The organism is Nocardia sp. CWNU-33 (assembly GCF_046764895.1).
Taxonomy (GTDB): Bacteria; Actinomycetota; Actinomycetes; order Mycobacteriales; family Mycobacteriaceae; genus Nocardia.
On record NZ_JBKOQN010000022.1, the window covers coordinates 1 to 56,926 of the forward strand.

At 62.4% G+C, this 56,926-nt stretch carries 50 protein-coding genes and 3 pseudogenes (1 of these 53 cut by a window edge); 16 read left to right on the forward strand and 37 right to left on the reverse strand.

All coding sequences use genetic code 11. The features are described 5' to 3' along the window. Positions 1-404, forward strand: a pseudogene (locus ACLMAL_RS26190) (DNA-directed RNA polymerase subunit beta); the annotation flags it as partial. Between the two features lie 122 nt (positions 405-526). Here ACLMAL_RS26190 and ACLMAL_RS26195 read toward each other — a convergent pair. Next, positions 527-712 (reverse strand): hypothetical protein, encoded by a 186-nt coding sequence (locus tag ACLMAL_RS26195; RefSeq protein ID WP_412001507.1) that lies wholly within the window; start codon positions 710-712, stop codon positions 527-529. 132 nt (positions 713-844) lie between these two features. Here ACLMAL_RS26195 and ACLMAL_RS26200 point away from each other — a divergent pair, with 132 nt between their 5' ends. Beyond that, entirely contained in the window at positions 845-2,125 is a 1,281-nt protein-coding gene (locus ACLMAL_RS26200) for an MFS transporter (protein WP_412001508.1), read from the forward strand. 348 nt (positions 2,126-2,473) lie between these two features. Here the strand turns inward: ACLMAL_RS26200 and ACLMAL_RS26205 are convergent, their stop codons facing one another. Beyond that, complete coding sequence (locus ACLMAL_RS26205; protein ID WP_412001509.1) at positions 2,474-3,283, reverse strand: alpha/beta fold hydrolase; 810 nt, start codon at positions 3,281-3,283, stop codon at positions 2,474-2,476. A 277-nt stretch (positions 3,284-3,560) separates the two neighbouring features. Here ACLMAL_RS26205 and ACLMAL_RS26210 point away from each other — a divergent pair, with 277 nt between their 5' ends. Next, a complete protein-coding gene (locus ACLMAL_RS26210) occupies positions 3,561-4,289 on the forward strand; it encodes a helix-turn-helix domain-containing protein (RefSeq protein WP_412001510.1) in 729 nt (242 codons plus the stop codon). A gap of 518 nt (positions 4,290-4,807) precedes the next feature. Here ACLMAL_RS26210 and ACLMAL_RS26215 read toward each other — a convergent pair. From ACLMAL_RS26215 to ACLMAL_RS26225, 3 genes are all read right to left on the reverse strand, one after another. Then, positions 4,808-5,101, reverse strand: coding sequence for a hypothetical protein (locus ACLMAL_RS26215; protein ID WP_412001511.1), 294 nt, complete (start codon positions 5,099-5,101; stop codon positions 4,808-4,810). A 595-nt stretch (positions 5,102-5,696) separates the two neighbouring features. Next, complete coding sequence (locus ACLMAL_RS26220) at positions 5,697-6,422, reverse strand: aspartate/glutamate racemase family protein (RefSeq protein ID WP_412001512.1); 726 nt, start codon at positions 6,420-6,422, stop codon at positions 5,697-5,699. A 746-nt stretch (positions 6,423-7,168) separates the two neighbouring features. Continuing rightward, entirely contained in the window at positions 7,169-8,494 is a 1,326-nt protein-coding gene (locus ACLMAL_RS26225) for an amidohydrolase family protein (protein WP_412001513.1), read from the reverse strand. A gap of 138 nt (positions 8,495-8,632) precedes the next feature. Here ACLMAL_RS26225 and ACLMAL_RS26230 point away from each other — a divergent pair, with 138 nt between their 5' ends. Then, positions 8,633-9,532 (forward strand): LysR family transcriptional regulator, encoded by a 900-nt coding sequence (locus tag ACLMAL_RS26230; protein ID WP_412001514.1) that lies wholly within the window; start codon positions 8,633-8,635, stop codon positions 9,530-9,532. A gap of 8 nt (positions 9,533-9,540) precedes the next feature. Here ACLMAL_RS26230 and ACLMAL_RS26235 read toward each other — a convergent pair whose 3' ends face one another. Beyond that, positions 9,541-9,675, reverse strand: a complete 135-nt coding sequence (locus ACLMAL_RS26235; protein ID WP_412001515.1) for a hypothetical protein — start codon at positions 9,673-9,675, stop codon at positions 9,541-9,543. Positions 9,676-10,037: 362 nt separating this feature from the next. Continuing rightward, positions 10,038-11,024 (reverse strand): hypothetical protein, encoded by a 987-nt coding sequence (locus tag ACLMAL_RS26240; RefSeq protein ID WP_412001516.1) that lies wholly within the window; start codon positions 11,022-11,024, stop codon positions 10,038-10,040. Positions 11,025-11,608: 584 nt separating this feature from the next. Here ACLMAL_RS26240 and ACLMAL_RS26245 point away from each other — a divergent pair. Next, positions 11,609-12,769: a hypothetical protein gene (locus ACLMAL_RS26245; protein ID WP_412001517.1), complete on the forward strand. Its 1,161-nt coding sequence runs from the start codon at positions 11,609-11,611 to the stop codon at positions 12,767-12,769. A gap of 40 nt (positions 12,770-12,809) precedes the next feature. Here the strand turns inward: ACLMAL_RS26245 and ACLMAL_RS26250 are convergent, their stop codons facing one another. Beyond that, entirely contained in the window at positions 12,810-13,145 is a 336-nt protein-coding gene (locus ACLMAL_RS26250) for a helix-turn-helix domain-containing protein (protein ID WP_412001518.1), read from the reverse strand. A 235-nt stretch (positions 13,146-13,380) separates the two neighbouring features. On the opposite strand from ACLMAL_RS26250, the gene ACLMAL_RS26255 reads away from it, so the two are divergent. Further along, the gene (locus ACLMAL_RS26255; protein ID WP_412001519.1) at positions 13,381-14,325 is read left to right on the forward strand and encodes a hypothetical protein; all 945 of its coding nucleotides are present in this window, start codon (positions 13,381-13,383) and stop codon (positions 14,323-14,325) included. Continuing rightward, complete coding sequence (locus ACLMAL_RS26260; protein ID WP_412001520.1) at positions 14,322-14,807, forward strand: hypothetical protein; 486 nt, start codon at positions 14,322-14,324, stop codon at positions 14,805-14,807. The genes ACLMAL_RS26255 and ACLMAL_RS26260 overlap by 4 nt, the downstream gene beginning before the upstream one ends. A gap of 142 nt (positions 14,808-14,949) precedes the next feature. Here the strand turns inward: ACLMAL_RS26260 and ACLMAL_RS26265 are convergent, their stop codons facing one another. The 9 genes and pseudogenes from ACLMAL_RS26265 to ACLMAL_RS26305 all read right to left on the reverse strand — a co-directional run bounded on the left by ACLMAL_RS26265 (position 14,950) and on the right by ACLMAL_RS26305 (position 23,869). Beyond that, positions 14,950-15,189: a DUF6508 domain-containing protein gene (locus ACLMAL_RS26265; RefSeq protein WP_412001521.1), complete on the reverse strand. Its 240-nt coding sequence runs from the start codon at positions 15,187-15,189 to the stop codon at positions 14,950-14,952. A gap of 190 nt (positions 15,190-15,379) precedes the next feature. Further along, positions 15,380-15,757 carry a hypothetical protein gene (locus ACLMAL_RS26270; RefSeq protein ID WP_412001614.1) on the reverse strand — a complete coding sequence of 126 codons (378 nt, stop codon included), beginning with the start codon at positions 15,755-15,757 and terminating at the stop codon, positions 15,380-15,382. A 23-nt stretch (positions 15,758-15,780) separates the two neighbouring features. Then, positions 15,781-15,969, reverse strand: a pseudogene (locus tag ACLMAL_RS26275) (class I SAM-dependent methyltransferase); the annotation flags it as partial. A 493-nt stretch (positions 15,970-16,462) separates the two neighbouring features. Further along, the gene (locus tag ACLMAL_RS26280; RefSeq protein ID WP_412001607.1) at positions 16,463-17,668 is read right to left on the reverse strand and encodes a helix-turn-helix domain-containing protein; all 1,206 of its coding nucleotides are present in this window, start codon (positions 17,666-17,668) and stop codon (positions 16,463-16,465) included. Between the two features lie 1,002 nt (positions 17,669-18,670). Next, a pseudogene (locus ACLMAL_RS26285) lies at positions 18,671-19,039 on the reverse strand (TniQ family protein); the annotation flags it as partial. After that, a complete protein-coding gene (locus tag ACLMAL_RS26290; protein WP_412001608.1) occupies positions 19,036-20,076 on the reverse strand; it encodes an ATP-binding protein in 1,041 nt (346 codons plus the stop codon). The gene ACLMAL_RS26290 and the pseudogene ACLMAL_RS26285, both read right to left, overlap by 4 nt. Positions 20,077-20,156: 80 nt before the next feature. Continuing rightward, positions 20,157-22,346: a Mu transposase C-terminal domain-containing protein gene (locus ACLMAL_RS26295; RefSeq protein ID WP_412001522.1), complete on the reverse strand. Its 2,190-nt coding sequence runs from the start codon at positions 22,344-22,346 to the stop codon at positions 20,157-20,159. Further along, on the reverse strand, positions 22,346-23,116 hold the full coding sequence (locus ACLMAL_RS26300) for a TnsA-like heteromeric transposase endonuclease subunit (protein WP_412001523.1): 771 nt from the start codon (positions 23,114-23,116) through the stop codon (positions 22,346-22,348). The genes ACLMAL_RS26295 and ACLMAL_RS26300 overlap by 1 nt, the downstream gene beginning before the upstream one ends. Positions 23,117-23,347: 231 nt before the next feature. Beyond that, positions 23,348-23,869, reverse strand: coding sequence for a hypothetical protein (locus ACLMAL_RS26305; RefSeq protein ID WP_412001524.1), 522 nt, complete (start codon positions 23,867-23,869; stop codon positions 23,348-23,350). A gap of 274 nt (positions 23,870-24,143) precedes the next feature. On the opposite strand from ACLMAL_RS26305, the gene ACLMAL_RS26310 reads away from it, so the two are divergent. Then, a complete protein-coding gene (locus tag ACLMAL_RS26310) occupies positions 24,144-27,398 on the forward strand; it encodes a type I restriction-modification system subunit M (RefSeq protein ID WP_412001525.1) in 3,255 nt (1,084 codons plus the stop codon). 259 nt (positions 27,399-27,657) lie between these two features. Here the strand turns inward: ACLMAL_RS26310 and ACLMAL_RS26315 are convergent, their stop codons facing one another. Further along, the gene (locus ACLMAL_RS26315) at positions 27,658-28,266 is read right to left on the reverse strand and encodes a hypothetical protein (RefSeq protein WP_412001526.1); all 609 of its coding nucleotides are present in this window, start codon (positions 28,264-28,266) and stop codon (positions 27,658-27,660) included. A 527-nt stretch (positions 28,267-28,793) separates the two neighbouring features. Between ACLMAL_RS26315 and ACLMAL_RS26320 the strand changes: the two genes are divergently transcribed. Continuing rightward, entirely contained in the window at positions 28,794-29,411 is a 618-nt protein-coding gene (locus ACLMAL_RS26320; protein ID WP_412001527.1) for a TIGR02391 family protein, read from the forward strand. Between the two features lie 138 nt (positions 29,412-29,549). Further along, positions 29,550-30,473: a hypothetical protein gene (locus tag ACLMAL_RS26325; protein WP_412001528.1), complete on the forward strand. Its 924-nt coding sequence runs from the start codon at positions 29,550-29,552 to the stop codon at positions 30,471-30,473. A 423-nt stretch (positions 30,474-30,896) separates the two neighbouring features. Here the strand turns inward: ACLMAL_RS26325 and ACLMAL_RS26330 are convergent, their stop codons facing one another. The 5 genes from ACLMAL_RS26330 to ACLMAL_RS26350 all read right to left on the reverse strand — a co-directional run bounded on the left by ACLMAL_RS26330 (position 30,897) and on the right by ACLMAL_RS26350 (position 33,390). After that, on the reverse strand, positions 30,897-31,076 hold the full coding sequence (locus tag ACLMAL_RS26330; RefSeq protein ID WP_412001529.1) for a hypothetical protein: 180 nt from the start codon (positions 31,074-31,076) through the stop codon (positions 30,897-30,899). A gap of 492 nt (positions 31,077-31,568) precedes the next feature. Then, positions 31,569-31,712: a hypothetical protein gene (locus tag ACLMAL_RS26335; protein WP_412001530.1), complete on the reverse strand. Its 144-nt coding sequence runs from the start codon at positions 31,710-31,712 to the stop codon at positions 31,569-31,571. Next, a complete protein-coding gene (locus tag ACLMAL_RS26340; RefSeq protein WP_412001531.1) occupies positions 31,697-32,707 on the reverse strand; it encodes a TniB family NTP-binding protein in 1,011 nt (336 codons plus the stop codon). The genes ACLMAL_RS26335 and ACLMAL_RS26340 overlap by 16 nt, the downstream gene beginning before the upstream one ends. Next, entirely contained in the window at positions 32,707-32,982 is a 276-nt protein-coding gene (locus tag ACLMAL_RS26345; protein WP_412001532.1) for a hypothetical protein, read from the reverse strand. The genes ACLMAL_RS26340 and ACLMAL_RS26345 overlap by 1 nt, the downstream gene beginning before the upstream one ends. Before the next feature lie 162 nt (positions 32,983-33,144). After that, positions 33,145-33,390 carry a helix-turn-helix domain-containing protein gene (locus tag ACLMAL_RS26350; protein ID WP_412001533.1) on the reverse strand — a complete coding sequence of 82 codons (246 nt, stop codon included), beginning with the start codon at positions 33,388-33,390 and terminating at the stop codon, positions 33,145-33,147. Between the two features lie 225 nt (positions 33,391-33,615). On the opposite strand from ACLMAL_RS26350, the gene ACLMAL_RS26355 reads away from it, so the two are divergent. The 5 genes from ACLMAL_RS26355 to ACLMAL_RS26375 all read left to right on the forward strand — a co-directional run bounded on the left by ACLMAL_RS26355 (position 33,616) and on the right by ACLMAL_RS26375 (position 37,349). Next, positions 33,616-34,107: a hypothetical protein gene (locus tag ACLMAL_RS26355; RefSeq protein WP_412001534.1), complete on the forward strand. Its 492-nt coding sequence runs from the start codon at positions 33,616-33,618 to the stop codon at positions 34,105-34,107. A 137-nt stretch (positions 34,108-34,244) separates the two neighbouring features. Next, positions 34,245-34,628: a hypothetical protein gene (locus tag ACLMAL_RS26360; protein WP_412001535.1), complete on the forward strand. Its 384-nt coding sequence runs from the start codon at positions 34,245-34,247 to the stop codon at positions 34,626-34,628. A gap of 74 nt (positions 34,629-34,702) precedes the next feature. Then, the gene (locus tag ACLMAL_RS26365) at positions 34,703-35,305 is read left to right on the forward strand and encodes a DUF3558 domain-containing protein (RefSeq protein WP_412001609.1); all 603 of its coding nucleotides are present in this window, start codon (positions 34,703-34,705) and stop codon (positions 35,303-35,305) included. 200 nt (positions 35,306-35,505) lie between these two features. Beyond that, complete coding sequence (locus ACLMAL_RS26370) at positions 35,506-36,633, forward strand: hypothetical protein (RefSeq protein ID WP_412001536.1); 1,128 nt, start codon at positions 35,506-35,508, stop codon at positions 36,631-36,633. Beyond that, on the forward strand, positions 36,633-37,349 hold the full coding sequence (locus tag ACLMAL_RS26375; RefSeq protein ID WP_412001537.1) for an ESX secretion-associated protein EspG: 717 nt from the start codon (positions 36,633-36,635) through the stop codon (positions 37,347-37,349). Before ACLMAL_RS26370 ends, ACLMAL_RS26375 begins: the two co-directional genes overlap by 1 nt. Before the next feature lie 556 nt (positions 37,350-37,905). Here ACLMAL_RS26375 and ACLMAL_RS26380 read toward each other — a convergent pair. The 10 genes from ACLMAL_RS26380 to ACLMAL_RS26425 form a co-directional block, all read right to left on the reverse strand. Beyond that, positions 37,906-38,850: a DUF6301 family protein gene (locus ACLMAL_RS26380; RefSeq protein ID WP_412001538.1), complete on the reverse strand. Its 945-nt coding sequence runs from the start codon at positions 38,848-38,850 to the stop codon at positions 37,906-37,908. A 148-nt stretch (positions 38,851-38,998) separates the two neighbouring features. Then, positions 38,999-39,259 carry a hypothetical protein gene (locus tag ACLMAL_RS26385; protein WP_412001539.1) on the reverse strand — a complete coding sequence of 87 codons (261 nt, stop codon included), beginning with the start codon at positions 39,257-39,259 and terminating at the stop codon, positions 38,999-39,001. A gap of 11 nt (positions 39,260-39,270) precedes the next feature. Then, positions 39,271-39,720 carry a TY-Chap domain-containing protein gene (locus ACLMAL_RS26390; RefSeq protein WP_412001540.1) on the reverse strand — a complete coding sequence of 150 codons (450 nt, stop codon included), beginning with the start codon at positions 39,718-39,720 and terminating at the stop codon, positions 39,271-39,273. Next, a complete protein-coding gene (locus ACLMAL_RS26395; RefSeq protein WP_412001541.1) occupies positions 39,717-40,208 on the reverse strand; it encodes a DUF6301 family protein in 492 nt (163 codons plus the stop codon). Before ACLMAL_RS26395 ends, ACLMAL_RS26390 begins: the two co-directional genes overlap by 4 nt. 89 nt (positions 40,209-40,297) lie before the next feature. Then, a complete protein-coding gene (locus tag ACLMAL_RS26400; RefSeq protein WP_412001542.1) occupies positions 40,298-47,095 on the reverse strand; it encodes a hypothetical protein in 6,798 nt (2,265 codons plus the stop codon). Positions 47,096-47,107: 12 nt separating this feature from the next. After that, positions 47,108-47,431, reverse strand: a complete 324-nt coding sequence (locus ACLMAL_RS26405) for a WXG100 family type VII secretion target (protein WP_412001543.1) — start codon at positions 47,429-47,431, stop codon at positions 47,108-47,110. An 81-nt stretch (positions 47,432-47,512) separates the two neighbouring features. Then, the gene (locus ACLMAL_RS26410; RefSeq protein ID WP_412001544.1) at positions 47,513-47,959 is read right to left on the reverse strand and encodes a YbaB/EbfC family nucleoid-associated protein; all 447 of its coding nucleotides are present in this window, start codon (positions 47,957-47,959) and stop codon (positions 47,513-47,515) included. 131 nt (positions 47,960-48,090) lie between these two features. Further along, positions 48,091-48,444 carry a hypothetical protein gene (locus ACLMAL_RS26415; RefSeq protein WP_412001545.1) on the reverse strand — a complete coding sequence of 118 codons (354 nt, stop codon included), beginning with the start codon at positions 48,442-48,444 and terminating at the stop codon, positions 48,091-48,093. Continuing rightward, positions 48,441-50,513: a hypothetical protein gene (locus ACLMAL_RS26420; RefSeq protein WP_412001546.1), complete on the reverse strand. Its 2,073-nt coding sequence runs from the start codon at positions 50,511-50,513 to the stop codon at positions 48,441-48,443. The genes ACLMAL_RS26415 and ACLMAL_RS26420 overlap by 4 nt, the downstream gene beginning before the upstream one ends. Continuing rightward, on the reverse strand, positions 50,510-50,791 hold the full coding sequence (locus ACLMAL_RS26425) for a hypothetical protein (protein WP_412001547.1): 282 nt from the start codon (positions 50,789-50,791) through the stop codon (positions 50,510-50,512). The genes ACLMAL_RS26420 and ACLMAL_RS26425 overlap by 4 nt, the downstream gene beginning before the upstream one ends. 1,502 nt (positions 50,792-52,293) lie before the next feature. Between ACLMAL_RS26425 and ACLMAL_RS26430 the strand changes: the two genes are divergently transcribed. Beyond that, positions 52,294-52,485 (forward strand): hypothetical protein, encoded by a 192-nt coding sequence (locus ACLMAL_RS26430; protein WP_412001548.1) that lies wholly within the window; start codon positions 52,294-52,296, stop codon positions 52,483-52,485. A gap of 871 nt (positions 52,486-53,356) precedes the next feature. On the opposite strand, the gene ACLMAL_RS26435 is transcribed toward ACLMAL_RS26430, so the two are convergent. The 4 genes from ACLMAL_RS26435 to ACLMAL_RS26450 all read right to left on the reverse strand — a co-directional run. Next, positions 53,357-54,283 (reverse strand): hypothetical protein, encoded by a 927-nt coding sequence (locus tag ACLMAL_RS26435; RefSeq protein WP_412001549.1) that lies wholly within the window; start codon positions 54,281-54,283, stop codon positions 53,357-53,359. Further along, positions 54,280-55,236 carry a DNA-processing protein DprA gene (locus tag ACLMAL_RS26440; RefSeq protein WP_412001550.1) on the reverse strand — a complete coding sequence of 319 codons (957 nt, stop codon included), beginning with the start codon at positions 55,234-55,236 and terminating at the stop codon, positions 54,280-54,282. The genes ACLMAL_RS26435 and ACLMAL_RS26440 overlap by 4 nt, the downstream gene beginning before the upstream one ends. Positions 55,237-55,572: 336 nt before the next feature. Then, positions 55,573-56,598 carry a S1 family peptidase gene (locus tag ACLMAL_RS26445; RefSeq protein ID WP_412001551.1) on the reverse strand — a complete coding sequence of 342 codons (1,026 nt, stop codon included), beginning with the start codon at positions 56,596-56,598 and terminating at the stop codon, positions 55,573-55,575. Between the two features lie 105 nt (positions 56,599-56,703). Next, positions 56,704-56,926: the 3' portion of a ComF family protein gene (locus ACLMAL_RS26450; RefSeq protein ID WP_412001552.1), read on the reverse strand. Its footprint extends 449 nt past the window's final position; the window shows 223 of its 672 coding nt (coding positions 450-672); its start codon lies off the right edge, out of view — the gene reads right to left on this strand; it ends in the stop codon at positions 56,704-56,706.

Here is a 56,926-nt window from a genome sequence, read left to right on the forward strand (position 1 = left end):
CGACCGGCCCGTACTCGATGATCACCCAGCAGCCGCTGGGTGGTAAGGCGCAGTTCGGTGGCCAGCGCTTCGGCGAAATGGAGTGCTGGGCCATGCAGGCCTATGGCGCGGCCTACACGCTGCAGGAACTGCTCACCATCAAATCCGACGACATCGTCGGGCGCGTGAAGGTCTACGAGGCGATCGTCAAGGGCGAGAACATCCCCGAGCCCGGCATCCCGGAATCGTTCAAGGTGCTGCTCAAGGAACTCCAGTCCCTGTGCCTCAACGTCGAGGTCCTCTCTGCCGGCTCCGCCATCGAATTGCACCATGGCGACGAGGACGAGCTCGATCGCACCGCCGCCAATCTCGGAATCACACTGTCCCGCAACGAATCCGCATCAGCCGACGACCTCCCGAGCTGATCAGCCTTGCTGAGTCGCGCACCGGATCCGCGGTGCGCGACTCTGCGAGACATGCACGGGTGTAGCTGTCACTATGAAGCGGTTCTCGCATCTGTCGCACGCAGTGTCATAGGCGTTCAGCCTCAAAGTTGGTGTCCTTCCCTGCGTTCGGCGAAGGGATTCCGGAGCCTCGCGGTGTGGCGGGTTGTCGATCGCTGCTCCCATTTCGTGGGGACCGCCTGCTGGGTGATCGACAGCGCTGCGGCAGATTCCTGGAACTGGCCGGCGTCCGCAGCGGCGACGAAGGTGCGCACGGCGTCGAGATCCACGCAGCAAAGCCTACTCGCACAACCTAAGGTTGTGGCTCGCCGTCGGCTCGGTTGTTTGATTACGCCCCTTCGGCCTTGCTTTGATCGCAGCGATCAACAGTGAGTTGTTCGAAGCGGGAGGTGCGGAGCTTGGTGGCCAGAGGATCCTTGGGTCGGCAGTTCGGATGGCTGTGGACGGCATACGCAGTCAGCGCCTATGGCTCGGGGGTGGGATTCGGTGCGTTCCCGCTGATCGCCGTGCTGGTGTTGCACGCCGGCCCCGTGCAGGTGTCCACGTTGTCAGCGGTGGGGCCGGCAGTGGGTGCGCTGATCGCGTTGCCGCTCGGGCCGTGGGTGGAGTTTCGCCGCAAGCGGCCGGTGATGATTGCGATGGACCTGGCGCGGTTCGCGGTCATGATGACGATCCCGGTCGCCTACGCCTTCGGTCGGCTCAGTTTCGTCCAGTTGCTGGTCGTCTCGGCCGTGGTCGCCGCGGCCAAGATCGCCTTCGGCGCGGCGAGCGGCGCCTACCTGAAGGCCCTGGTCCGGCCCGAGGACCTGCTCGCGGCCAACGCGCGGTTCGAGTCGACGATGTGGAGTTCCATCGCCGTCGGGCCGCCGCTGGGTGGGGCGGCGATCGGCCTGTTCGGGCCGGTCACCACTGTGGTGGCCGACGCGCTGAGTTACCTGCTCTCCGCGCTGGGGGTCACGGCGATTCGCGGCCGAGAAGAACACCCGCAGCGAACCGACAAGCGCCGGATCCGGGCCGGCGAGTTGCTCGACGGCTGGCGGCACCTGCTGGCCCATCCCGGCCTACGGGCGCTCTACCTCAACCACCTGCTCGTCAGCGGACTGATCATGGCCACCGAGCCGCTGTTGGCCGTGCTGCTGCTGCGCCAGCTCGGGTTCCCGCCCTGGCAGTACGGCCTCGCCTTCGCCGCCCCCTGCGTCGGCGGACTCATCGGCTCACGTCTTGCCAGCCGTGTCGTGGCGCGGTATGGCCAACACCGGATCCTCCGTGCAGTCGGCACGCTGCGCGCGGTCTGGCTGATCGGCCTGGCCTTCGTCCAGCCCGGTGTCGCAGGCCTCGCGACGGTGATCGCTGTCGAGCTCGCGATCATCATCAGTATGAGCCTGTACAACCCGGTACTGGCCACCTATCGACTCGAGCACACTCCCAACGACCGCATCGCTCGCACCCTGTCGGCCTGGTCGATCAGCAGCAGCGCCGCCATCGCCATCCTCAGCGCGCTCGGCGGACTGCTTGCCGCCGCCACCAGCCCGCGAACGGCTATCACGGTCGCAGGACTGCTGATCCTCGCCAGCCCGCTGCTGCTACCCCGCCGCCAGGATCCTGCACTCGGACCCGAGTTCGAGCTGGCAACAGCCCGTGTCCACCCACCGGCAGCAGACGTTTCGCAGGGCGTCGAGTAACGAGGCACCAACAGCTCGATCGTGGTTGCAGCTCAGTCGGGCACGACCTCCGTGGGATCCGGCATTGCCGATGAGATTCCGCCACGAAATTCGGAATCTACATGTTGGGCTCGACGCCCGGTGTCATCTGGGAGCTCGAGCACAGCGATCGCCGAATTCAGCAAGTTGTCTGGACGCGCGATAAGGCGCATGTCAGTGCAACCGAGCTCGAGGGGCGGGTTCGGATCCAAGCATCGTCGGCGCTGTGTCAGACCGACGTCACGTGGAAGACCCGCCACGCTGCCGGGTCACGGGGTCCGGAAAGGGGGGACCCCGTGACCCGCTGGGGCTGGGTGGGTCGAGATCGCATCAGGCGGCGTCGAGGGCTGTGGCGGTCTGGCGGACGGCGTCGGCGACGGCTCGGAAGTCCTTGCGCAGGATGTGGGAGTGGTTGCTCGCGACTTGCGTGCTGACCTGGATGTTCGGGTTGGCGGCGAGGACCGGATCGAGTGAGGCGCGCACGGCTTCCATTTCCTCTTGGCTGCCGCCGAGGTTGCCGCCGGTGGCCAGGACGTAGCGCATCGGGCAGCTCACGCGGTCGAGGACCGGTGCGAGGGCGGCGTGGAGTTCGTTGGCTTCGATGTTGATTTCGGCGTGTTGGTCGGCGGTCATTCGCGCGGCCAGGCCCAGTGGGCGTGCTACCGGCATCAGCCATCGCATTTTGTGGAACAGGTTCCGGATTCGTTCGCGGGCTTGTTCGCCGGTGATGCCGTAGGGCATGGCGCCGTCCACGGATACCACCGCGGTGATGCGGTCGGGGTTGCGGTCGGCCCAGTGTGCTGCGAGCAGTGCACCGTAGGACCAGCCCACGAGAATTGGTTGCTGTGCTCCGGTCGCTGCGAGGACGGCATCGATGTCTCGCAGGCACGCTTCGAAGGAGTAGTCGGTCGATTTCTTGGATTTGCCGCGGGCTCGCTCGTCGTAGGTGATGTGCCGGTATTCGGTGCCGAGTTCGGTGATGACGTGTCGCCAGTGTTTCTGGTCGGCGTAGGAGCCGTTGAGGTAGACGATCGGGCGGCCGGGGCCGCCGGTGTCGGTGACGGCCAGTGCGGTGTCGTCGACCGGCACCATGCCCGACCAGGTCGAGTGGGTGGAGTTGGACGTAGTCGGGTTTCGCATTGTCGATCTCCTTGTGTGTGGTGTTCGGTCTGCGAGATCCGGCAATGTTTGGGGATCTCTGAACGACTGCAAAGTTACATTGCGTTCAGAGTTTCGTCAACACATGAATTGGCTTGTTCCTCCAGCTCCACGCGACATACTGATTGTCTTTGCAATGGTCGTGGTGGTGAATGCAATGGTTGTGTTGGTTCTTTCTTTGCAATGGAGTTGGTGTGAATGCATACTGGCTGCGGGTGTGCGGGCGCCGCGCATGTCGATAGATGGGAGACCGGTACCGATGCCTGGAGGCAGACTCACCGATGAGGACCGTCGGTCTATCGCTGCGGGGTTGGCGGAGGGGCTCGGGTATGCGGAAATCGGTCGGCGTCTGGAGCGGCCTGCGTCGACGATCATGCGGGAGGTCACCCGCAACGGCGGACCCGACGATTACCGGGCGGACCAGGCGCACAAGGCCACACGTCAGCGTGCGCGCCGGCACAAGCAGGTTCAACTTCCGCCGCCGCCGATCCCCGATAGCGGCCATGGGCGCGACCCCCAAGCGGTCCAGGACTTCACAGAATCCTTCACCGCCCTCCTCGTGCAGCAGGGGCTGCCCCGGATGGAGGCCAGGGTGCTGACCTGCCTATACATCACCGACTCGGGCGCTCTCACCGCCGCTGAGCTGGTCGGGTGGCTTCGCGTCAGCCCTGCCTCTGTCTCGCACGCCGTCGCCTTCCTCGAACAGCAGGGAATGCTCAGGCGGGAACGAGTTCCCGGCGGGCGTCGCGAACGCTACGTCATCGACGATGAGATCTGGCTCCGGAGCCTCCTCGCAGCTCTGCAGATGAACAGCGCCCTGGCGGCCGCATCGCAGCGCGCAGCCGAGATTCTCGGGCCCACAACCCCGGCGGGCGCCCGCTTCGAATCCTCCGCCGAGCTCCTGCTCCTCGTGAGCGAGGCCTACCGACAGGCCATGGAGCAGTGGCGGCAGAGCCTGGCCGCCCGCAGCACCGAGCAACAGTCATGATCCTTCGCTGAGCGGCGGTCACGCATAGTGTGGCCACCGCAATCTGTCTCAATTCCCCGGCATTTCCGCGGCCGACATCACGATGCGGGCCGGGGGTTGCTCCCGTAAGACATCGCGAGAGGATCCGTCGAACAGGACTGTCGAAGCCATTCCAACAGGACGGACGGCGCTAGGGGCTTTGTCCGCGTGGCTCCGCCGCAACAGGGCGATCGGGAAGTAGCCCATGGACACGGCAACAATCGGCGCGGCGCGCACCGCACAGTAGAACGCCGTCGCCGCCGGCCAGAACAATCCGCATTTTCCTCAGTCCGGACAAGCTCTTGGCAGCGCGTCAGTCGTTAGTTGGCGGTCGGTCGCGTGATCGTCCCGCCTCCTCCGCCGAGACTCGTTTCCCGAGGATGCCGCAGGCAGCAGGCAGCTTCTGATCGCTGCGCTCGCACACCACCGGGATCGTCCACCCGGCCAGGGTGACGCGCCAGGCCAGCGGGGGTGTCCTGCTTACACGGGGTCGGGCAGGGTCATCTAAACCCCGGGGTGATACCGGGAACCGGGGAGCCATAGCCGGGGCTGACCTGCCCTGGGCCGCTGTTGATAGGCGGCGCGATCCGCTTCCAGGTGCCGTCGGATTGGCAGACCTGGTCGGAGCCGTCGGGATGGTGGACCTTGCCGCCGACGTCGTAGGTGGTTCCGCTCGACGTACAGAAGTAGGCGCCAGTCCCGCCCGGATTCGTCCTTTGGTCTGTGTGGGCAACTCCGGCCGAGGCGCCGATCAGGCCACCGGCGATGAGCAGGGAGGCGGTCAGGGCCTTCATTACGCGGCGTGTACTCAAACTCGTCCTTCGTTTGCAGTGTGTGTCCCCTCGAGTCTTGGCCAAATCGGTTGAGGTACCTAGGCACCCTCGGGTGTCGATCCGGCACCCCCGCGAGGACGCGCCCGCCGGTGAAGGGGTTACCTGCCCGCGGTCCGGTGTCGGCCGCCTGCGGTGTCCCCCGTACGAAGAGCTGTAGGTTCTTACCACCCTTGGCATCTCCCGAAGCTACGACGAGTGGCTGTCCGGGTTGTCGCAACGATGTGGCCTCGTCGTCTGTCGCAGCAGGCAATCGGAATGTGCATCTGTCACCGAATTCCGCAGCACCCGACGGACTTCCGGATCGAACAGCCAGTCGCGCCGATACCCCGCCAGGAACCGGACGTTGCCCAGCTCAACCGGATCAGGCTCACTCCAGACCTTGTCGCGCCGGCCGCGGGCCTTCACCAGTGCCTCCGTCCAAGGCCAATTGGCCAAGTCGCGGCGATGGCGCGCCGAGGGAAACCGATGAGCACCACCCGAATCGAGTGATGGCCGTGGCATGGAACGACCTGCCGCGGATGTCATGGCGTGTCGAAATCGTTGGCGGACAACGACCTCAGTCGATGGCGCCGCCATACCAAGTCGGAAGCGGGCGCGCCCCGATGGCGACCTGGTGGGCGGCCGTAGCGAGCAGGCGAGTGGAATCCAGTGTGGGCAAAGGCGATACGTCCGGCGTCACCAACAGCGGGATCTCGGTACAAACCAGGGCGACGGCGTCACAGCCCAGACCGTGCAGGCGGTTGATGATATCGAGGTAGCGCTGCCGGGATACGGCCGTGAACACTCCTTCGCACAGTTCGGTGAAGATGATGTCGTTGATCAGGCGGCGCTCGTCGGAGTCCGGAATCTCGGCGTCGATTCCCTTGGCCGCAAAGACACGCGGGTAGATCGGGCCGGTCATCGTGTACTTGGTACCCAGCACGCCGACCCGCCGATAACCCTCCGCGGCCGCCTTTTCCGCGACGATTTCGGCGATGTGCAGACCCGGCAGAGCCAGGTCTTCGCCATCGGACTCCAGCGCCATATGCGCGGTGTTGTCGGGGCAGACGAAGAATTCGGCTCCGGCGTTGGCGAGGCGATCGACGCTGGTGGCCAAGGTCTTTCGAATCGCGCTGTGATCACCGGCCTCCCACGCGGGCATGCTGCGGCCCATCGCGATGCAATCCAGGGTCACATCGGCGTGCTCGTGCGTTCCGAGATCGCGGGCACCCTCCTGCGACAGCGTCCGCAAGCAGAGCGCCGCGCCTTCGATACTGTGCGCCAAGATACCAACATGCCTCATCACGCTGCTCCTTGTTCGCGCCGATTCATGCCGTCCATCTTCGGCGGCGATCATCCATTCTGAGCCTGTTTCGACAAGACCGGTCGGTCGCCCGTCGCCACCGAACCAGCAGTGGTCTCGTGCTGGGTCACGGGGCGCCAGGCGCGGTAAGCACGCCGATGAGAGCGATAAGGGCCAGACCGATCTCGAGGTAGCGAGCTGAGTCGAGTATCGGCGGGTCGCCCAGGCGGCAGGAAGTTCTCGACGCCGACGCCGACGCCGACGCCGACGCCGACCGCGACCGCGATCATGGTCAGGTAGATCCAGCGCACCGGGGATCCCTTGACGAATGGTCAGCCGCAGCAGCACACTCACGACGGCCCGGCGCTCGTGCCTGCCGAAACGGAACGCGACCTGGACTGCATCGACAGTGGCCGACCGTCGAGACCTCGATGCCCTCGGCGCCGCCACGCTCACCACCGGATCCTCCTGCCCTGCACCGTAACTGGCGAGGACCATCCACCTACCGGTCAGTGGCGGGAGCGGAATCTCAAATCATGGCCGACTGGCCAAGTTGTGGCCAATCATTCTGCCGCGGTCGGGGACGACGATGCCAGTTGCGCGCGCCCATGCCCGTACTTCGGCGGTGGGCGGCGATCCGGTGGCGGGTGCGGCCGGAGTCTCGGGGACGGGTACGCCAAGGCGTTGCCTCCGACGGCGCTGCCGCCGGCCACATCTGGGCGGTCCATGAGCTACAGGATCCGCGTTCAGGGGGCCTTCCTCGGGTCGAAGTCGGACCAGCGTTCGCGCACGGCTGCCACGACCTTGGCGACCTGGGCGTCGAAAGCGTCGAGCTGCTCAGCTTCGGCAGTGCTCGCGACGAAGGCGCGTCGATCGCAGGCTGCGCCCGCGCGCCATATTCGCTCGATCGCTCGTGTTGCGGTGATGTCCGTCAACGGGTTACCGGACACGAGGACCAGGTCTGCGCGCTGCCCGGGCGCGACACGTCCTCGGTCGGCGAGGCCGAATACTCGTGCCGGTTCGGATGTGGCAGCGGCCAGGGCCTGCGCCGGGCTGATGCCGCACTGGACAAGGAGTTCCAGCTCCCGGTGCAGGCTTGCTCCGAACACGGTCCCTGGGTTCGGGGCGTCGGTGCCCGCCAGCAGAGTGACCCCCGCATCGGCCAGTCGCCGCACGTTGTCCTCGGCCCGCGAGTAGGGCGGCATTTCCCGGCCACGCCATCCCGAGGCACCCGAGGTCAACCGGCGTGCCCAGGCGTCCCCGAGCGCCGCAGCGAGCCGCGGGTCCCCTACCACTGCTGCACCACCCGGTTCACCGAGGGTGTTCTCGATGGTGGCCAGCGTCGGACCGACCACGATTCCGGCCTCGGCCATGCGTTCGACCAGGTCCTTGTCCAGCTCGGCGTCCGCAGGGACGTGGGCCACCACGTCGACACCGGCGGACACGACCTCCTCGAGACCGGCCGTCGAGCTCACGTGAGCGACGACGACCAATCCGCGGGCGTGCGCGGCAGTGACCAGTGCCTTGATGGTTTCGGAGTCCAGCGACGGCCATAGACCCCCGGTGCCGGAGATGATCTTCAGATAGTCCGAGCCCTCCGCGATTCGTTCCGCGACGAACTGCTCGGCCTGGTCAGCGGCGGTCAACGTGGGGAACGGGGCGTACATCATCGACGGGTGCCCGCCGGGCGCGGTGGCACCGACACCCGAGGAACGCACATCGGCCACGTCCGGACGGGAGCCGGCCTGCTCCTTGGCCCTGGCCACCAGGTCGAGTTTGCTGAACATGTCGAGAACGGTGGTAACGCCGAAGGTCAACGATTGCGCGAGGGCGCCGGGAACGAGGTGCACGTGCGCGTCGATCAGACCGGGGAGCACAGTCCCGCCACCCGCGTCGATCACTTCGTCGCCTTCTTGGGCGGCCGAGGGGGCCGAGCACTCGGTTATCAGGCCGTCAGCGAACCGGACCGAAGTCCAGTTCTGCGACTTTGTCCCGTCGAATACCTTCGCGTTCACAATCGTTGTTGCCGCGGCCCGCCAGCGCCCCTCTGACACATGCACCGGTTCCACCATGCTGACTCCTTCCACGCTGGTTGATGACGTCTGCTTGCACGCTCTATTCCAGCCGGTCTCACCAGGGCCGATCAACGACCAACCCAGCCATGAAACAATCACCAAGAGGAATTGATCGAGGCGAGGAGGGCAGTGGCGATGGAGGTCCGGCAGCTGCGCTATTTCGTCACCGTCGCCGAATGTGAACACTTCGGCCGGGCCGCGGAGGCCCTGCACATCGTTCAATCCGCGGTAAGCAAGCAGGTCGCGCGGCTGGAACGCGAACTCGGACTGACCTTGTTCGACCGGTCCCACCGTCGGGCCCGGCTCACGCCGGACGGCCAGGCATTCCTTGTCCACGCGCGCCGCGCGCTACGCGGCATCGACGGTGCCGCTGCTGCGGCCGTCGACATCGCCGCCGGTAACACCGGTTTACTGCGGATCGGCAGCAGCGTCGCATTCAGCCCTCGTATCGAAGCTACTCTTGCCGCTGTCCGTGACGCCCACCCCGGCATCACGCTCCAGGTGACAAGTTCCGCCTCAACGACCGGTCAGCTCGCCGCCCTCGCCGCTAACGACCTCGATGCCGCATTCGTGGCAGCGCCACCGGACACCCCGGGCGTGCGGGTTCATCACCTCTGGGACGAGCCGCTACTGCTGGCCGTCCCCGCCGCATACGCCCGCACCGCCAGCAACCTCGCCACGCTCGCTGAGCTCCCCCTGGCCCGATCCGCCCGCGCCGAGAACCCCGGCATCTACGACCTGTTTACGGCCGCCTGCCAAGCGGCCGGGTTCACCCCCCGCGTGGGGCCGACTCTGACCCGAGTCCAAGACCTCCTTGCCGGACCCGTTGCCTCCGGAGGGTGCTGGACCCTGCTCCCCGCCGGCGTCGTCTCGCAAGACTTCACCGCCGTCGCCCTCATCCAGCCCGACCCACCGATCCGCGTTCCCGCCGCACTCGCACTACCCGACCCCACATCTCGCGCCTCCGCGCTGAGCCTGCTCGCCGCTGCACAGACCAGAACCGCAAGCAAGCAGGCGCCGTCGAACGGTAGTTGACTCTGCAACTACCGGTCGACTCGCACCCAGTGGAACTGATCGACAGCTTCTTGCTCGCGGCTCGCCGGCCGGAACTCGATCTCGGTACAGGCGGCGACATCGGAATCCATTGCCGCGCAGTCGAACCCCTTCTTGCCTGCCAAACACTTGCCTCCTCGCCCTTGGCAGGGGCCTGCGCCAGAGACCGCTGCGGCGAGCCAGAGTAGCCGCGTCATACAGAGATAGCCAATAGGCTATTGACTGGCCATATTCATTGAGATTTGGCCATTTTCATTGAGACCCTACAAAATGCTGTAGGGTCTCAAAAGACATGGCCAACGCCGACGCTCTGACCTGCGGCTTCTTAGTGTGTCTCACAACGTGGCCACTGTGATCTGTCTCAAAAACATGGCCATTCTTCAAACGCAGTTGGCAAGTCGGCGATCGCTATTCACGCATGTCGCCCGAGGGTTCTGGAAGTCGGAGTATTACACCTGGGGTGTTTCGTCACGTGATGAATTACGGTCTACCAGTGGCCTGTTCTGAAGCCGGCGGGGGTGCGGGCGATTCTGAGGCCCCCGGTGAGTTCGGGCAGCGCATTGAGGATGTGGGTGATCACGTCGCCAGCGGCGCGCGCGGTTTCTTCGTAGAACGCGCGGGCGTCGGTGACGACGCGTTCGGGCAAGCCGTCGGCGGCGGTGTAGCGGGCGGTGCGCGAACCGTAGCGGCGGCCGGTCACGTTGCCTGCGGCGTCAAGTATGTCTCTGGCGCTACCAGTGTGGGGGTCGACTCCAGCGATGTAGGGGTGTTCGCGTCGCAACCGGTGGAAGTTCTCGGCGCGGTGGCCGAACGCGTTGTCCCACGCGGGTGAGGCGACGAGCTCGTCGAGGCGGTCGAGGATGGCGAGGATGGCGTTCGCCGACGGGTCCGCGACGGCGCGCAGGGCGCTGATCTTGTTGGCGTTGAGCGGAGGCCACGCTTCTTGGTCGACGGTCTCGAACGGGATGTAGTTCGGCCCCGACCTTTTGAGATGGTTGTGGTCGGCCATGCGGGCGCGAGTGTCGTCGTCGGTGCGCATGACGCGGGCGACGAGGTTGATGAGGCGATGCGCGGCGGCGACAGTGGTTTCGACCAGGGCGTCGGCGAAGAACCGCTGCCCTAACCTCATTCCGGCTGGTTCCTTGGCGGCGCGGACGGCCTTGTCATGCCACATGATCTCGACGGTGGCCGCGGCCCCGAGCATCAACGTTTCGGCGATCGACCCTGCCAGGGCGCAGGTTTCGCGCCACTGTGATTTCGACACGGGCACGGTGAAGCTGGGTTCGAAGTCGGCGCGGCGGTAGAGCCACAGCTGGTCGCACACGTCATGGACCCAGGCGATACCGAGTTCGTCGAACGTGGGTGCGGACAGGGTGGTGCCGTGCGCGGCCAGGTAAAACAGTTGGGTCCACGCAACCTGTTCTGGCGGCGGGGTCTCACCGTCGGTCGAGGTCTGGCCGTCGGTGTGGCTCATCAGTGCGGGGTCCTTCCTTCGTGTCGGAAAGGATGGACCCTACAACCAGTTGTTGCGGCGTATGCACTGATTTTTGACGGTCGGCCGGTCGCGTCCGGCATAGTCCGGTGCGGTTGCTGCGCTGTGGAGACCAGGCGCAGAGATCGCGCCCACGAACTGCTGGCCGCGCTGTTCCCCGAGGGCATCTATTTCGCACATACCGGATCGCGGTGGATGCGTGCGACCAGCATCGCATCAGTACCTGGCCGCGTAGGGTCCTGGGTCGGCAGCGGACTGCGGGAGAGGCGTTCGAAGCCGAACTGGCGCGGTGAATCCGACATTGCGCTGCGGTGACGGGGCCGAAACGCCCAGATCTGACTGGGCCGCGCCCTGGCCGGTAATGCCGACGGGTTTGGCTCGCCGGCTGCGCCTCGGTCTGCGGCACTGTGCAGTTCGGCCAGGTGCTGTCCCGGTGTAACGGCCCCGTCATTATCTGTATGAACTACACGACGTCAGAAGATGTGGTGCAAAGGAAAGGTGTAGCTATGCGGAAGTCGAGGACGTGGCACGCGAAGCCTCCACACCCGGTACAGACACGCCTCCATATGACGGTTGCGTCGGCTTCGACCTCCAGTGACATAGCGCTTACTGATGAAATTCGACAGTGCAAGTCCGCACTGCTCTACGCCGATAACGTCAAGCTCGTCAGTCCGCGTGCAGCTCTGATAGGATCCGTCGCCGCAGTGCGAACAATGTCTGATTTAGATCGCCTGCGGCTCATCGTTGAAGTTGCACCCATATATGCGCCTGATCAAGCACACATTCTCCATGAAATCCTTGTTCAGATCGAATCACTTCCTCCAGGAAACCAGTTGACAAGCCCTCAGCGTCGCGCACGACGAGAGGCTATATCGAACTTCTTCGAACAATTTCGCCCAGTGATTGACCTCATTCTGGCGAAAGCTCACGAAAGCGTCGAACAATCCAAATTCAGCGAACTTGATACTGCGATCGACGCCGGCTTGCTCACCATCGATCCGCTGGCAGGAATGGACGTAGGGCATACTGACCGTCCTGAGCGGGAATCTCCAGATATCGCGCTCGAATACATTGAACGGGTCGGTCAGATCCTTACTGACGATGATACCTATCCGCTTTTCGACAACTTGACGAGCGATATCGTCCGCTTCGGCGTCGACGGAGGGATCTTCGTTCCGGTTTCATCGTCACGGACACGTGGCCGGGACGCATCGATGGCCGACGGACTGTTCGATAGGCTGCCAAATTTCGAGCACGCAACCATCAGCGAGATACTTGACATACGAACGGAACTACGCAGCCCGTTACTAAGGTTCAGGCAAGGTGTTCGGGATATATCCAAGGACATTGAAACCGCCCCTGAGAATACCGACTTCGTTCACTACATAGAAGACGCCTGGACCCACAAAGTCGCTCCAGCACTGGACGAGATTGAAGAAGTCATCCAACAGAACACAGGTCTTAGAAGTTTGATGCGAAAAGCCATCCAAGACGCCGCTGGTGCAGCAGGAGTCCTGGGAACCGGCAGCATCGTCGTTGCCGCAGGTCCAGCTGCGGGCACCGCTGCAGCAGCGACTCTGCTACTCGGCGGCGCTGGAGCAACCCTAGGGGGCTTCACTCTTGCTGGCATCCGAGCATTCCTGCAAGAGCAGGAAGCAATCCGCTCAGCTACCGGAACCCAATTCTATTTTCTGTATGGGACAAACTCACGACTCGCGCCACGCTGACGGCCGCCTAAGAGGCTCCCGAGGAAGCTTCTCCGGCTACTCACGCGCGAGTACCGCGCTTCTTCGGTGCCTGGACCGCTGGTGAACCGGTGGCTTTTGTGTCGGCCGCCAGATGTTGCTCGGCGTCAGCGAGTAGTGCTGATGGTGTGGTTGTCAGCGCTTCTGCCAAGTCCCACAGTCGATCGATCTGCACGCTGCTGTTGCCCAGCTCGATACGGGCGATTACAGGTCTCGATACGCCTGAAGCGGCGGCCAGTTCGTCCTGATTCATCTTTGCCGCCTCGCGGGCTCGCCGAATCGCAGCGCCGACCGCGTCCCGCCTCATCTTGCGCACCTTCCTTTGTTGCGGAGACAGCGAGGCTTCCGGTACGGGCATGGCCGCATCATCGCACGGCGTACCCGCCTCGACCTTGCATCAGCCGCGCGGAACGAGAAGTGCATCGCGTCCGAGCATATCGCACGCGATACAAACAGCATGTAAAAGATGGTGACACGCGGGGCAAAATGCGACTCGCGAGAAGGGGAAGATGCCAGGCTGTGACGCGTCGATTGCTGGGGGGCGCGGGGGCCACCGTCTATCACCTCATCAGGTGTTCGAATGAGCGGAAGGAATGCAGTTGTCGACGTCGATCGTGAAGGGTGCCGCCAAAGGCGCAGATGCCGAGGCCGAAACATGGCTGGCGACAACCGATCTGGCTGATGATCCAACGGCCGCCATACAGTTGTCCCGAGCGATCACACCGGACCGGTACGGGTTCGCAATCCGGCGTCCGCTGGTTCTGGACTCGTCGGACGACCGGACCAAGATCGTCCTCGATTTGCTTCGCGCCAAACAGGTTCCTACCGCCGATGCGGTCGATGCCCTGGCACGGAGTTCTCATAACAGTCGGAAAGGCGCCACGCCGACAGCCTGCGATGAGCAGATCACACACGCCAAACAAATCTTGCAAGCTGAAGGCGACGCGCTGGGTGCCGAACTGTCCTCGGCTATCACGCTGCACCGAATCGACCAGAATCACGGCCCGACATGGCAGCAAGCATGGGCGTTCGATGCGGTCAGCAACTGGTGGACTCCCCTCGTGGGCAGCACGCCGCCGTTCAAACCGATCGGGCGGACCGCTTTCGCGATGCTGCACAGTGCGGGATGGCTCGCGTCGAATCAGACCGCACGCTCATTGTGCCCCGGCCGCCGCTTCTACGTCCGCTTCTACGGTGACCACGTTTCGCGGATGTCGCCCGAGGTCGTCGGCTTCGCCGTCGCGGTATTCATCAGGAACTACTGTCGAAGCAATGACGACTGCAGTCCGACTTGGGCTGCCATCGCCGCTTCGGCGACCGATCCGATGGGCGTCCCGCTGTTTTTCAACGCCACCGATGCTCAGGCACAACAGCTTTGGATGGTCACTCAAGGGTGGGTACGTCTCGATGACAATGGTTGCCTGTGCCGCGGCGATCGCGCGAAGGCCGAAGCGCGCCGCCGCACCGACCTGAAAGCGAAGCACCGTAGCGCTCGCATAACAACAGCGGTGGGGTCAACCGGCGAGCTGAGCGAATGAGGCTCGGCAGTCGGGTCGGTGAGATCTTGCGGCCGTCGCGGTCGCAGGATCGAGGGTTGCAGAAGGCTCAGGAACGGATAGGTCCCGACGATGGGGACCTGCATCGGTTCGTGATCCGCAGCCTCAAAGAGTGGGTAGCGGCGCTCGGTGAACAGCCAGCCGGAGTTCCGGTGTGGCGATTTCCTTTGCGTGCCTTCGAAATCGCCGTCGACATGGCGGGAGTCGAGCCCGAACCCGACGCGACACCTATATCTGCGGAGTTATGCCTGGAACTGCTGGCCTATACCCCTATCCGGCTACGCAGCTGTGACGGGGTAGAAATCACGACCTGCGCCGCGCAATGGGCGAGTGACACTGGGCAGACTCTCCTCGAAGTGATCGGAGATTTTGAGAACGAGCACAACAACGGGGAGCTTCGGTGGGAGCAGATGGACGGCGACGGGGTTCATGTCTCCGCTACCATCCGCAGCAGTCAGCCCTAAGTAGCCGGCCAAGCATTCGACGGTTGACCGAAGGGTGCGGCTTGCAGGCTGAGTGCCCGACCCCCCGCGTGTTGGTGGGTCGGGCGACTGCACGAAGCCTGAATACCGCTTCATCGACCACTCCAATTTGTAGTACTGGTTGTCACTGGTTCGCTTGCTGCTCATGCCAGGTGCGCAGCCGTTGTAGAGCGGAGGGCAGGGCGCCGTCGCCCAGTGCCGCGAGGATCGTGCCATCGTTGAAGTGCTCGGCACGGACCACGGCGGTGAGTGCGCCGGCGGCATCGGCGACCGGGGCGGTATCCACGCCTTTACCGCCCGGGTAAGCACTCTTTCTGTCCCATTTCTTCCACGGGAAGCCCACGATCGCATCAACGCGATACACAAGGTCTGGGTCATTCGAGGGATCGCGTCGCTGTAGTCGAGGTGATCGCGTCGCAAGGGGTCGGCCAGGGGCCAGGATTCAACTGCCGCCAAGGGGTCCACATTCGGGTTCTGGCACGAATTTGGTAATCGCCGATGGGGATTGGCGACGTGGGGCTTCGTAGGGCGAATTCTGAAGTTGCGGTGTTCGTTCAGTCCGACCGCTTGCAGGACAGAGCGAGCATGGTGGGAATGGTGCTGAACCAGCGTTGATAGTCGGTCCATTCCTCCTCGGGGATGTCGGTGTGGGGCAGGCTCGGTGGTTCGTGCATGCCGGTGATCACTAGCCCCTTGTCGGTCAGTTGATCGACATACCAGCTCAGCGGCCGGTGGTAGTGGCGGTGTCCTCCGAAGGAGCCGATCCACCGTGTCTCGTGTCCGAGGTATCCGGTGACTTTTCGGTAGCGTTCGCCATCAGGGGTCTCGTCGACGATCGTCCGGCTGAAGAACGCTGGGTGCAGGATCGAGAAGACGAAGATTCCTCCGCCCTGTAATGCCGACGCGACGTCAGCCAAAACGCGGTCCAGCACGGGGGGATATCCATGAGCACCATATGAGCAACGATCCGGTCGTAGCGCTGGTGTGGGTCAGGCAGCCCCTGCGCGAGATCGTGCTGCTGGAAGGCGATCTCGGGATACTGCGACCTGGCGGTGCGAAGCAGCTCCTCACTGCCGTCGATTCCGGTCACGCGCCCGCCCGCTTGCCGCATCTGATCGGACAGCCAGCCATGACCGCATCCCATATCCAGGACATCGAGGTTCTCGATCGAACCGAGTCGGTCCCATAGGAACCCGTGGATGCGTCGATAGAAGCTGTCCGCGGGGCCGGACACTGTGGTGACGTAGCTGGGGGGCGGCAGCGTCCCAGAGGCGTAGATCTTCGGAAGAGTTGGCCACCCACTAATCTTGCCGGTGGGTTTCTCAGTCGCTCAACAGGATTCGATTCCCCAGCAGTTCGGGCTTGGCGCAGCCGACGATCTGCCATTTGAGCATTTTGATTCGATTGACGTGGCCTTCGACGGTTCTGCGGCGCGGTGAGCGCGCGAAGCGCGAAACTCGCCGTCGTGCCGACTTGCGGAAAGGTGCCGCAGGACTACATGCGGCCTGACCCGGGCCGGGCATGTTGGCGAAGGCAGGTCCCGAACGCTGGCGGTTGCACGGCGACCGCCAGCAGATCTGCTGCACGTTTCCTCGTAGGCATAAGTTGATCCTGGATTATTCTGGTTCATGGCCCGATCATCGGCGGTCGTGGTCGGCGACCTCGATCGCTGTCAGTACTTTGTCCCCGAGTGCCGTAGTTGTCATAGGCCGATTGCGTTCGGCGCGATTGAGGAGAGCCCCACCGAGGTCTCGTTCGAGTCGGTTGATCTGGTTGACGAGTGTGAACTGATGAATGCCCAGAGCTTGGGCGGCCGCGGTGAGTGTGGGATAGCTTGCTGCCGCCGCGAAGCGGCGTAACCGTTCCCAGCCACCGATTCCTGTCAGGGCTGGCTGCAGGTTGATCGGTGCTGCAGCAGCCTCCAGGCTTGCGTTGAGGTTCGCGGAGTGGCTGGGCCCTCCTCGTGATCTCATCGGAATTTCGTGGAGTTTCGCCCAGCGCGCCATGCTGGCCGGGCTCATACCGGTCTCTTGGGCGAGGTCGGGCAGTGCCCGTCGCTGGTTGACGTACTGGTCGTAGAGCCAGTCGCGGTCGATCCGGATCTTCGCGTACTGCCGAGGCTCGCGCAGCGGTATCTGATAGTCGCGGGCGAGTCGCGCGATGACCTTATGGCTGACGCCAACGCCATCTGCTATGTCCCGCAAACTGATTCGCTGGTGTTGATAAAGGTCGACAAACATCTCCCTCGTTAGCGTGTGTCTTGCAGACATATAGGCATGCCCCCGTGTCCGTGCCTCAGCAGCTGTCGTGGGCTGTTGCGCAGGCGCGGGATTGATCTCCAAGAGGTGCCTGACCGCACTGAGGGTGGTTTTGAGGACGGCGGCGGCCTCGCCCAGTGAGTGATCCTGGTGGATCAGTTGATGCAGCTGGTCGATATCGATTCCCGCGGGATCAGGTCCCGGCAAGTGAAGACCTTTGAGAAAGCTAGTTGATGGTTGCCAGGTAACGGGCTCGTCGTAGATGCCTTGGTGCGCAAGGAATTCCGTCGCATGCTCATGCAACGCTGCAATCAACTCGGGTGTGAGAGTACGAGGAAAGTCTGCAGTCTTGGAGCGGAACTCGTTGTCATCCAGCGCAGATGGTGCGGAATCGTTGTGTAGCCCGCTGAGTTGCCCGAACAGAAAGCTTCGCGCAACCCGGGCACGCGCTGAAGTGGGTCCAGGCGTGCCGGTAGCGCGGCACGTAGCTGCCCAGACACGATCGGGCAGTAGGTCTGAGTAGTCGAGTTCCCGCCGTCGTTGATAGTCGATCGGGATGTCGTTCTCAGCGACATAGTCCGCCATCAGTGTAAGCGCGGACCGCATCGCACCATCTGCGTCGTGGCCGGTGAGCAACTGGAGGAACCGAGAGACTCCCTGCCCTGTCAGTGGGCTGCCGAGCAGCTGGGTTGCCTCTTCGAGTCGCAATCGTGTCCCGACCAGTAGCAGGGCAGCAGATGCTGCAGGCCGGATTTTACGCTGATGGGAGCCGGGTACCGACAGCGGAAGTGACCATGACGGCCATAACATCGTCGGGGTCCGGCGCGCGAGTTGTTGGGCGCGAGCCGTTCCTGATGCGGGGCGGCTCGGCATCGGCGTAGTTGTGCGGTACCGCAGTTGATCACTGGGTTTGAGCATGGGGGCGAGCGACGCCAGCTGTGCGGCGGTCAAGATGGGACTAATCCGATTTCCCCACGCAATATTGGTTGCGGTGACTGCCAATCCGCGGTCCCGTGAAGTTTCTACGAGATACCGCAATGCGTTCCCGGCTGCGGCCGTGTCAGGTGTGTTCAGCGCTGCCACTGCAACTGTTACGCCAAGGGCCGCAGTGGCTGCCCGTTCCGGTGACGCCAAACCTGGATCGGCTTCGCGGCGCGTATAGGCGTCAAGTAGATCGTGTGGAGCAACGAGCCTGAGCTCCTCGTCCGAGGCGTATAAGAGGGCACGGCGTGCTACGGCCCGCACATCAGACAACGCCGCAATGGCTGGCTGGGGGTTGGAGGTGTAGAGCCCGAACGACGCTGTGCCCGAATCGATCACACTGTGGACCAGCTGTTGCGCGGTCAGGACCGGATGGTCCTCAGGGAACTGCCTTGCCGCGGCTGCGGTCAAGTCTCCCCCGCAGCGGCTCGGTGATCGGCCGTAGGCCCCTTCGTCAGGGTTGCCGCAATGTCCGGGTTTGGGGATCACCTCACCTGAGCAGGGCCGAAGACGTTGCGGCCGATAGCATTTTGTGCAGTCGTCCACCAACAAGCAGCGGTGACGAAGGCAAGCGAACGTCCAACCCAATCGCCACGTGAGTTGCCAGCGGCCGCCGGTGTCTGCAAGGCAATGTGGGCAGTATCGCGAGCCGCGTCTGCGACTCCACGGAAATGCATGGCTTACTCGGCCAACGTGCGAGTCGATGCGGACGCCTCTGCCGTCATAGCGGGCCAGCGTCATCGCCGCAAGGTCCTGGACATCGACCTGTGTTGCCTGGGAGATCGACTCGGCGTCTTGGGGATCGAGTTGGATGACCCACTGTTTGGCGTGCGCCTCTCGTGGGCGGCCGGCGATCGCGACGACGAGGTCACCCCAAGCGGTGTGGGTGCGCCCGGCCAGCGCTTCTAACCATGAATCGAGCGCTTCCCCGGGAACTGGCGCGACTCGGATAGGTAGTTGTCGAATCGCTGTCATCCCGCATGCCGCGCGCTGGTGTGGGTGGTGAGGCGTCCTGCATTGAACGCGGTCTCGAGCTCGGTGCGGGCCTTGTCGGATGCAGCGTCGTTTTTCACCCTGTCCAACAGCTCAGTGTCTAGCCGTTCCTGACCGGTGCGGACAGCGCGTTGGCAGCCCCGGTTTATGAGAGTCATCAGCGAGCCGATGTGCCCGGTGGATCGAGCAAACAGGTAGTCCGACAGGTCGTCGGCGATCATCCCAGGATATTTGTCCGCCAACACGATCCGTTGCTCGATGGCCAACAGCATCCGCCGCCACTCCCGGCGGCTCGCAGGGGTGTCGATGGTGAACGGGCGGGTGTCGAGGCGAGTGGTGCGCCGTCCAGTCTGAGCGATCACTGCGTCCTCGTAAGACGACCCTTCGGAGAAGAGCCCGCGTGCCGCCAGACCCACCCCGACGAATATCATCGTCACCGGGAACTCGTTGGCGATGTATTTGAAGTGGTTGCTGATCTCCACCCCGGAGGTGTTGCGCCACCGCAGAAAATGCAGGTCATCGACAATGAGGACCCGGGTCTCACACGCCAGCATGCAGTCCAGGGCACGGTGGGCGAAATGCGCCGCGCTACCGCGCGACATTCCCGGGTGAGCGTAGAACGACAGCATGGCCCGGTTGAAGTCGACCATTCCTGTGTTGCCGGTGAGGCCGACACGGCATATCGGCCAGCGTTCATGACCGTCGTCGGTTTCTCCGCCCTGGGCGCGAATCTCGCGACGATGAAACTCCCTGGCGAACGCGAGAACCGAGGTTGTCTTGCCCAACCCGGGGAACGCGTCGATCGCGATGGCACCCTTGGCCTTATCGCCATCGTGCTCGTTGCTGTCGACGATGTCCCACAGGTCTTCGTGTAGTTCGCTCAACTGGGGTGTTTTGATCGGGCCAAGATTAGCGTGCCATTTGCGTCGCCACAGGTTGTACTCCTCGGTAGCCTCGTCGTTCAGCGCCTCTAGCGCGCGGCGTGACAGCAATTCCGGCGGAACACGGTCCGGCGCCATCGCGAACTGCTGAAAGCCCTCCTTGCGGGCCAGAGTCAAATTATCCAGCCGCGCCCCATCAGGTACTGCGGCTCGTGAGTTCACACGTCCTCCAGCGCGTCTGCATAGTAGTCGTCCTCATCGAAATCGTCTGTGGCCAGATCGTGGTCGTCGAACTCGTCGTCGTCCCCGGTTTCACGATCACGCTCGTCGGCCGCTTCGCGGAGATCGCGTGTGCCGGGGTCGTCGTCCAGGTTGACCTCATCGGAGGCCAGTGCCAACACCTTTGCCAGCGACGGCAAGGCACTCACTTCGTCGACCGGCTCCGCGTCGACCAGAATCTGGGTTTCTCGCGCCATCCGCAGCGCCATCCGCCGCTCGACCGCCGAGGACCCCAGCCCGAGGTTCCACCGCTCCAAGAGATCGGCCATCGCCAGCCGATCATCGGGATAGGTGTATTTGGCCGCCGCCAGCTGGCGCGCGAACTTCAACGCGTCCTCGCTGAACGGCATGTCCGAAGTCGGTGCATGCTCCCACATCAGCACATGCCATTTTCGGGTTTCCGGGTCCCGGAAGTAGGCGCGGGTGATGTCATCGGGGTGGTAGTGAATCGGCCAGCGCCCCGGGGCTTTTCCCGTGTATGGGCTGGTTTGATTGCGGTAAGGATCCAGTCCGGCCCCGTTGTAGCGACGCTTGCCGAATTCGACGCCGTAGTGCTGGATGCTGCGCCACTCGACCTTGAGGAACTCATACCCCAGATCCGGATCCCTGGGGACCTCGATGTATCCGGCGCGGGCCAGTCCGTGCTCGAACATCGCTGCCGGCGACATCCGCAAGTCGGGGACCTGCGGGTCGACGAGGCTGGAGTGTGGGCGATGGTGATACACCGTCGCGACCCACTCGCGGATGATCGCCTCGAGTTCGTCGAGGTAGAAGAACGCTTCACTCTCAGGGTTCACGCCGCGCGAGTGCAGGTCGGGGCCCTTGTAACCCGGCAGGATCTGCAGCAGATCCTCACGGATCGTACGGAAGAACCGCTCCACGGGGCCCTTGTCACGCCCTGTCCGCAACCTGGCCGGCTGAATCGAGATCCCCATACGCTGGCACACGCTCGTCAGGTGCTCAGACACATAGATCTTGCCGTGGTCGACGACGATCGTCTCCGGCACCATAGCGGGATGTGCCGCCGCTTTGATCGGGCCGTCGATGACCTCGGCATCGATCAGAACCGACTTCGGCAGCCCATGCTCCGGCCATACCGCGTGTGCGGGCCACGATTCGCTCGCTGGGCGGGGCCGAAACGACTGGAACAAGGTGGCCGCCCCGTCCACCGACTTGGTTGATACCGGCGTCACCCGGATCCCAACAACACAGCGGGTGTACCAGTCCATGGCTACGGTCATCTCCGCCTGAACCCATTGCAGCGTCACAGGATCCATCGCGAAAACATCCAAACGCGTGGTGTCCATCATCAGATACTCGCCTGGCCGTGTCGGGCGTAGCTTGCCGTACACCCCGCCTGGCCTGGTAGCGATGTCGCGATTGCGTTTCGTGCTCAGCCGGAACAGCGGGTGGGTGCGTTCGAGTTCGTCGAGTACCCGGAAAGCCGTTGCCCGAGAGGGTATCTTCACCGCACCTTCGCCGAAGCGAGCCCGCACCCGAGCGTTGGTCTGGATGATTACCATCGACTGCGACGGACGCGAAGTCTCAGTGTGTTCGGCCATCACCTCTAAAGCCGTTTGCACCCAGCGTTTGTCGTGGTCGCGATCGTCGAACGGCCTGCGGCCGGTCGTTTTGGACTCAACGAGGCCCGCCTCACCGGACTCACGGAAGTCGGCGACCCAACGGCGGACGGTCCGTACCCCGACACCCAGTTCGGTGGCTTTTGCGGTGTAGCGAGCTTGCAACGACAACGACGGGTCGTACTCTGCGCGGGGCTCGCCCACGGCGGGCAATTCCGCCGAACCTGATCGATACCCTGTCAGAACCTCGCGAACATGCGCCGCACGCTCGAGGGTGTGGGAACGCTCGTGATCGGGCAGTGCGGCGAGCGCGACATTGGCCTCCACGATTTCGTCGTTGGAAGTGGGTCCGTCCTCGGTGGGTATCACTCGAAGGTCATCAGACAGTAACTGGCGCAACGCGATTCGGCGTACCTCGCGGCAATGGGAACCGATCTTGACTACGACGTCAGTGCCCGATGATGTGATCACCAACTCGATCACCTCGGCGACCTCGCCGTCGTGAATCAGTCGGGTTCCTACACCTAACCGGACTCCCGCTCGTACCACTACCTCACCTCGATGATGCTGCTGGACTTAAGCTTCTGAGATACATCCACAACGAACTCCTGCCGCCACAGCAGATGCAGCAAGCCAGCGCGAGCCGCATATGCAGAGACCGCGGATGTAGATTCCGAGGTACACCGGACGATTTCGGCGAAGGTCATCCCTGAGGTTGCCGAATCTCGCAGTGCCGCAAGATTCTGTTCATTGAACAACCACTCACGCCGGTAACCAGCGAGGAACCGTATGTTGGCGAGTTCCACAGCATCAGGCTCGCTCCACACTTGATAGCGCCATCCTCGAGACTGGGCCAGACGCCGAGTCCAGTCAAAGGTGAACTGCACCTTGGGGACAGCCAGCCGAGATGCCGGCTTCACATCGACGACGATTGGGCCATGCTCTGTGAGCAGCAGGTAGTCGGGTACATGCCGTCGTAGTTGTCCGTCGATCTCAGCGCGCAATAGGAATGGTTGTGCGACTATGCATTTCACCGAACGATCGAAGTCCGCGAACAGAAGACGTGTCAGCTCGAGGCGGGACTCGTAGATTACGTGTGCCTGCTGCGTCGCTGACCAATAGGTGCCAGAGTAGTGCCGCTGGCCGTAGTACCAGCGAAAAGTCCTCCAGGGCAGGGCAGTTGCCAGCGTCTCGACACTAGTGCTGGCGAAGGGACTCACAACTTCGTCGCCGCTATCGGCGCCCCGGAACACGACCTCGCTACCGGGATCCGCCGCGAAATCGGCTGCAGCGCGGACATATTCGACAGTGTTCGCCACCCTCACCCCTCATCGTTGCCGCCAGGCGACCGCTCTTAGCGCAACCCGCGGTGTGCCAGGGGTTCCCACTGTCTCATAACATTGGCCAATGTGCCGTCGAATGGCCAAGCTCTATGAGATTTGGCCATGACTTATGAGACATACAGGTCGCAGGGGGATACCTTCCCGTCTCCGAGTCTCTCACCAGCATAAAGAGGTTCGGTGTTCAGAGTTGGCTGGCCGAATCTGATCTCAAAACAATGGCCATTCCTCAACGGTGGAGGCGTGATGCTCCAGAACAGGCAGTCCCTCGGTGTCCCGGTCGGGAGATCGAGGATCACGCACCGCCGCGCCTCTCGATGTGGGGCGCGATGGCCTGCACGCATGGGGGCTTGCCCTGCGCCGACGTTTTAGCGCGACCGACTTCACCGCGCCAGACAACAGTGCCAGCTCGATGCCCGAGGGCGCTCCTACGCACAATCGATAGGTGGCTGCGGCGCACACGTCCACGCTGCTGACCGCCGAGGCTGCGGCGAAGGTGATCGGGGCCAACGACAGGGTGTCGAACTGCTGGTTCGCCAGGCGTGTCTGCATCTGAGCGTGCCCATCGGGTTCGGCTCCCCAGGTGGCTAGACCGACAGCGATCAGCGCGAATCCAATGTGGTGCGCACCCGCGGCCACCAGTTCGGACGCGGCTTGGCCTTGCGGGTTGCTGACCACGGGCGGATGGTTCGCCACCGTATTAGACAGGTCAAGGTATTTCGTGTTGATCATGACGCCGCCTCCTACGCTGCTTCGATTTTAGCCAGCCACGGACTGTGGCTGGACGACACCGCAGATACCCGACCGGTCAGAGGCGGCGCACGCGGCTGGCTCTGGTCGGTGTACGTAGAAGGAACGGCTGCCCGCGGTGCGTTGCACGCGTCGATCGAAATCGGTGAATAGCAAGCGCGCCAACGCAAATCGCGGTTGTTGGACACGGCAGCTGTGCTGACACACGTAGGATGATCGAGCTCGGAAACGGTTGCAATCCTCAGGGGGATCTCGTATGGGTGACGACTCAGGGCATTTGGTCGAGTTCATTTGGTCGGTAAGTGACCTGCTGCGGGGTGACTTCAAGAGCGCTGACTACGGCCATGTCATCTTGCCGTTCACCGTCTTGCGCCGACTGGACTGTTTGTTGGATCAGACTCGGGGCCGTGTTCAAGAGTCCCTTGAGCAGCTCACCTACTCCGACGTGGATCGCGAAGAGCGCCTGACCGCGGCCTCCGGTCACGCCTTCTATAGCACCACCCCGATGTCTCTGCAGACCATCCTCGATTCCCCTAGAGATACGGCTCGACGCCTACGGGCTTATGTGCAGGGCTTCTCGTCGAACGTGCAGGAGGTCATGGAGCAGTTCGAGTTTGACCGGACCATCAGCCGCCTTGCCGAGGCTGGCGTGTTGTACCAAGTGCTCGGTAGGTTTGCTTCGTTAGACCTCGGGCCCACTAGAACCAATCGAGAGATGGATTCGGCCTTCGAAGAACTCATCCGGCGCTTCGCGGAACGCGGCTACGCAAATGTCGGCGAGTACTCCACTCCGCGCGATGTGGCCCGCGTGATGGTCGGCCTCATGGTCGCAGAAGATACAGGTCTGCCCGCTACTTCCGGCGTCGCTCGCACAGTCCTGGACCCGATTTGTGGAGCCGGTGGTCTGTTGAAGGAGACACAGGACTACATCAAGTCGCTCAACCCCCGGGCCAGTGTGGCGCTGTCCGGCCAAGAACTCAACCACGAAAGCTGGGCCATTTGTCGCTCGAGCATGATCATCGGCGGGCGTGACCCGCAGAACATCGCGCTCGGGAACGTTTTCAGCGATGACGGCCACGCAGGACAACGGTTCGACTACCTCCTGGCCGGTCCTCCCTTCGGGCTGTCGTGGGCCACTGTTAAGGACACCGTCTGGCGCGAGCAAATGGAGCACGGCTTTGCTGGACGATTCGGTGCAGGTCTACCCCGAACCAGCGACGGAGCCCTGCTCTATTTGCAGCACATGCTGGCGAAGATGAAGCCAGTGGATTCCTTCGGCAAGGGTGGAAGCCGCGTCGCTGTCCTGTTCAGCAGTTCGCCGATGTACGTCGGTGCTCCGGGGTCAGGGGAATCGGAGATCAGACGGTGGATCATTGAGAACGACTGGCTTGAGGGAGTGATTGCCCTCCCTGATCAACTCCTCCACAACACAGGCATGGGCACCTATGTGTGGGTGCTCACCAACCGGAAGCCTACGGATCGCCGGGGAAAGGTTCTTCTGCTCAACGCCCAAGACTCCTGGCAGAAGATGCGCCGGTCACTCGCTGGTAAGCGCAAGTACATCGGACCCGACCAGCTCACCGAGATCATCGGGCTCTATTCAGAGGCGCGGCCAGATGCGGCCGAGCCACTTGACGAGCGAGTACGTGTAGTTAGCAATAACCAGCTCGGACATAGACGGATCGTCGTAGAACGTCCCCTTCGTCTCCGCTACGAACTCTCCGAAGATGCCCACCGCCAGCTTGCTGAGTCGCGATCGATTCAGAGTAGGGAAAACGCTGAGGCGCTATTGGCGGCCATTCATCCGTTGGTCGGCTCCAAGTGGAGCACCGAATCGAAGGCGCTTGCTGCAATGCGACGTGCGGCGACCGACAGCAACCAAACCTGGCCCCGCGGGACCGCGTTCGAGACAGCGATACGCAAGGCCATCGGTGTTCGCGACACCAGCGGAGAGATTCAGCGTGTCCGGGGCGCACTCGCACCTGATCCAGATCTACGCATGATCGTGAACCTCGAACTAGACGAGGATCCGGAGGAGTATCTGCGTCGTAAGGTGCATCCGCGAGTCCACGACGCCTGGATCGACCACGACAGGACGACCGTGGGCTACGAGATCTCACCCACGCTCTTCTACGTGGCGGAGCTCAATGGCTCGTTCAAGTTGCTTCGACACTTCGTAACCCTCGTGACGGCAAAGGTCAACCAGCCGCGTGATGAGGCGGCCGAGAGCGGAACAGACCGCCCCAAGCACCTCAGAGCACAGGACTTGCATCAGGTGGATTCGGCAGTCGAACTACCCGAAGTCTCAACGGACGCACCACCGTTGACACCCTGCACAGGTGGTGCCTTAGTCGGGCGACCGGGAAATTGGCGGCTACTGCCCGCGACCTTCGGCGACGCAGTCACTTCACTCTTCGTGATGCACCCCCTTGAAGGCATCAGCGGACGGGCGCTGTGCGAGTGGTTGAACTCTCGCAAAGACAACGGCCGATTTCCCAACGCCCGAGATGTGCTCGACACGCATATCCCCGTCGAGCTTGTGACAGACGACGAGATAGACGATCTCCTCGATACCATACAAGCTGGTCGGCGCACCCTAAATACGACAATGTCAGGCATTCTACCCAACGTATTTACTGCCAGGGAGAAGGAAGTGGAGGAGGTACGCAACAGAATTAGATTCGCCGCCTACGAGGCGACTCTGGTCGGTGACCTGGTGCGGCCTCTCGACGATCCCATCTGGCGCGCTGAATGGAGCTACCCCTTTCATGTCGCGGCTCTCGCGCGTCGCTTTCGAATCAGTACCCATCCTGCCGAGCAGAAAGACGGGCTTCTCAAGCTAGGTGAAGGGCTCGCGAGGGCGCTGGGTATATTGGCGCTGAGTGAGATTTCTGCCAAGAATGGCTTTACAGAGAACCTCCGAAAGTCATTTCGTTCAGGAGCGACCTTCGGAACCTGGCTGACATTGTTAGGGCGATTGCCGACTGAGGTTGAGAATCCTCGAATCCGCCAACTTGTCGCACTCCAGGAACGCGATGGCGTATCCACACTCCTCGAAGGAATCAAGGAATTCAGAAATAACTCGCATCACTCACATGGAGTGCGTGCCAGTCACGAGATCACGCTAGAGGTGGAGAAGCTGGAACCGAAGATCGTTTCGGCTATCGACGCGGCCAGTTGGCTCTCAGGTGTCCATTGGGACTGGGTAGAGAGATGTGAATACCTCGAAGACTCCTCATTCAAGATCGTCGGTCTCCGCCTTCGCGGGAGTCACCCCAATTGGGAACCGTTCGAGCGAACCAGTAGTGATCCTCTGAAGCCCGGCCGAGTCTACGTAGAAAACACCCCAGCAAGCACTCCAGTCGATCTTTGGCCTTTCGCGGCAGTGAACTTGTGTGATACGTGTCGAACACACGAGCTTTTCCTGCTCAATAAAGTAAGAGGTGACCAACTAACTCTACGCAGCCTGGAAGAACATTCTATGGAGATCACTTACAACGGGGGCGAATAATAACTCTGAGAGCTCGCAGTCAATGCGGTCCGCTGTCTCGGATACGATGTAGAGACTCAGCCTCGACTTCATCTGGTGGGCCGTATCTGAAGTTGCTCGACGGTGGGCTTTGGCGAGGACCAGCTCGGCGGTTTTGGTCCAGACGAACGGCATGCCCTGGGGGTTCCGGCCGTTGATGAACGCGCGGATCTTGAGGGTAAGTCACGTGCTCTTCGCAAGCGGCGCGTCCGCTGCGGCGTCACACCGCAGGACGTGGCAATCACCACGGGACAGGCCCGTTCTGCCAGTCGGTGAGCGCAGGGTCGCCGCTTTCGAACTGCCCAGAACCGGTGTCGTCTTGCCAGAATGGGACCGAAAAACGCCCATGAACAGCCGCGTCGGCCTGAAGGTGGTCCGTGGATCCGTCACCACCGACGACCGCGACGAAGCAGGTCATATCGACGTCGAAACTCCCGTGAATCTCGAAGATATCGTCATGCCTGTCGTAGGTCAGGTTGTCGATCTCGATGAACATCCGCCCGGAGGGAGGACCGACAACAGGGGCGACGTAGTCGCGTTCTTCGAATTCGGAGGTGATGTCACTTTCCAGACCTTTTGCGATCGCTCCTCGAAGCGCATGGACAGGGATATGTAGTGCCTCGTCGAAATCCTGACCGAAGACATCTTCGAGAACCACTTTGGCTCGTCGTCCCGACTCTTCCAGCGTTATGAGGATTCTGCGGGGCCCGTCCGAGTAGGGGTCGTCGAGTTCATCGGTGGATGAGTACTGGGTGAGCGCTGCGGGGGCGAGCAAGCCGAGCCTGTGCACCACCAGGGGACCGAAATCGAGCAGCGCCTGCTTGGAGCCAGCATCGGACAGGTCAGCCATCGACACAGCGAGTACAGCCTTGGTGACAACGTTCGAGGAACGGAACGAACGAACGGCCTTCGCTACGACAGGGCACAACTTGCGCGCCTTCTCCAGCCTCGTCGTGACGAGTCCGGATTCCGCCAAGTTCATGTTGCTCTTGTCGGTGTTGCACGGTTTGCAGATGGGAGCCAGGTTGTACGACGCATGCAGTCTGAACCCCTTCCTGCGTGACGCGGGAACCACATGCTGTCGCAGCAGCTCGGCGAGAACTTCGGGGGTGAGGGTGCGCGGGATTATGTGGTCGATGTCGACCTGGGCGAAGTCCTGTGGAGCGCGGCACCAGTAGCAACGACCGCGCCATGCCTCTAGGAGAGCAAGACGAAGTATCGCGTTTCCGTCTGTATCACCAGGTACGTACTGGACCTTGTCACTCACCGCGACGAGGGTACCCACCAAAGTGGCGTCCAGTCGGGTGTACCGAGCCCGCCTACGATATGCATGACGGTGCGTACGTCTCCTGCGGTCGCGGCAGATTTGTCGAACTCATGGAGATCACCGGACCGATCCTGAATCGGCTGTATCCCGGTTGGGCGCAGGAGAACCCCGACTGCGACAACACCGTCGGCGACGACTACGAGCCGCATCGAGGAGCGCGCGACGCGGCACGCCGATTGATCGTTCGTCTCGATTACCAGGCTGAGCTGATCGAACGTCTCGGCGGGATGGACACGTCGCCGCAGATCAATGCTTCGATGCTGCATCCACTGATCTGGAAGGCCGCCACCGCGCAGTGGTCAACCGGTCATCGCCACGAAGCGGTGCTGGCCGCGGCCAAGGCGGTGAACTCGCTGCTGCAACAGAAGACCGGCCGCCGCGACGTCTCCGAGACCGACCTGGTCAAGCAGGCGTTCTCCGATAAGCCCCCCGAGCCGGGAAAGCCTCGGCTGCGCTACTCCAGCATCAGCAGCGACCAGACAGCCGAGTCGATGCGCCGAGGAGCGATGGACTTCGGAGCGGGTTGCTTCGGGGCGATCCGCAACCCGATCGGGCATCTGCCCAACGACGAGGTGGAGCTGGACGAGCAGTCCGCGTTGGAACGGCTGTGCGCACTGAGCCTGCTGGCACGCTGGATCGAGGAAGCCGACCTGGAAACTTCTGACTAACCACGAGAAGTCTCGCTGACGGGGCGGCAGCTTTAGGTTCTCGTCGATCAACTGCGGTGAGTTGGTCGCGCACTGCGCGTTCGGGTGACACGATCGGCCGCACAGTGCTCGTTCGAGGATGATGACTAGGGGTGATCGATGCCAGAAATCGAGTGGCAGCAGGAGATTCCGGACTTTCTTCAGTGCGATCCGGACGTTACCGGCCAGGACTTTCCATCCGCGCTGGCGGGTGAAGCGGTGACGGTACATGCACCCGGCGACCCGGCCCTCGCCGAAGGTGTGTATCTGACGCAACCGGCTCCGCTTCTCGGTCGAATCGACCATGACGACCCTGCAGCCTGGGGGCTCCTCAGAAGGGACGCGGTAGAGCCGAAGCTCTCTGCGGTCATCCGACGGATCGCGTTCACTGCCAATGTCCCGGACCCCGACATCGTCGGCAGGGAGATCGACGGATGGACGCGACGGCTGACCTCCTGGTTGGACATCCTGACCGGCCAGCACCTGACGGTTGTGGGACACAAACCCGCACGACAGTTCACCAACCGCACAGCCTTGTTCGAGCGACGTGGCGATGGCACGGTGACGCACCTGTTTACTCCCCGGGGCTTCAAGCCGATGTACAAGCTGACCGAGGGGCTGGCAACCAAGGAAATCCTTCGGAGCGCGTTCGAATTGGCTGGAACGGGAACAGAAGTCCCGTTCCCGTGGCTGCTGATCCGGGACGCCCGAGCATTGCATCGCGTGGCACACACGCGCCGTGCAGTGATGGAGTGCGGAAGCGCCGCAGAGATGGCGAATGTCTCTCTGTTGAAGGCCGGCGGCATCGCGATACCGCCTCTAGCGACGCTCGGCACGACCTTCAACCTGCTGAAGGACAAGCTCAACTACCCGCTCCCCACCGACTACAAGACCGCGTTCGTGGAAGTACGGAACCGTGAAGTGCACATGAATCCGGGCAGCGGATACGTCAGCGAGGCTGAATCGTCGCGGATTTTGGAGATCGCCAGCGCCCTCGTCGAGGACGCCTTCCCGCTCCCCAGCGGCCTCAAGAAACTGTGGTGAAGGCGAACTTTCATCCCCAGGTGCGGTCTGCCGGAACCCGCCGATCGTGCGCAGGTTGACCCACCGGACACCCGAAAGGGCGTGTCGAACGCCATCGAACAGTTCAGTGGCTCACGCCCGTGAGCTGGACACTGAACTGTTTGCTCTCGACACCCCGGATCGAAACATGTCACTGAACAGGACAGTGAATCGGCAACGCCGGATGCCACCGAAGTCGACGCACCAGCGTGGGCATTGGAGTGTCCTTTCATCGGTCCGGCCATGCCGGGTCAGGGGCTGTTGGGGGGTTTCGACCAGGCGCCAGACGTTGCCCCGGGGCATGCCGGTGATGGCGCCGGTGCCGATAGCGGGTGGCCGCGCCACTCGGGGTCGACATTGAATCCGATGCCGCCGACCAGCGGCACCACCGCGCGGGGCCAGCATTCAGGTCTTCCGAAGTAGACCGGTGACGCCGGCGAGGAGGATGGCGGTGAATACCCAGGACAGGATCCGCAGAATCGGCAGGCCCCAGCTGAGGACGAGCGAAGCCTCGGATTTCGTTGTCCAGTCCGCCTTCTGGTTGCCGAGGGCGGCATGGACCACGTTGGTCCGGGCGTAGGTCACCCGGTTCAAGCATGGGTAGCCGGGATACAGGTTGCAGGACACGTTGGCGGTGATCGGGCACGTGAGGTTGGGTTGGGCTGCGCTTACCTCCTGCGGCAACGTGCGATCGCGTCAGGCAACTGATCATGACCTCTTACCCGACGTTCGGACGCGACCTCTGAGCTGCTGCCCACAGGGTGTGCGAGGCCGGAGCTAACGCGCAGACCAACGCAGATCACACGCAGGCCGACACCCTTCAATCCAACCCTCGCCGGGCGTCCTAGTCACGGCCTGCCACACCGCGTTTGTCGCCAACGTTGCCTCTAGCGGTAGGTATCCCGTGTGAATCCCAAAACGTACGTCAGTGTCCCACGGCGGCATACGTCACGGCGGCGAGTGAAATCCTTCGAGTGCTCCATCACCAGCAGTAGCAGGGTCGCACTCCACGCCCCTGCCATCGTCAGCGTCGGCAGTTCAACTGATGTTGTGGGATCCTCACCCTTGCAACGCATCTCACGCAGAAGCGTTGCCTTCTTCCACACCCGGGTCGGATTCGGCGGGTTTCGGCGGTTGGTTGGGCTTGAGTCTACTGGTGCGCCGCTTCTTCGTGTCGCGGAAATGTTCCTGGCCGCGCTGGTCGATCACGATGCGGTCCATGAGTTTTCGGGTAAGGGCTTCAGAGCCGTCGTAGACGGCTTCGATGGCGCTTTCGCGGATAAGGTGCGAGAGGCTGGCGATGCTGCCTCCGGTTCGGTCGTGCAGGTAGCGCCAGTGGTAGCGCACGAGGCTCCCTGGTTGTGCGCGAACAGCAGCAGGCTGCTTTCCATGCGGGCGATGACTGTTCGCCACTCCTGGATGTGATCTTGAGTGCTGATGGCGAACGGGGCGATCTTGCACAGGTCGTTACGGCCCGCGGTCTGAGTAGCCCGCGCCTTGGCTTTGCCTTCGAGGAAGAGTCCGGACGCTTCGAGATCGACCCCGGTGTAGACGAATGTTGCGGCGGTGTGGTTGGCGAGGTACTTCAGATGGTCGTTGGCAACCTTGCCTTCCTTGGCCGATATATCCAGGGAGTGGGCGTCGTCGAGGATGATCAACTCGGTGCCGCATATGCGCATCGCTTTGAGGACCAGGTTGGTGATGTCGGTCTTGGTCGCGCTGATTCGGTAGGGCACCATCAAAAACTCGGCGATGGCGATGGATAGGTCTTTTGGTGTCGCGCTAGCGCCGATGCTGACGTAGACGATGGGTACATAGTCGCGGACAAATTCTTGACCTTCGTCGGTGACGCAGCGTTCGGGTTCGACTGCCCGCAGCCGGTTTTCGTATTCGGATGCGAACATCTTGACCAAGGTCGACTTGCCGAGTGTGGCCGGCCCGTCGATCACCTTGCCGCGACGCGCTCCGGCTGGCTGGTGCCGGTTTACATCCAAGCGACGTTGCAGCTCGTGGTGCAGCGTCTGGACGGTGGGTGTGCGAACGATGGCACCTGCACTGTGGCATGCGGTGCGGGCACGGTTGAATCGTGCTCGCGCGAAGTCGGACATTTCCTTGTACTCGGCATAGGTGGGCATGTCCGGTTCTTTTGGCGCCTTCGCCGAAAGATACTGTCGCCACTCTTCTTTGGTGCGCGGTTCGGCCAGTACCGGGTGCATCAATTCTCCTTGCCAGTCCAGGGCTCCCACGCGGGAGCGGGTTCGACATCGGGAAGGTCGAGATCATCGAGATCGATCTCGTCGATTTCTGCGGCGCTGATGCGCGTGGCCGCCGGAGATGGCACGGCCCGCAGTTCGGGCACACGATCCTCATCTGGAGTGCCGGTGGCCGCGACGACTGCACGGTGGTGATCGCGGGATGCGGCGCGGGCGCGGTCCGCGTCGCGGGCTGCGCGGCGGCGGTCCTTGGATGTCCACGATTCTGGAGCGTCCATGCGGTTCTGCAGCTCGATCAACGCGGCGGCAACCTCATGCTCCTTCGCTTTACGCTGTCCGCGGTTGGTGACAAGGTTGACGGCTTCACGCAGGGTGTTGTCGGTGAACGCCCCAGAACGAGAGTATTCACGCGTTCGCCGCGCAGGCTATCCGGACAAGAATCAACGGCGTCCTGCCGTTGTGGTCGGTGACAGGTGCTTCTCGGCGTCGACCAGGAGTGCCGACGGCGTGGTGGATAATGCCTCGGCAAGATCCCACAACCGGTCGATCTGGACGCTGCTGGTTCCAAGCTCTATGCGAGCGAGAGCAGGTTGCGATACGCCGGAGACCCTGGCCAGATCGTCTCGGGTCATCCCAGCCGACTCACGGGCGCGACGAACGGCGGCGCCGACCGCGTCCCGCCTCATCTTGCGCACCCTCCTCTGTTGTGGAGACAGCGAGGCTTCCGGCACCGGCATGGCCGCATCATCGCACGCCTCACCTGACCAGTCCCATGAGCTCGCTGAGCAGCACGACGCACGTACGGTAGCGCGAATATATCGCATGCGATACAAAGACCACGTTAAAGTGTACATTTTCCGAGAGGGCACGGAGTGTCATCTTTCGGGCAGGCGCCACGTAGGAGGCACGGCGTGCAGGACAAAGCAGAACCGAGCGCAGCCCTCGTCGCCTGTGGCAGTGCTACCGACAGAAAGAAAGCCACAGCAGCACTGTGGGATCCCTCCCTGATCGCCGAGGCGGTCTGGCGGCAGATCGGAGTCGATCCGTCCACGCTCAGCTCGGACATCGGCGGCATCGACCGGATTGACGGGTTCAAACGATGCGGCGGTCACGACCATCCGCGGATCTACTCGGTCGATGTGTGGTCACAGGTCTACACAGTCGAGGACTTCATACACAAGGAGGCCGGAGCCGAGTTTGTCCCGGTCACGATCGCGGGCCGCCACGGCCTGTGGTACCGCCCGGCCTCCGACAGGATCGGCGACCACTGCAACCTGATCTTCGCCTCTACCCTGGGCTCGTTCAGCATTGAGGTGCTGCGATTGGAGCCACGAATCAGTGTCACCCCAGGCGACCGCGCTATCGAGGTCGCGAGCGTCGTGGTTCCGCTGTTGCCGCGTTGAGTGTCGAGAGACGAGTAACTAGCCCGATCTTGGTGGTGGATCAGCGCCGAATATCGGTGCGCGCGCACTGATACCCTTTTCCCACCGAAGCCGGGTCAGCCATGCCCGGCGGTCGAGACCGGAGGGGGTATGCGGTCATGGCGCTACCGGACAAGGGGCAGAAGAACGCCCAAGCTGCCTACGATGCGGCCGCGACTGGCACATTCGAGATGCCATCAGAAGGCGCAACACGGCTCGCATCCTCCTGTGACAGGCTGGCGGCAGGATTGCAAGACGAGATCATGGCTGCCTCGCTCCTCACCAATGTGACGGGTTTTCCTGATCTTCCCTCAGGACATGCTCTGGCCCAGGGGTTCAGTGCCAAAGGGCGCGAGTACATCGAGACGTTGACCGCTCTCCAGGAGACAGTCTTGCGGTACAAAGCTGCCTACTTGGCAGCCGGGAAACAATTCGAAGAAGCCGACGCCGCGAACCGAGCAGCGATCAAAGTCGCGGCCGACCAAATCGAGGATCCCTCATGACGGCAGTAAAAGCGTTGCGACACAAAGGGTTTCTCCGTTCTTCGGCGGTCTCGATTCTCGTGTCGGGCGCGTTGATGGCAGCTGGATGCACCTCGTCAGATGTTGGAAACCCGGTGGCCACTTCCCCTGCCGCGTCGGCATCGGGATCAGGCTCGACTGCGGCGAGCACGGTCGGCCGGCCACCGCTTCCGACGTTGACCGCGCCCGAACTGCAGCCGCCGAAGCAGCAGAACCAGAACCGCCCGGACGTCGCTTTCGACCCCTGTACCTGGATCGATGACGACACGATCAACCATCTCGGATATGACCCGCGTTCACGCAAGAGGTCGACCGACATCCACGCCGAGTACACGTTCCTGGGCTGCGAGTTCAAGTCCGCGGACAAGGTGTACAGCCTGGGCATCCTGTCGGGCAACCGAACCTTGAATGAGGGCCGTGCGAAGTTCACTGCAGACGGCGCTCAGATCGAGGACACGACCATCGATGGTCACGCTGCGTTGATCGTGCGGCCGCAGGCGCCTCGCACCGCTTGCGATGTTGTGCTGCAGACCAAGGTGGGTTACGTCGACTTCGATCGGGTCATCGCCTCATACTTGATCGACGGACCGACACCCGAAAGATGTTCGGGAATGGTCGATTTGGTGCGCGGGATCATTCCGCGTATCGGGGACATCTGAATCGGGAGGACGTCGTGGGTAGACGGACGAGCAAAGAGATCGCTGACGATATTCGACAGCACCAGAGCCAGCTCGCTCATGTGAGCGGGTTCGGGTCCTCTGGTGTCGATCCGGCTTATGTTCCCGATCGCGAGTCGTTCGACGGCTACAGGCATCAGCAGATCTGGGATCTGGTGCACGAGAAGTTGGATCCCGGTGCGATGGCACAGATCGCAAGCGAGTGGAGCAAGCGGGCCGACAAGCTTCACGAACTGTTCGACACATTCTCTCGGGAGGTGAAGAGCGAATTCGCTTCCTGGTCGGGCGCATTCGCCTCGACTGCCCAGCAGGCGACCGACGCGTTCGTGAGCGCGGGAGGAGACCAGCACGACACCGCCCTGACGGTTCAGCGCCTGATGGACCTGAATTCCAGCGCCGCGCAAACGGTCAAAGTTGCGATCCCGCCTCCGCCCCCGCCATATCAGGAGGATTCCGATCCGGCAAAGGAGGCCGCGGATGGAGCAGACCGGCGGACGGCGTACAACCTTGCAGCAGCTGATGCTGAGGCGACCGCGCAGGACACGATGAACTTCGTGTATAATCCAACCCTGCCCGCGTCAGGTGACAGTGTTCCCCGGTTCGTTCCGCTGCCGCCTGGCCCCGGTGTGGTCAGCCCTGGCGATGACAATCAGCAGTCGGGTAGTAATCCCCGTCCGGTCGACGGTGACGCTAGTCCCGGCGAGCCCGGCAAAGACGAAACCGATGACGGGAAGCCAGTTGAGCACCCTGGTGGCGAAAATTCGCAACCAGACAGCCCATCGACGCCTACACAGACGAAGTCGTCGTCGCTGGATGACCCCACCGCAGCGAAACCGTCGTCGACCTCGAACACATCGACGCTTCCTGCGGGCATCAACCCTACGAACACAACGCAGGCATCACCGTCGAGCACAATGCCTTTCACCCCCGGATCACACAGCTCCGGCTTACCGGGCTCACCTCGGGGCACCAGTAACGCCCCAGGAGCTCCCGGCAGCGGTGCAGGCGGACCGGGGATCACGGTTCCTGGGCAACCGCAGTCACCTACCGGCACCAACCCAACCAACCCCACCAGTGCCCGCCCGACGACAAGCAGCTCGTCTGCGCCGATGGGCGGGATGCCGGGGGCCGGGCGTGGGCAAGGTTCAGATTCCGACCGCGGCAAGGGCAGCCCCGATTATTTGCGGCGCAAGTACAAGGAGCTCGACCAGGTCGATCCGGTATTGCCCGCTGTGATCGGTTGGAACGCAACCGATGACGAGCCACTCCCACCGAGAAAGACCGAGAATAGGCCGCGAGGGGACGAGTAGTGCGGTGGGTATTCACCCCGGACGAATTCACTCACGTCTGGGCGGTCGAGGCCAGGCGCGATCGCCGTCCCTATCCGATCAACCTCGGCCCTCGAGGCACGGTTGGTACCGAAAGCGCAAGGGCCGCATTGAAACTTGCCGAGCGGTTCTCGCCCAACAGCGACCCGGACCTGACCGGGACATTAACGTTTCTTGCCCGTACCGATGTCACGACCATCGCCATGTTCGGTGACCGCTTCGCAGACGGCGAGCGCCTACCCAACCCGATCCTGGCTCTCGGGGCAGCCTTCTCCGACTGGGGCGCGGCCGTCCTCGCGACCGTCGACGCGGTAACAGTAGTGTCCTGTCACGCCCGTAACGTCGCCAAACACCTGCTCACCGCGATCGGCTCGGCACCCGTAGGTACCTTTGACGCGATGTGCGAGCCGCGGCAGACAGTGTTGTTCCCGGATCCCGGGCAGTGGCAGGAAACTGAGAATAGCCGCAGCGCCAAACGGTTTCGGCAAGTGCTACGCCGCCCCATCGACGCCCGCGGCTACCTCACCATCACGGTGAACCCAGAAGACCCCATGTCACCGCCACCACAACACCGCACATGGCTCGACTTCACCAACGACGGCCGCTATCTGCTCACCATCGGTCACAACATGACCCTCACCCCCATCGGCGACAGTGAGCTCGCCCAACAGATCACCCATCTCGCTCAAATCCGCTGACCAGCTCCAACAGCCTTACCTCTCCATCACGGATATCAATCTCGGTCCGACGCTGTCACAGCAGCACAGGGCGAGTCTGGCGAGAGATCACACGCAAATACGACTACCAGGGCGGAGAGCTGGGCAAATCCACGAGAGAGGGGAAATGCTCAGGGCCGACTTCGACGTGCTTCGCTGGTTCGTGGAATTGGGTAGGCAGATCGCGCGTCGGCGCGAGATCGACTGCCCGGGACGACGTCTTCTCCGGTTGGGGTGCAGCCTGTATGAGATAGGTTCCGGTAGACACGTCGATGGCGTTACCGGGCGGTCGACCGGACCCGGCGCGGTGCAACCGGCTCCGGTCCTATTCCGTCGTTTCTCCCCGTTCCCGCGCGATGCGCTTTAAATCATGACTTCCCTACGCCTGCCAGACCTTCACCTGCTCCTCCGACGCCCCCTGCTGGAAAGTGATCATGATTGGCATGCCGTTGACATCATTCACAGGTGAGCCGCTCGATATCGGCAATGGCAAAGCCCGCATGTGGGACGACCGACGTTCGCTAGTCGACGGGCGTTGTCAACTCCCCTGGTCGAGGGCGCTGAGCCAGTCGTTGGTTACCACCTGTAGCCGGACCGTGTGTTGGAAATCGATCAGCCGCAGGGTTGTTTGCGGACCGGTCCAGCGGATTTCGGAAACCCTGTCGTCGAGGCGATCGGTCGGTTCGCCGATAGATCCGGTCAAAACGTCCGTCATCCGGGCATAAGCCGCCAATGTGCTGACGCGGCCGTCCGGCGTATCAGCCGCCTGGGTGCTGACGGTGACTTCTACGCGTACCGCGTCGCCATCGAAGCCGATGATGTCGACGGTATCCGCGCCGAGACCGGCGCCGAACTGAACCCAGTCCGCCGAGTGGATCTGGGGTTCGCGCCAACCGAATACGATCGCCAAGCGCAGCAGATCGTCCATCCGCCATGACCAGACCAGAGTGCGCAGTTTCTCGGCGAGATCGGCGATCTCGTTGTTGGACAACGCCTGCCATCCGATTGGTCGCGGCGTGGGCTGCGCGACGGATATGTGGCTGGCGACTAAGGGGGGGGTCGACGCAGGTCGGCCTGCGTGGCGTGTCGACAGCAATTCGGTGGCCGCCGCGTAGTCGAATGTCACATCGTCTTCGGAAGTGATGCGGTCTTGCGGTGCTTCGGCTGGCGGTGTAATGGCGAATGTGAGGGTCGCATCCCACATTTGCGTGCTGGTTTCTTCTAGATTTTTGCGTGCGCGCTCCAGCGAGGCAGCGCTGGGCGTTGCGTCGCTGACCGCCGCGTCCGCTGACAGATGCCGACCGATGACAGTCAGTCCTGCCGCGCGGCAGCCGACTTCGACGAGCCCGATCGATGTCGCGATGTCGAAATAGGGGAGGGCATCAATGGTGATGGACCATTCATCAGCGCCGGTGCGCAGCAGCGTGATAGTGGATGCGCGAATTGACGGGTATCGCGGGTGGTTTCGGATTCGGAACCCCAATTCGCTACCTACTGCATCGTCCGCAGCACCCGATGGGGCAAGACCGATGATCGCTCGAAGTTCCTCGAGTTGGACTTGATCGAGCCGACCACTTGTGACCAGGCGAAACCGCCGAATCAGTTTCATTCGAGGCCTCCGGATGTTGCCTTCACGACTGCACTACGAGGCGCTCGGGCGTGGCTTTGCTGTCCAGCCACGCAGCTGCGATCTTTCTCGCAACGGCCCGATAGAGCATATCGTCGGCTCCGTTCTCCGATGCGATTACCTCTGTGGCCTTGTTCAGGACCAAAGTGTACTGACTGCCCTGTATATCCGTGTACCGGTAGCGAACACGCTCCTCGTCCTCGTCAACTTTCTCGATTTCTGCGTATAGTGCCAATGTCACGCCCTTCTTGTCCCGAAAGCTCACACAACGACCGATCAAACCTGACGTGCCAGCCCGAGCAGTGGCAGGTGAAGGTCGCGTTCGTCCGCGTTCTTGTTCCATGCGGTGTAGGTCAAGGACCTCGGGTCGGTGATTCGGAATGCGTCACGGAGTCCAGTCACCACCATTGCCGCCAACTGGCGGTATATGGCTGAATTGACAGGCCATGGCAGTTCGATCCACCAGTAGGGGCCGTGGTCGGCATCGGGTTCCTGCCAGCCTGTCTCGGCGATCAGGCGATGTCCCGTTTCATCAGGCCGTGCGGTGGGTTCGAGGGACTCATCGCCCACCAATTCGGCCAGTAGCTCGCTGTCGGTCTGCGCGAACTGCGCGAACCGTTGGTGGCCTGGGGGGAGCCCCGCTTCTACGATCTTTACAATCGCGCCTGCGGGCAGTACAGCTAACTGCTCGGCCAGTCGCTCGGTGAATTCCGCCCAACCCGTCATACCAGGCCCTGCCGTTCGAATTCGATGGATCTATCGAGAGCGGCCAGCGAGGCGTTCGTCTGATACGTCAGTTGGACAGTATGCGCGAGATTCTTCAGGCGCAATGTTGTTTCCGGGAAAGCCCAACGGATTTGAGCGACATCCCCCGGTATGCGGGCGGTTGGTTCGCCGAAGGCGCCGGTTATGGTGTCGGCCATACTGACGAACGCGTCACGCACCAATGCTCGGCCGGCCGCGTCCTCGCTTGCGGAGTCGGTCACCATCAACTTGATGGACTCGACTACCCCGTCGCGACCTTCTACCGCACCGCTGCTCAGCCCGAAACCGCAGTCGAGCATGACCCAATCCGGGCGAGTCACCAATACCTGCCAGCCGAACCTTGCCGCTATCGCGGGCACATCTTGCAACTGCCACGACCAGTCCAACGACCGCAAGCCGGTAGTCAATTCGACTATCTCGTCATCGGTCAGCGCACGCCATCCCGTCATGGATTCACCTTATTCCTATCGCCGGACTTCGTTTGGTTCCGTTCTCGGCGGAACCGTCATCACGATGCGACTCTGCACATGCCCCCCGCTCAGGGACGCGCTCTGCCTAGTCGCTCCACGGCGCGAGCTTGTTCGCGTGCGCGTTCCTCGCGCACCATCTCTACGCGTCGTTGAGCCTCTTGTCGGTCGTCTTCGCGCTCGCGCGCACTCACGGACTCCGACGCTGTCCGGCCTTGGCTGGCGCTGACCAGTAGATCGACTTCGACCGTTTGGACGGGTGTCCCGCGCTCGATGGCCTTGATGACGTCCGCATTACGGCGCGCCATGGAGTCGTAGGGGACTCGCACGGGTGGTTGCCCAGGCGGCTCGTAGGTGAAAGTCCGCGATTGAGGATCGAAACCGGTTGGTTCGAGTTCGAGGCAGAGCGCGTACGTCCGGAGATCCATTGTTCGCACCTGCTCACGACTCAATTGCAAAACTTGGCTGTCGCCGACCGTGCGATTATGTTCTTGCCGAACTATTTCTCGTGCAAATTCTTCGCGTGCCAGCTCCAAGTTACGTGCCCGCACTGCCTCGATCGATTCGGTGACCTGCCGGGCATGGCCGGGGTCCAGCCCCAATCCATCGAGCGCGCGAGCTTCATTTTCTCGTTCAACCTTGATCGCGTCTTGCACAAGATCGTGGTTCGCCCGGACCATGGCCAGGTCTGGTTCCTTGCCTTGCGTGAAGGCCTTATCCATCTCGCGAACCTGCTCGAGTACATGGGCGATGAACCGTGAGCGCTCTTTCATCTGCGGATCCCGGTATTCCAAAACCCTGGCCTGCGCATCTTTGACTATCTCTCGGTTGGCAGCTTCGATATTTGCTATTACCGGTATATCTCGCGCTACGATATCCAGTTCCAGGATTTTCTCGATTACTGCAGAATCGGAGCCGAGGTCCAGACGCTGGACGAGCTCCAAGCTGCGCGCAAGTTCCAGTTCCTGCATCCGAATCAAACGCGCTTTCGCGGCCGCGACCAGCTGGCTTCTTTCCTCGAGTGATAGCCCTCTTTCTACTGCTTGATTGATGGTCTCCAACGACTCGCGCATCTGAAAATGTTGCATTGCCGCTAGGGAATCTGACATGCGGTTGTCACGCGCTAGTTCTGTAACTAGGTCGACAACCTCCCGTTCACGCGGAGACAAGCCCTCAAGTATGCGTGCGTTCCCGAGGGCATGTTCTCGAACCAGCTCGCGTTCCACTTCAACTACCAGCTGAGGCAGACGAACAGGAGGTCGTTCGATGCCACCAAGGATCAGCACAGGAACCGGCTCGCCATAACGTTCTTGGCTGTATTTGGTTACCGATACATTGCCGTTGATATCGACGTGAACTTTGTGGTTCTCGATTACCAGGGTGCCGTCTCGGTGCGCCTGAATTAATTCGTCCCGGGCTTTTACATACGCAATGCCCTCAGGGCTGTTCGGATCGAGACCGCGAGCCTTCATCTGTGCGGGGGTCTCGTTGAAAATGGTAATGAGATTCCGGTCGATAGCCAAGGTTCTCGACGTATGCTCAGGAGACATCTGCTGCGCGCGGCCATGTTCGGTATTTGCGGAACCGAGTTCGGAGCCGACGCCCTTGTGCTCGCCATTGATGAGCTTGGTTGGTGTTGCGTCGGTCTTGGGTACGAGCAAGAGCCTGTCGGCCATATCCCTGCCATCGGCAGCGCCCTCGAAAGGAGTTAGCTGCACCCCGTCCGGAAATATCTCTTTGTCGTGAAAATATGCGTCACCACCCAGGTCGCCCATCCCCTTCGAGGTGTTCACCATTTCAACGCCCTGGGCATTCCAAATCCTGGCGTTGTTCTCGAGATCCCTCACATCCGTCAACCGCTCCAGCTTTTCCGTTGGGCTGAGGTTCGGATGTTCGCGAATCTGTTTTTCCAGCTTTTCTATCACACCATTGCCGAGTTCGCTGTCCTTGAGTTGACGAACCTCTGATATTCCGAAATCCTTGAACTTCGGGATGAGCCTGGCGAGTTCTTGCGCAGCCGGATCGCGGGCGGCCTGCTGTTTCAGGCGCTCGGCGGACTCCAGCTGAATCTTTTTTGCAATCTCTTCGTCTTTTACCTTGTAGGACTCTTTGGGGCCTTCCGGGATTGCGGGAAAGACGATCTTCTTATCGTTTTCTAGGTCGGGATTTCTGGCAAACCCTTGTTCGTCGTGCCGATTATAGTTCTTGTCGCGGAAGACGCCCGGCGGATCACTGAAGTCGTGCAACCTGCCTTTTTCGCGATCGCGCCAGGAATTGAGAGGGTCTCCCGGCATACGCAGGCACCCATCGTCTCCGCGATACATGCCCGCCGGTGGCGTTAGATTGTCCCGCTCGGGTATTGCCGGGTCGGGGCGGTTGTTGGTTTCTCCTGGAATCTGGTACGGACTGTTGGGTTCGTGTCCGCCCGGCGGCTGCATTTCGCTGCCGCTTTGGCCTGGCACCGGACGTCGACCGTCAAGATGTGAGTCGGACTCGGCATGACTGCGGTCGTTTTCGTGGACTGGTCCGTCCCATGTGTAATCCTCGGGACTGGATGCAAGGCGTCCTCGCTCCCAATTGGCGACCTCGTTCGCGGCCCTGTGCGAGTCTGCATAGCTGGCACCAGGATTTTCCACCGAGTGCAGGTGTTCGACTAGTTCGTGCTCCAACAGGAGAAGATCAGAGTCGGTGAACCTACCGGACCGAAGTCGGATCCACGCCTCCGCAATATCTGGGTTGGCCTCGAAACGTGCATTGATGAGGCCGCCGTCGGTTGCACGCAGCGGATGCTCTTGGTGGAAAAGGTAATCCTTGACCGCTTCGACCATCGAGGGGGTATATCTCGATCCGTCAGGGCGGCGGGCACTTTCGAGGCTCGAGACGATCCGGCCCACATCGTCCGCGTTGCGGATGGCGTTATATGCGTCGACAGCCCACTGTTGTGCTCGGCGGAGGTCCGCCGCAGTCTCGCGGGCAGCATTCGAGAGATCCGCTCCGTCGTCTCCGTGGTGTTGGATGCGCGGATCCTGTTGTGGTCCGGGCTGATCCGGCATCGGTGCTCTGCCTTGATGCTGCGGATCATTTGGGGCGTGTGCGTGCGGACCGCGCTGCTGCGGTACGCGCGAATCCGGGTGCGGCGATGGTTGGTCCGCGGGACCGACATGCCGTGGGGGTGTCGGCTGGACCGGTGTGTAGGACTCGGGCGCTAGCGGGGGCGTCGGGCTATGAGGATGTTCGGTCGGTGGCGCCGCAGTGTGGGGATGCTCCTGCGGTATGGCCTGATGCGGGCCGCGTTCCGGTAGATGCTGGTGCGGTATCGACGGCGTGCGGGGCGCAGGCGCGACGGCCGATGAATGATCCGGCGACACAGACTGTCGCGGCTGCGCCAGGTCAGGCGTTGTCGGAGGATGCGATGTCGTCGACTCGTGCGTCGGTGCGTGAGCTGTCGGCGGCAGGGATTCCGGCGCCCGCGACGACCTCCACGGCTCGTGCGGCGCCAAAGGCTGGGACTCCGGGGCAGCATCGTGGGGGTGCAGTTGCTGCTGGGCGTCGAGCCAGTTGCGCACCTGGATGTCGTGTGGGCTCTCGCCCGGTGGGTGGGCGCGGGCAGCAGCGATTTCTTGCGAGGTGGGTTGGTAGCGGCCGATGTGAGGGTTGTATTCGCCGCCATAGAACGGGTCTATGGCGATGAGGCGGCCGTCGTCGAATCTCGCGACGTATTTGTGGACTGCTGGGTCGAAGCCCTGACGGTGCGGTGGCGGCTCCAGAGACGGGGCTCGAGTGGGTGTCGGCGCGTGCTCTGTTGCGAGAGGACCATTTTCGGAGTGCTCGGAGCGAGCATCGGGCCGCGTGTGAGACGGGTCGGCATCAGCTTCTGTCGCCGAATCCAGGCGCCGAGATGGGTTATTGACCGGTTCGAGGACCGGTGTCTCGCGGCGCTCGCCGCCGCCGTCGGCTAGGAGGCGATTACCCCGTTCTGGGGCCACGCTTTCTCGCGTTTGGCCCGGAGCATGATCTGTCCCGCCGCGGACCGGAAAATCACGTCCTCCGGTTGGTCCGTGCGGGCGGTGTTGTTCGTCGTGTCGATCGTCAGCACTCGATCGAGGTTGTCCCTCGTCTCCCCGAACCGGTATTCCACCTCGTTCGGGTCGGTCCTGATTCGGTTGTAGTAGATCAGTAACGCCATCGTGTCGTCCCCATAGTGTGTCGTAGCGTTCGCCGCTGCGCGGTGCCGCAACTTGTGCCCAGTTGTGGTCGACGTTGGCATGTGCGTGTGCCTCTTGATAGAGCGCCCCTGGGTTGTCGCGATAGTAGTTCGACTTCGCCAATTCATGCTCGAGCAGCACGATATCGGCAGGGTCCGGTCTACCGGATCGCAATCGTATCCATGCTTCGGCGATATCGGGGTCCGCGTCATAGCGTCGGTGTGCGACGCTTCCGTCGTAGTCCTGGATTGGATGTTCTTCGCGGAACAGGTGGTTCTTGATCTGCTGGACATCGTCGTGTGTGAAGTGCGCCCCGTTGTCACGCGGATGGTCGGCGAGAACACTGGCAATGTCGGCGATATCACGGTCGTCGCCTCGGAAATGGTCGTAGGCGTTATCGGCCCATTCGAACGCCGCGAAGTCGTCGCGTGGCCGGACCGCCCCACCCGAATAGGACACGCCCGGTTCGTCTGGTGTGGCGGCCTCACGCAGCGCGTGATCAGTCGAATCCGGGTGTGGCGAGTCGGAACGGCGCTCACCTGATGTCGAAGAACCTCCACGGATGTCACCACTCGAAGGCAGGTGCGCAACGACCTGCGGCGCGTGGTCGCCCGTGCCCCCTGTCGAGGTGCCGCGAACTCCTGGCTGAAGTGGGTGACGCTCTGTACCGTCGGGCCGGTCCGACGGATCGGCGGCTCGTCGATGTGGGCCACCATCGGGATCGTCGCCAGGTGCACGGTGGCTGCGGGGCTCTGTATTGCGGTCCGCGCCAGGTGTATTGAGATCGGCGGTGGGCGCACGGTTCGTAACAGATTCCGGGGAGCGGGGCGCGATGCGTTGTCCCGTGTCCGCGCTGGGCGAATGCTCCGATTTTGCGGTCTCCCGAGGCGGCGACGCGGTGTCACGTGGACCTGGCGGGTGGCTATCGGGTCCGCTGGCTGCTGGGGTCGGGTGTGGTGACCGGTCACCGGTCCCATTGGTGGGTGTGCGGTCAGTGGGCTGGTGCGTTCCAGAGTCGAGACGCGGTGTATTGCCGGTGGCTTCACGCGCTGGGGGTGTTGCCGTCGTCCGCTCCGGGGTGTCGACGCTGCCGGGTGAACGAGGGGTTTCGGTGGGGCGCTGCGCGGTCGTGCCGCGATCGGTAGGGGCAGGCGTCTCTGATCGGGGTGCGCCCTCTGGACGCTGGGGGATGTCTGTGGAGGTCCGAGCCGTATTTGCTGGCATGGGACGGTCGCCGCCGGGGATGGCCGCGTTGGACGCAGGTGTCGCTGGTCCTTGCACGTTTTGTCGGTCCGGCGTGGGTGTTGTAGTAGCCGCGGACGGTGCCTGACCTACAGGGGCGCGGTCGGGTGTCGATTGCCCTCCGGTGTTGCCAGCAGGCGGAGCAGATGAGTCAGAGGAATTGGAACGGGTATCGACGGAATGGCCGGTGCTTCCGGAATTGGGTTGGGGCGCAGTCGGATTGTCATGGCTGGCCGCCGAAGCGGAAGTCTGACCTGGGGTGTCCGGGACTCCTGTTGTGGTCGCGGCAGCCGACGAGGCGCTCGCCTCTGGGTGTGTTGTGCTGGACGAGGGCGCTGTGTCGGTGTGGGTTTGGTTCGCCGGTGTGGATGCGGGGGCTGTTGAGGGTTGTTCGCTGCCAGCTGTGATGGGGGATTCACGGGGGGACTCGATGTGGGTGCCGCCCGATGGTCCGGTCTCGGCATGCGTAGGGAGAACCTCATGTGGTTTGGCGCGACCGAATCCGGCACCTGCGCCGTCGGCAACGGTGCTGAAATCGATATCCCCTCCGGACGCTGCGGCAGCGGTGTTGCCGGCGATGTTGCCGGGGACTGCACCCACTGCGCGGGTCAGCACTCCGCTCAGCGAATTCGATCCGAGGTCGGTGCCTAACGTGCTGGCCAGACTCTCGCCCGACTTCGCCGCGATCGGCCCCGCCACCGCGCCAGCAACTGCCCCTGCGCCAGCGGACCTGCCAACTGAGCCCAAGTCGAGGCCCTCGCGATTACCTTCGGCGATCTGGACACCCTGGGCGGCCAGATCCGTCCCTGCGCCGAAAGCCGAGCCGAAAGCCGAGCCGCCGAGAGCTTGCGTACCAACTTTTACGGCCAGTTCCGACGCCGCATTCGCGCCCAACCGGCTGGCTGCTTCCAGACCGACCCGCTCGGCGAGAAACATCGCACCCTTGACAGCGAGCTTGTTGAGCAGCTCCTGCACGGTCTTTCGGATGAGGAGCTTGACGGCGGCAGCAGCAGCGACGTCGATCAGCTCACCGATACCGGGTACGAACGCTATCGCCACCATCGCGGCCAACGAGAAATAGATCGACAGCTTGGTGTATTCGATATCGGTGGCGCCGTGTTCGAGTTGTTGAGCGAAGCTGTCGCAGGCGTTGATGAGGGCCTGCAGATCGCTGCCGTCCCCGCCGGCGACATCCTGCCAGTACGTGGACATCGCATCGTGGATCTTGCCGTCGATGGCGGACAAGGCCGTGTTCATCGCTTGATCCGCGGGACGCTCCAGTTCCCGCAGGGCATTGGCCATATTCGACCAGTGTTCGGCTGTTCGGCGCATGGCGTCTTCGTCGCCCTCGGGCCAATGACCGATAAGGAAGTCCTCGAGCCATCCCAGAGGGCCCGGAAGCTGCGGGAACCACAGAGTCATGGATGTCTGTCCCTACAGCGGCGGGTACTGGTCGGCGTTATGTTGATCTTGGGTTTGGAGCCCGTTGGCGGCGGTGGTGATGTGATCACCGGTTGTCTTCAGCTTCTTCGCCAGGTTCGCCAGCGCGGCAAGGCATTCCCCGACGCTGCCCTGGCCGTCCCCTTGGGGATAGTTCTGCTCGAACTGCTGTCCTGGCTTGTCCTCACCCCAGCAGCGCCCCTCGGACTGAATACCCTGCCGAAGCTGCTCCAAGGCCGAATTCACATCATCACCCAGCTGCTCGAACTGCGGTGTTACTGCGCGCAGTCGGTCCGGATCAGCCCACAGCTCAGCCATGTTCGCACTCCCACATCAGGTTTCGGACAGTCTTCGACTTCGACGCTGCGGCAGCGCCTTTGGTTCCACGATCTTTTCAGCTCAACGTGATTGCTCGTGTGCTGTGAGAGTTGCGCGGGACAGCATCGCCTGTAAATCCCGCAAACTCGTTGCGCCCGGCACCATTTCGTTGAGATCTGCCATCCCGTCGATGACCGACGTGATGGGCGCCAGCACCGCCGCACGGGCCGTGGCCGCCGCCTCGACTGCACCACGGATGGCGGTATTGAGGTCTCGTGTCAATTGCTGCGGTGTGCTTCGACGGTAGGCGTCATCGGCGATGGCTATCTCCGTCACCACCCCGGACGCATTCACAGTCACCCGCGCGAGGTTGTTCGGTGTCGTCGCATGCACCTTCATCGCGGCCAGCTTGTGCTGGATCTCGCCCAATTCATCGATCTCACGGTCGAACTCGTTCTGGATCGCATCCAATGCCGAGCGCAGCCCAGCGTTGGCCGACCGAATCTGGTCCCGCTGGCTCAGCTCCACTGCTGCCCCTATCTCTCGTTTGAACCAAGATGAACACACTTGGAGGTTCCGGCCAGATCAACTCGCAACTTCATCTCCCGAAACCACACACCTTGTCGCACAGTTGAAGACCGCCGCCCACTTAGAGATCGCTAGGAGACTAGCCAGGTCTTCGGTGGGCCATAGCCTTCCTCATCCTCATCGGTCCAATCAGTCGGCAGCACGTAGTTGTCCCTGCTGTTCTTGTGACCGGTCGCGGCGCTAGCCCGGTCTGCGGCTTCGCGTAACAGTCGATCGCGCTCGGCACGGGCCTCGTCAGCCGCTCTTTCTTCCGGGGTCTCCTGGTGCTGTTGTTCGCGCGTGATCAGCTCTTGTCTGACGTCGTCGAAGGCTTCGGCACCGCCGCGAGCTGTCCGGGCGTCAGCGTCTAGAAAACGGTTGAGAACAGTGCGCGAAGCTGTCGTGTATTCGGCGATGATTCGGTCCATCTCGGCCGAGTAGTTCATCGCGTACCGCCCATCTCGATCTCGATCCTCACGCCGTCGTCTCGTGGGGCGGGCGCGGTCACAGGCTCGGGTAGCGACGCCGGGACGGTAGGCGCTTCACTATCCGAAGCCACTACCTGCGGTCCACTGTCCAATGGCCCGGCCGTTGCCAACACGGGAGCCAGGGGCGGTGCGCCGTCAGGCCCGAGGGGGGCTTCGAGCACCCCGCCGAAACCCGAAGAGGTGTTCCACATCGGTTGTGGTCGCACTATTCCGGTGGAGCTGCGTTCGCCGCCTGCTGCGTTCTTGCCTCCGGCCCCGCTACTTCCAGGCATCCCGCTTGTCGTCGAACCTGCGGCTGCCGGCGGCCCAGTGAAGGATGAGCCGGGCATGGGATCCGTCGCCGTGTTGTACAGTGTCCGCTCCACTGGCGTTACCGACTGGGCTACAGGCACAGACAGTCCTGCCGTCGGCGCCTCCACCCGCGCTGTTGCTCCGCTATCTGGTGAGGCTCCGACAGCGGGGGCTCCGGGTTCGTGGGATGCGGGGGCTGTCGTGGGCGTTGTCGTCGATTCTCCGACCGGAGTAAAGAACGGCACGCCGTCCTTGATCCCCATCGAGTACTGCTGCGACTTGCCGTCTGGACCGGTGATCGTCGCGGTGACGGTACCGTCCGGCGCCTGTGTCACTGCCATACTTTGGCCGGCAACAGTGAAGTTCGCCAGCGTCTTCGGTGCGGACGGATCGCTCGTGCCGGCAGGCGCTGGTCCTCTACCGGTCGGGGTGCCGCCGAGGCCGGTCAGTCCTTGTTGGACGGCGGTCCCGAGCTGGCTGAGACCCTGCTGCATTGTCTGTCCGGCCTGGCTGGCAAGGCTCGTCAACGTCGTCTGCAGCGGATTCGTTTGCGGTGTGGTTGGGGTGGCCGATGTAGGGGTTTGTGATGTCGGTTGGGTCGCCATCTGCGGTGTGGTCGAGTTGGCCCCCGCGGTCTGCACGCCTGTGCTCGGCGCGCCGGTCTGCGACGTCGGAGATGGGGGTGTCGTCTGCTGTTCCTGCGGCTTGGGAAACGGCTTGGGATCGTGGTTGTCCAGCAGGTCCATCACCGGCTGATAGGCGCGGCGAATGTAGTGGTCCGCCAGCGCGCACTGATGGACGAAAGCTTTGAAAGCCTCTCGCACTGCCGGGCCGAAATGACCGGTGAGCCATTGTTTGCACGCATCCCGGATCTTCTGGGAGCCCTCGCTGGTGCCGGCACCGACGTTGGTCATGTGAAACTGGTCGGCTGCCTTTTGGTTCGTCTCGCCGTAAAGGTAGCCCCAGGTGGTGCTTTCCGACGCCACGGAAATGATCGTGCTCACAGGGTCTTCGCTACCCCCGAGTCGCATGGCGTGTCCGGCGACCGGACATTGGGAGCTGTCGAACGCGGCAACGAAATCCGCCTTGTCCCTCACGATCTGCAGTAGTACGTCCGGCAGCCCATTCATAGCTGCCGCAACCGCTTGCAAGTACTGGCTCTGCTGATCGGCATGCGCATGCAATCCGGCCAAATAGTCCTGAGCGGCTCCGCCGGCGTTTCCCTGCCATGCCTCAGGCACCGCATCCTTCACACCGGCCAGGTCGGTCGTGATATCTGTTGCGCTGGGGTGAGAATCAGTCCCTGAGGAGGCACCGTTGAGCGCTGTAGCCAGACTACGCAGGCTATCGAGCTTCATGCTGCGTTGTTGGTCGTAGTACGTCCCCTCGAGGCGGCGCATCTCGTCGTTTGGATCCTTGATGGTGTCGATACGCTCACCGCCGACTGCCACACCGTCGACAGTCAGCGGCTCGACGACGATGCTGTCGAACCCTGGCAGCTTCAATACATCCCACACACGGTGGTAACGAACGAGCGCCAACCGGAACCACTCGAGCCCGGGAGCAGCCTGATCCAGCAGTTTGTTGACATCGGAATCAGTGAGTTTCGGCTTGTCGTTCCAGATCGCCTTATCGAAGACGCTGTTGCCGTCTTCCTTGAGGAAACGCGCAAGGTCCTGCTGCGCCTTGTCGAGGTTGGCTTGATACTGCCGCTCATACTGTTGGGGATTGGTCATGCCGATCCCAACTCGCCCTCGGCTGCGGCAGTCTGGGCGTGATTCTCCTGATCGGTGGTCACTGTCATGGTCACTGCCTGCCGCAGAACCTCCACCGTAGCGCCGGAAGCCTCGGACCATGACTGCAGCATCATGACGATCCCCTCGACTCCTGTCGCGAGTTTCTTCCCCTGCTCCAGGTAGTCCTGCCCGGCATGGGCTGCCTCGAAACCAGCACCCGCGATCCGTGTCGCGTGCCCCTGGGTGGCATCAACCGCCGGTTCAATCGTGCTTGCCATACTATGCACCGACTCCGTGACGAAAAGCATTGCCCCTCCTCATCTTCCGATGTCACCCACAGAACGCCAACCCATCGAACCGGCCAGCTACATGATCATGACACAACCGAAAGGAACGCCTAGATTTGAAAGACGTTGCTTTGCAAGGTCTTTACCTGCCTAAGGCAGCACTGCTAGATTCCGTGTGCGAGATCACCTGCCGTCACTGGGGAATGCATGCCTCGGGCGTTGAGCCGCACCACGTCTCAGCGAGCGGGCCGCGCTGAAAGCGCTTGTATCTGTCGACCCGATCGCTGGACCCCAACGGGTGCGGTCGGGCACGATGGGTGATGCGATCGAAACCGGCGTTGAACGCCTTCGCGATCGATGGCCATCACCCCGACCGGACACTAGCCAACACCGAGACCGGATCCATCGTTAATCCGAAACTCCCTGCGGCAGATGAACGTCGGCCTATATCGACGTGCCACATGGTGTCGGCGCCACCGAACTTGAGGTTGCTGCCGACGATCCGATCGACACCGATCCGGCATCAGAACCGGGTCCGAGTGAATGCCCGAGCCGCGGCCGAGGCTAGTGATGCCCGCGACGGCAACGCCGACCATACGCTCAGGCTGGATCTCCCGGTGCTGACGGCGCAGGTAGGCCGTCCATCAGTTGGCCCGGTGTCGTCTGCAGACCTGTCGCGAACCTCATGATGTTTTCCACCCGCGGACTGCGCCGACCACGCTCGACCTGGCCGAGATAGGTCCAGTGAAGCCGCATTCGCGAGCAGCGGCTTCCTGGCGATGCCAAGCGGATTCTGTCGGCTACGGCCTACGTCGGCTCGGTCGGTGGATCGCCCTCCCGGACATGGGCCGCTCGCCACATTCCGTGTGCGATCCAGGGCTCAGTCCGGCGCTGTGGGTCGCCTCGCCCACGACCGTGGTGAGCATGTCGGATGCTCTGTGGGACATTCCCAATGACCTGCGTTCCGTCCAGTAGTCCAGTCCGAAGCGGGCCGCCGACGCATGGCTGCTTCGCGCCCAGGACCGCATAGTGTCGATGATCGTCGGCGTCGAGGTCGGACACCGGCTTCTACGGGAGCCCGAGGGGTGGCGGGCGGGGTGCCGAAGCCGAAGTTCCGACCGGCGACCGAGGCCGATGGACACCTCGCCCGCGCGGAGTCCATCGGCTGATTTCGCCAGCGTATAAGGCATTTCCCATCTGCATTGCCCACGCCGCAATTTAAAACCACACGGTCCGCTTTCGTGAAAAGCGAATTCAAAGCGAATTTGAATCGGTTCCACATGTGACACATGTGCGACTTTGCGCGACACGAATGGAGGTCGAAGCGATCGGCGTGCTGCGTATGAGTAATATGTTCGATATCCGGCCGAGCCCCGTGTTCGACCCGACCTACTGTGCCGCCCCCCTTCTGCAAAGGGGGGCCTCAGCTTGTCGCCTGAAAGTTGGGCGACCAGTCCCGCTGCTTCAGCGGGGTCTCAGTAGGAAGGGTGAATATGGAAGAAGGAACGGAAGAGCCGCCGAGTAATCGAGGCTCCGCCAAGCACTGGTGCACGGTCATCGTGGCTGTGCTGGATTTGTCGACTGTGGTTCTGCAGATTGCGGGACAGAGCGACACCAGCCCGGTAGCGATGGCGACCGGACTGGTGTCGGTGTACCTGCACGTGATCACTGGCTTGGACGGCTAGATCACGGCAGTTGGTCGGGCCTGCGGCCGCCGCTCACGCGGCGGCCGTGGGCCCTTTCCTTTGGCGGCGAGACTCACATCTAAGAGATGCGTGCGCACCACCACGTACCTCGTCTTGCACGAAGCACGGTACCAGTCTAAGACTTCTCAATCCGGAAGACTCACTGCGGTCTAATTTTTGTTCTTTCGCACGAGTCGTGTGATTGGGCCATCTTTCAGTCGTTCGTGGATGGCGAATCAGTCTACATTTTGAGTCTTATGACTCACGGACATCCGCATCTCTACAATCTTTCACGAGCCAGCTGGTTGACGTAAGACATGTGGAGACATCTTTTCCATCAGTTCACGTCAGTTGTGAACAACTATTGTTGTGAACTTTCGCATCAGTCGTCATGTGCGACACTTGTGAAATCTCCACACCAGTCGTTGCCGACTGTTGTTGTGAGCTTTCCATCGACCTGATGTTCGCGCCGGCAGGGTGGACACCTTGTCGACGAAGAAATCGGCATCTACCAGCGTCGATAACCTCTCGACCGTGTCGAGACCCCTCCGCTCGCGGCTCTTCAGTCTGCGGGCCTCGGCGACGTGATGAACACCGGAAACGCATGACGATAGCTGGACGAGATCGAGGTCAGACCAACGCGCCAACGCTGGGGCACCTGAGCTCGATGACGTCCCTGAGGTGGATCGGACTCTGAACCAGCGGGTTCCGGGTTCGAGTCTCGCGGCATTAGGGCCTATGACCTTGTTTCCGAGGCCGTTCGGACACTGTCTTTGCGATGCGCCCTAGGGGATTTGGGTGCTCTTGTCGCCTTCTCTTGCGTGGATAGGCCCGCGAGCACACAGCTCCTGCTGACACACGACCCCCTGTACTAGTGGTTGGGGTGCGAGGAGGTGAATTGGGCTGACGTGCGGCACGGGTGCCCGGTGACGGGGCATCGCAGCACGTCGAATCCGTCGTGGAGGGTGCTGATCAGCTTCTTATGGTCGCCCCAGTCCCAGCGCAGCCACCGGGCGACACACAGGAGGGTAACCGTAGCTGCGCCAGCGCGTTTGGCTGCGACCGCGGCTCCTTGCGCACTGGCCCCTGTTGTCCATGTGTCATCGACAATCAGCACGTTCCGACCGTCGACGCATGCACGCCAGCGTTGGTCGATCTCGTACCGGTCGCTGGTCATCTCATGTTTGTTGTTACTGCCGCGACCGGGGGTCAGCAGGAATTTCTGCAGGTTTGGTGCCGGTGCGAAAGTCGGTAATGCGGCGTTGGCCAGTGCTGCGACCGGGTGGGTTCCATCGGGACGTTCCTTGGACGGAACGAAGGTTAGCGAATCCCATTGTGTACCGAGCCAACTCTGCAGGCACAGACGATGCATGTCCGTCATCACCGAGATCATCAGCTTCAGGTCTTGGGCGCAGCGCGGGACCGCGGGGGTTCCGCGGTATCCCTTGTAGGTCAGCATGTGGTGCGCTGACTGGTGGCGTCCGCCTTCCCGGTTGCCGATTGCATACGTCAGCAGGATCGTTCGGTCGGCTAGCATGTCGCCGTGGGTCTCGCGTGCGGTCTGGCACAGTCCGCACAGGTCCTGTTCGGCGGGCCCGCGGCACACACTGCAAATGTCGGGAGTGCCCGGTGCGTAGGCGTTTCCGAAGAACCCGCCGACTCTGTCGCGCACCAGTCCTCGGAACAACAGTGCGTGCTGCGTCGTGTTGTGAACACCTTCGGCGTTCGCGCGGTGGGTCTCTCGTCTGAGAATGTCGGCAAGCTGGTCGATCAACAGATCAGGTGCAGAGTCGGTCACCGAATTCCCAAGAGCTTGGTCAGTGTTATGCGCTCATCGTTGAGGCGTACCGCGTGCTCGACGGCGTCATTCGCGGACTCGGCGACGTAGACGCCAGGCTGGTTCTGCAGCGCACGCCCCCAAGTGGTTGCTTGTACGACACGGGCGTTCAGGATTACGGGCCGACCGTGTGCGACGGCTTCTCTGGCTTGAATTCTGGTGCCGCTCTTCTCGCCCGCTTCGACGACTACCGTGGCGATCCCGTACGCACTCATCGTGATGTTGCGGGCGGGGAAAGACCATCGTGAGGGTCCATATTCGGGTAGGAAGTGGGTCATTAGCATGCCGTGCTCGGCGATCTCGGCCTGTAGTCCACGATTCTCGCGAGGATAGACGTGGTCAAGACCGTTACCCAAGACGGCGACGGTCCTCCCACCTGCGTGCAATGCAGCTTGATGGGCTGCGGTGTCGATTCCCCGCGCCAGGCCAGCGATCACACTCACGTTGTGTGATACCAGTTCTCGCGCCACGGTGCGAGCGAACTGCAATGCGTCGTCGGAGGCATCGCGAGACCCGACAACACACACACCGGCGTCGTCGTCGAGGAGCTGGCCGTGGGTGAACACCGCGGGGGGCATTTGCCGCACTGAACGCAGCTGGGCTGGATAGGTGTCATCCATGAACGTGTGAAGTCGGAATGGTGCATGTTTCCAGGCGGCAACATCCTTGACTGCCTGATCGAGCACCACGGATTCGTCGCTTGCGCCGAACAGATCGCTGGGGTGCTGATCTTCCCAGAGTCGCCGGGCACTGCCGCAGTGGTTGCTGATCTGCTCGGTCAACCTTGACCACTCAGTGTGCTTGGGTGTCAGCCGCATCAACGCCACCAGCGCGGCCCGATCGCGATCATCCCAGGTCAGCGTGGGATCTTCCGAGGTATCCCCCCAGCTGGGGTAAGAGTGCGTGTGTGTCACCTGCCCTCCTAAGCACGTGGGTATTCGAATATTTATTCGAATTCTTGCACGGGGTACCGACAGGTTTTCCTGTATTCCTGTACGTGCGGACTCCTGTATTCCTGTAACCCGCCGGTTGACGGTAGCGTAGCCCTGTCATCGGGAGGGTGTGCGGTCATCGCGATGGCGGTGACCGTGTGTCTCAGCCTGTCGGTTCGCCCAGTGCGAAGCGACTCGTACATCCACTGCCGCGCTTGTCGCTGCGCGGTTGTCGACGGCCGAGGAGAAGTGTTGGCGCGCAGGACTATTGGTATTCGGTGTGGCCTTCTGGGATCATTCGGCTAGGTCCGATCGCCCTCAAACCGGTTGTCGTGAACACCGCGACTGCAGCCTGGGCTGCGTGCAGCAGTGCAGTCGCCGATGTGTCGTTCGCGATGCACAGTTCGAGTCTGGTTCCGAGGGCGTGCGTGGTGCGGACCGGGTCGTAAGTGGCGAGTTCGCTCGCGCAGCGGTCAGCGCGCTGTCCTGCGTGGCGTTGTCCTTGTGGTGATGGATGGTGATCGCTTGTGTGTTGCCGTCATCGAAGATCTCGACCGAGGCAGAGACCAGGCGAGTCGGGCCGATCAGGTGGACGGTGTCGGTGTGGACGAGTTCGGCGATTTCGGGCAGTTCTTTCACTTGGCAGGTGGGCAGCATTCTGTGCCTAGCCAGGCATTCGTAGACGGGTTCGACTGCCAGCACGCTCAGATATCCGAGTTCCTCGCTGCTGCTGTTGGCCACCAGGCTGCGAGTGACCACGCCGAGAAGGGAGCCGTCGGACAGGATCGCCGGCCCGCCACTGAAGCCGCCGCGGGGCATAGTTGAGAGAACAAAATGCACATGTGCAGAGTCCCGCAGATCGATCACTGCATTGACTTCGGCGCGGGCGGCGACCAGCACCGGGTACCGCGTCATCGGGATGGGCGGGAAGCCCAGCACGATTGCGTCGTTGAGGACGAAGTCGTGGAGACCGATAAAGTCGTCGAGGTGCCCGCCGAGCGCAATCCACGGCAGGGGCCTATCGATGACCTGGCCTTGGACGCCGAGGAGGTCGGCGCGGAATACAGCGAGGTCGACATCTGGGTTGTCGGGGAAGTGCGGGCCGCGTGTGATTCGTAGCCGGTCGACGTCGTTGTCGTTCCACGACCGTGATGGCAGCCGCTCCGGCTTGCCGACCTCGACGATCCGATTGCCCTCCACGACGTGGCGCGCGGTCACGAACACGCCCTCCCCGACGTGGAACGCTGATCCCATTCCCTCAGTGCCGTCGGGGTATTCCACCCAGACGTAGGCCATCGTTTCCCAGTACTGGTCGAAGAGTTCTCTGGCTGTGCTGGTGTGCATCAGTGTCCTAGGTCGGGTACACGCCGATTCCGCAGATCCCGCACGCCGCCCGGATGAGGCGGTCGACGAGTCCACAGGATCGAGCCGGCTCGGCACAGGGTGGATTCAGGGGCATATCCCGCTGGTGACTGGACACCGAGACGGCTCGTAGTCGTCGGTGAGGTGCGTCGAAATGAACGACTTGGTGGGCGTATGGCTGGTGTTGAGCCATCGGCCGATGGTCAAGATGCTGACTTTCGCGGCACCTGCCGCGCGCAAGGTCAGCGCTGCCGATTGGGCGCGGGACCCGGTGACCCAGGTGTCATCGAGGACGAGCACATGCCGTCCG

What these genes read in the sequence shown, in the direction of transcription:
- ACLMAL_RS26310 (WP_412001525.1), top strand. Translation starts at nt 24,144, where the DNA reads ATGGGTGACGACTCAGGGCATTTGGTCGAGTTCATTTGGTCGGTAAGT.
- ACLMAL_RS26445 (WP_412001551.1), bottom strand. Translation starts at nt 56,598, where the DNA reads ATGCACACCAGCACAGCCAGAGAACTCTTCGACCAGTACTGGGAAACG.
- ACLMAL_RS26340 (WP_412001531.1), bottom strand. Translation starts at nt 32,707, where the DNA reads ATGCACCCGGTACTGGCCGAACCGCGCACCAAAGAAGAGTGGCGACAG.
- ACLMAL_RS26390 (WP_412001540.1), bottom strand. Translation starts at nt 39,720, where the DNA reads ATGACGGGTTGGGCGGAATTCACCGAGCGACTGGCCGAGCAGTTAGCT.
- ACLMAL_RS26250 (WP_412001518.1), bottom strand. Translation starts at nt 13,145, where the DNA reads ATGCCCGTACCGGAAGCCTCGCTGTCTCCGCAACAAAGGAAGGTGCGC.
- ACLMAL_RS26290 (WP_412001608.1), bottom strand. Translation starts at nt 20,076, where the DNA reads ATGGCGCCGGACCGTGTTCCGCCGGAATTGCTGTCACGCCGCGCGCTA.
- ACLMAL_RS26210 (WP_412001510.1), top strand. Translation starts at nt 3,561, where the DNA reads ATGCCTGGAGGCAGACTCACCGATGAGGACCGTCGGTCTATCGCTGCG.
- ACLMAL_RS26425 (WP_412001547.1), bottom strand. Translation starts at nt 50,791, where the DNA reads ATGGCAAGCACGATTGAACCGGCGGTTGATGCCACCCAGGGGCACGCG.
- ACLMAL_RS26350 (WP_412001533.1), bottom strand. Translation starts at nt 33,390, where the DNA reads ATGAGGCGGGACGCGGTCGGCGCCGCCGTTCGTCGCGCCCGTGAGTCG.
- ACLMAL_RS26230 (WP_412001514.1), top strand. Translation starts at nt 8,633, where the DNA reads ATGGAGGTCCGGCAGCTGCGCTATTTCGTCACCGTCGCCGAATGTGAA.
- ACLMAL_RS26420 (WP_412001546.1), bottom strand. Translation starts at nt 50,513, where the DNA reads ATGACCAATCCCCAACAGTATGAGCGGCAGTATCAAGCCAACCTCGAC.
- ACLMAL_RS26365 (WP_412001609.1), top strand. Translation starts at nt 34,703, where the DNA reads ATGGCAGCTGGATGCACCTCGTCAGATGTTGGAAACCCGGTGGCCACT.
- ACLMAL_RS26255 (WP_412001519.1), top strand. Translation starts at nt 13,381, where the DNA reads ATGCAGTTGTCGACGTCGATCGTGAAGGGTGCCGCCAAAGGCGCAGAT.
- ACLMAL_RS26315 (WP_412001526.1), bottom strand. Translation starts at nt 28,266, where the DNA reads ATGGCTGACCTGTCCGATGCTGGCTCCAAGCAGGCGCTGCTCGATTTC.
- ACLMAL_RS26370 (WP_412001536.1), top strand. Translation starts at nt 35,506, where the DNA reads ATGGCACAGATCGCAAGCGAGTGGAGCAAGCGGGCCGACAAGCTTCAC.
- ACLMAL_RS26245 (WP_412001517.1), top strand. Translation starts at nt 11,609, where the DNA reads ATGACGGTTGCGTCGGCTTCGACCTCCAGTGACATAGCGCTTACTGAT.
- ACLMAL_RS26335 (WP_412001530.1), bottom strand. Translation starts at nt 31,712, where the DNA reads ATGGACCGCATCGTGATCGACCAGCGCGGCCAGGAACATTTCCGCGAC.
- ACLMAL_RS26415 (WP_412001545.1), bottom strand. Translation starts at nt 48,444, where the DNA reads ATGAACTACTCGGCCGAGATGGACCGAATCATCGCCGAATACACGACA.
- ACLMAL_RS26395 (WP_412001541.1), bottom strand. Translation starts at nt 40,208, where the DNA reads ATGACGGGATGGCGTGCGCTGACCGATGACGAGATAGTCGAATTGACT.
- ACLMAL_RS26325 (WP_412001528.1), top strand. Translation starts at nt 29,550, where the DNA reads ATGCCAGAAATCGAGTGGCAGCAGGAGATTCCGGACTTTCTTCAGTGC.
- ACLMAL_RS26260 (WP_412001520.1), top strand. Translation starts at nt 14,322, where the DNA reads ATGAGGCTCGGCAGTCGGGTCGGTGAGATCTTGCGGCCGTCGCGGTCG.
- ACLMAL_RS26430 (WP_412001548.1), top strand. Translation starts at nt 52,294, where the DNA reads ATGGAAGAAGGAACGGAAGAGCCGCCGAGTAATCGAGGCTCCGCCAAG.
- ACLMAL_RS26360 (WP_412001535.1), top strand. Translation starts at nt 34,245, where the DNA reads ATGGCGCTACCGGACAAGGGGCAGAAGAACGCCCAAGCTGCCTACGAT.
- ACLMAL_RS26320 (WP_412001527.1), top strand. Translation starts at nt 28,794, where the DNA reads ATGGAGATCACCGGACCGATCCTGAATCGGCTGTATCCCGGTTGGGCG.
- ACLMAL_RS26345 (WP_412001532.1), bottom strand. Translation starts at nt 32,982, where the DNA reads ATGGACGCTCCAGAATCGTGGACATCCAAGGACCGCCGCCGCGCAGCC.
- ACLMAL_RS26400 (WP_412001542.1), bottom strand. Translation starts at nt 47,095, where the DNA reads ATGACTCTGTGGTTCCCGCAGCTTCCGGGCCCTCTGGGATGGCTCGAG.
- ACLMAL_RS26240 (WP_412001516.1), bottom strand. Translation starts at nt 11,024, where the DNA reads ATGAGCCACACCGACGGCCAGACCTCGACCGACGGTGAGACCCCGCCG.
- ACLMAL_RS26405 (WP_412001543.1), bottom strand. Translation starts at nt 47,431, where the DNA reads ATGGCTGAGCTGTGGGCTGATCCGGACCGACTGCGCGCAGTAACACCG.
- ACLMAL_RS26225 (WP_412001513.1), bottom strand. Translation starts at nt 8,494, where the DNA reads ATGGTGGAACCGGTGCATGTGTCAGAGGGGCGCTGGCGGGCCGCGGCA.
- ACLMAL_RS26305 (WP_412001524.1), bottom strand. Translation starts at nt 23,869, where the DNA reads ATGATCAACACGAAATACCTTGACCTGTCTAATACGGTGGCGAACCAT.
- ACLMAL_RS26280 (WP_412001607.1), bottom strand. Translation starts at nt 17,668, where the DNA reads ATGGCGGACTATGTCGCTGAGAACGACATCCCGATCGACTATCAACGA.
- ACLMAL_RS26220 (WP_412001512.1), bottom strand. Translation starts at nt 6,422, where the DNA reads ATGAGGCATGTTGGTATCTTGGCGCACAGTATCGAAGGCGCGGCGCTC.
- ACLMAL_RS26205 (WP_412001509.1), bottom strand. Translation starts at nt 3,283, where the DNA reads ATGCGAAACCCGACTACGTCCAACTCCACCCACTCGACCTGGTCGGGC.
- ACLMAL_RS26215 (WP_412001511.1), bottom strand. Translation starts at nt 5,101, where the DNA reads ATGAAGGCCCTGACCGCCTCCCTGCTCATCGCCGGTGGCCTGATCGGC.